This is a genomic window from Bacillota bacterium, from assembly GCA_013178305.1.
Classification (GTDB): Bacteria; Bacillota; Sulfobacillia; order JABLXB01; family JABLXB01; genus JABLXB01.
Window position 1 is genome coordinate 57,002 of the sequence record JABLXB010000008.1, and the last position, 55,683, is coordinate 112,684.

General features: G+C 62.1%; 70 protein-coding genes, 1 tRNA gene and 2 pseudogenes (1 of these 73 running past the window's edge). 64 read left to right on the plus strand and 9 right to left on the minus strand.

The genetic code is table 11. The annotated features are described in order from the left end of the window. The 25 genes in view from rplN to truA are tightly spaced (at most 48 nt apart) and all read left to right on the plus strand, a layout consistent with a single transcriptional unit that may run on beyond the window. Positions 1-105 carry the end of a 50S ribosomal protein L14 gene (gene rplN / locus HPY55_14295; protein ID NPV71783.1) on the plus strand. Its footprint begins 264 nt before the window's first position, so only the last 105 of its 369 coding nucleotides appear in the window; its start codon lies off the left edge, out of view; its stop codon occupies positions 103-105. A gap of 27 nt (positions 106-132) precedes the next feature. After that, positions 133-441: a 50S ribosomal protein L24 gene (locus tag HPY55_14300; protein NPV71784.1), complete on the plus strand. Its 309-nt coding sequence runs from the start codon at positions 133-135 to the stop codon at positions 439-441. Positions 442-484: 43 nt separating this feature from the next. Continuing rightward, complete coding sequence (gene rplE, locus HPY55_14305) at positions 485-1,024, plus strand: 50S ribosomal protein L5 (protein ID NPV71785.1); 540 nt, start codon at positions 485-487, stop codon at positions 1,022-1,024. Between the two features lie 12 nt (positions 1,025-1,036). Then, positions 1,037-1,222 (plus strand): type Z 30S ribosomal protein S14, encoded by a 186-nt coding sequence (locus HPY55_14310; GenBank protein NPV71786.1) that lies wholly within the window; start codon positions 1,037-1,039, stop codon positions 1,220-1,222. Between the two features lie 37 nt (positions 1,223-1,259). Next, positions 1,260-1,652, plus strand: coding sequence for a 30S ribosomal protein S8 (rpsH, locus tag HPY55_14315; protein NPV71787.1), 393 nt, complete (start codon positions 1,260-1,262; stop codon positions 1,650-1,652). 39 nt (positions 1,653-1,691) lie between these two features. After that, positions 1,692-2,231 (plus strand): 50S ribosomal protein L6, encoded by a 540-nt coding sequence (rplF, locus tag HPY55_14320; protein NPV71788.1) that lies wholly within the window; start codon positions 1,692-1,694, stop codon positions 2,229-2,231. 16 nt (positions 2,232-2,247) lie between these two features. After that, positions 2,248-2,616 carry a 50S ribosomal protein L18 gene (locus tag HPY55_14325; GenBank protein ID NPV71789.1) on the plus strand — a complete coding sequence of 123 codons (369 nt, stop codon included), beginning with the start codon at positions 2,248-2,250 and terminating at the stop codon, positions 2,614-2,616. A 17-nt stretch (positions 2,617-2,633) separates the two neighbouring features. Further along, the gene (rpsE, locus tag HPY55_14330; GenBank protein NPV71790.1) at positions 2,634-3,149 is read left to right on the plus strand and encodes a 30S ribosomal protein S5; all 516 of its coding nucleotides are present in this window, start codon (positions 2,634-2,636) and stop codon (positions 3,147-3,149) included. A gap of 15 nt (positions 3,150-3,164) precedes the next feature. Beyond that, positions 3,165-3,362 (plus strand): 50S ribosomal protein L30, encoded by a 198-nt coding sequence (gene rpmD / locus HPY55_14335; GenBank protein NPV71791.1) that lies wholly within the window; start codon positions 3,165-3,167, stop codon positions 3,360-3,362. Between the two features lie 4 nt (positions 3,363-3,366). Continuing rightward, positions 3,367-3,816 (plus strand): 50S ribosomal protein L15, encoded by a 450-nt coding sequence (rplO, locus tag HPY55_14340; protein ID NPV71792.1) that lies wholly within the window; start codon positions 3,367-3,369, stop codon positions 3,814-3,816. After that, positions 3,809-5,068, plus strand: coding sequence for a preprotein translocase subunit SecY (secY, locus tag HPY55_14345; protein NPV71793.1), 1,260 nt, complete (start codon positions 3,809-3,811; stop codon positions 5,066-5,068). The genes rplO and secY overlap by 8 nt, the downstream gene beginning before the upstream one ends. A gap of 11 nt (positions 5,069-5,079) precedes the next feature. After that, positions 5,080-5,742 (plus strand): adenylate kinase, encoded by a 663-nt coding sequence (locus tag HPY55_14350; GenBank protein ID NPV71794.1) that lies wholly within the window; start codon positions 5,080-5,082, stop codon positions 5,740-5,742. Further along, positions 5,739-6,488: a type I methionyl aminopeptidase gene (gene map / locus HPY55_14355; protein NPV71795.1), complete on the plus strand. Its 750-nt coding sequence runs from the start codon at positions 5,739-5,741 to the stop codon at positions 6,486-6,488. Before HPY55_14350 ends, map begins: the two co-directional genes overlap by 4 nt. A gap of 30 nt (positions 6,489-6,518) precedes the next feature. Next, positions 6,519-6,803, plus strand: coding sequence for an RNA-binding protein (locus HPY55_14360; protein ID NPV71796.1), 285 nt, complete (start codon positions 6,519-6,521; stop codon positions 6,801-6,803). 3 nt (positions 6,804-6,806) lie between these two features. Next, positions 6,807-7,025 carry a translation initiation factor IF-1 gene (gene infA, locus HPY55_14365; protein ID NPV71797.1) on the plus strand — a complete coding sequence of 73 codons (219 nt, stop codon included), beginning with the start codon at positions 6,807-6,809 and terminating at the stop codon, positions 7,023-7,025. A gap of 36 nt (positions 7,026-7,061) precedes the next feature. Then, complete coding sequence (gene rpmJ / locus HPY55_14370) at positions 7,062-7,178, plus strand: 50S ribosomal protein L36 (GenBank protein NPV71798.1); 117 nt, start codon at positions 7,062-7,064, stop codon at positions 7,176-7,178. 15 nt (positions 7,179-7,193) lie between these two features. Continuing rightward, positions 7,194-7,565: a 30S ribosomal protein S13 gene (gene rpsM, locus HPY55_14375; GenBank protein NPV71799.1), complete on the plus strand. Its 372-nt coding sequence runs from the start codon at positions 7,194-7,196 to the stop codon at positions 7,563-7,565. An 18-nt stretch (positions 7,566-7,583) separates the two neighbouring features. Next, positions 7,584-7,970, plus strand: coding sequence for a 30S ribosomal protein S11 (rpsK, locus tag HPY55_14380; GenBank protein NPV71800.1), 387 nt, complete (start codon positions 7,584-7,586; stop codon positions 7,968-7,970). A 13-nt stretch (positions 7,971-7,983) separates the two neighbouring features. Further along, positions 7,984-8,610 (plus strand): 30S ribosomal protein S4, encoded by a 627-nt coding sequence (gene rpsD, locus HPY55_14385; protein ID NPV71801.1) that lies wholly within the window; start codon positions 7,984-7,986, stop codon positions 8,608-8,610. Positions 8,611-8,658: 48 nt separating this feature from the next. Further along, a complete protein-coding gene (locus HPY55_14390; GenBank protein ID NPV71802.1) occupies positions 8,659-9,600 on the plus strand; it encodes a DNA-directed RNA polymerase subunit alpha in 942 nt (313 codons plus the stop codon). Between the two features lie 12 nt (positions 9,601-9,612). Then, positions 9,613-9,951 carry a 50S ribosomal protein L17 gene (gene rplQ, locus HPY55_14395; protein NPV71803.1) on the plus strand — a complete coding sequence of 113 codons (339 nt, stop codon included), beginning with the start codon at positions 9,613-9,615 and terminating at the stop codon, positions 9,949-9,951. 15 nt (positions 9,952-9,966) lie between these two features. After that, entirely contained in the window at positions 9,967-10,803 is an 837-nt protein-coding gene (locus HPY55_14400) for an energy-coupling factor transporter ATPase (GenBank protein ID NPV71804.1), read from the plus strand. Then, positions 10,788-11,645: an energy-coupling factor transporter ATPase gene (locus HPY55_14405; protein ID NPV71805.1), complete on the plus strand. Its 858-nt coding sequence runs from the start codon at positions 10,788-10,790 to the stop codon at positions 11,643-11,645. The genes HPY55_14400 and HPY55_14405 overlap by 16 nt, the downstream gene beginning before the upstream one ends. Next, positions 11,646-12,461: an energy-coupling factor transporter transmembrane protein EcfT gene (locus HPY55_14410; protein NPV71806.1), complete on the plus strand. Its 816-nt coding sequence runs from the start codon at positions 11,646-11,648 to the stop codon at positions 12,459-12,461. A 26-nt stretch (positions 12,462-12,487) separates the two neighbouring features. Further along, positions 12,488-13,360: a tRNA pseudouridine(38-40) synthase TruA gene (truA, locus tag HPY55_14415; protein NPV71807.1), complete on the plus strand. Its 873-nt coding sequence runs from the start codon at positions 12,488-12,490 to the stop codon at positions 13,358-13,360. On the opposite strand, the gene HPY55_14420 is transcribed toward truA, so the two are convergent. Further along, positions 13,305-14,309 (minus strand): sugar-binding transcriptional regulator, encoded by a 1,005-nt coding sequence (locus HPY55_14420; protein NPV71808.1) that lies wholly within the window; start codon positions 14,307-14,309, stop codon positions 13,305-13,307. The genes truA and HPY55_14420 overlap by 56 nt on opposite strands. Before the next feature lie 109 nt (positions 14,310-14,418). Here HPY55_14420 and HPY55_14425 point away from each other — a divergent pair, with 109 nt between their 5' ends. From HPY55_14425 to HPY55_14495, 15 genes are all read left to right on the plus strand, one after another. Further along, positions 14,419-14,727 carry a PTS sugar transporter subunit IIB gene (locus tag HPY55_14425; protein NPV71809.1) on the plus strand — a complete coding sequence of 103 codons (309 nt, stop codon included), beginning with the start codon at positions 14,419-14,421 and terminating at the stop codon, positions 14,725-14,727. 43 nt (positions 14,728-14,770) lie between these two features. After that, on the plus strand, positions 14,771-16,078 hold the full coding sequence (locus HPY55_14430) for a PTS ascorbate transporter subunit IIC (protein ID NPV71810.1): 1,308 nt from the start codon (positions 14,771-14,773) through the stop codon (positions 16,076-16,078). 105 nt (positions 16,079-16,183) lie between these two features. Then, the gene (locus HPY55_14435) at positions 16,184-16,975 is read left to right on the plus strand and encodes a BtpA/SgcQ family protein (protein ID NPV71811.1); all 792 of its coding nucleotides are present in this window, start codon (positions 16,184-16,186) and stop codon (positions 16,973-16,975) included. 12 nt (positions 16,976-16,987) lie between these two features. Beyond that, positions 16,988-17,491, plus strand: a complete 504-nt coding sequence (locus tag HPY55_14440; protein NPV71812.1) for a PTS transporter subunit EIIA — start codon at positions 16,988-16,990, stop codon at positions 17,489-17,491. A 25-nt stretch (positions 17,492-17,516) separates the two neighbouring features. Continuing rightward, on the plus strand, positions 17,517-18,251 hold the full coding sequence (locus tag HPY55_14445; protein ID NPV71813.1) for an epoxyqueuosine reductase: 735 nt from the start codon (positions 17,517-17,519) through the stop codon (positions 18,249-18,251). A 20-nt stretch (positions 18,252-18,271) separates the two neighbouring features. Next, positions 18,272-19,225 (plus strand): phosphotriesterase-related protein, encoded by a 954-nt coding sequence (locus HPY55_14450; protein ID NPV71814.1) that lies wholly within the window; start codon positions 18,272-18,274, stop codon positions 19,223-19,225. Positions 19,226-19,375: 150 nt separating this feature from the next. Next, a complete protein-coding gene (gene rplM, locus HPY55_14455; GenBank protein NPV71815.1) occupies positions 19,376-19,810 on the plus strand; it encodes a 50S ribosomal protein L13 in 435 nt (144 codons plus the stop codon). A 56-nt stretch (positions 19,811-19,866) separates the two neighbouring features. After that, complete coding sequence (gene rpsI / locus HPY55_14460; protein NPV71816.1) at positions 19,867-20,262, plus strand: 30S ribosomal protein S9; 396 nt, start codon at positions 19,867-19,869, stop codon at positions 20,260-20,262. Between the two features lie 88 nt (positions 20,263-20,350). After that, entirely contained in the window at positions 20,351-21,235 is an 885-nt protein-coding gene (locus HPY55_14465; protein NPV71817.1) for a site-specific DNA-methyltransferase, read from the plus strand. 67 nt (positions 21,236-21,302) lie between these two features. Further along, positions 21,303-22,016 carry a hypothetical protein gene (locus tag HPY55_14470; GenBank protein ID NPV71818.1) on the plus strand — a complete coding sequence of 238 codons (714 nt, stop codon included), beginning with the start codon at positions 21,303-21,305 and terminating at the stop codon, positions 22,014-22,016. A gap of 78 nt (positions 22,017-22,094) precedes the next feature. After that, a complete protein-coding gene (locus tag HPY55_14475; protein NPV71819.1) occupies positions 22,095-22,442 on the plus strand; it encodes a hypothetical protein in 348 nt (115 codons plus the stop codon). A 179-nt stretch (positions 22,443-22,621) separates the two neighbouring features. Continuing rightward, complete coding sequence (gene amrA / locus HPY55_14480) at positions 22,622-24,001, plus strand: AmmeMemoRadiSam system protein A (GenBank protein NPV71820.1); 1,380 nt, start codon at positions 22,622-22,624, stop codon at positions 23,999-24,001. 148 nt (positions 24,002-24,149) lie between these two features. Further along, complete coding sequence (amrS, locus tag HPY55_14485; protein ID NPV71821.1) at positions 24,150-25,172, plus strand: AmmeMemoRadiSam system radical SAM enzyme; 1,023 nt, start codon at positions 24,150-24,152, stop codon at positions 25,170-25,172. 35 nt (positions 25,173-25,207) lie between these two features. Continuing rightward, positions 25,208-26,140 carry an ornithine carbamoyltransferase gene (gene argF / locus HPY55_14490; GenBank protein NPV71822.1) on the plus strand — a complete coding sequence of 311 codons (933 nt, stop codon included), beginning with the start codon at positions 25,208-25,210 and terminating at the stop codon, positions 26,138-26,140. 75 nt (positions 26,141-26,215) lie between these two features. After that, positions 26,216-27,556 carry a GTPase gene (locus tag HPY55_14495; protein ID NPV71823.1) on the plus strand — a complete coding sequence of 447 codons (1,341 nt, stop codon included), beginning with the start codon at positions 26,216-26,218 and terminating at the stop codon, positions 27,554-27,556. Positions 27,557-27,682: 126 nt separating this feature from the next. Here the strand turns inward: HPY55_14495 and HPY55_14500 are convergent, their stop codons facing one another. Together HPY55_14500 and HPY55_14505 are read right to left on the minus strand one after the other, a co-directional pair. After that, positions 27,683-28,660, minus strand: coding sequence for a hypothetical protein (locus HPY55_14500; GenBank protein ID NPV71824.1), 978 nt, complete (start codon positions 28,658-28,660; stop codon positions 27,683-27,685). A gap of 82 nt (positions 28,661-28,742) precedes the next feature. Then, a complete protein-coding gene (locus tag HPY55_14505; GenBank protein NPV71825.1) occupies positions 28,743-29,075 on the minus strand; it encodes a winged helix-turn-helix transcriptional regulator in 333 nt (110 codons plus the stop codon). A 190-nt stretch (positions 29,076-29,265) separates the two neighbouring features. Here HPY55_14505 and HPY55_14510 point away from each other — a divergent pair, with 190 nt between their 5' ends. The 4 genes and pseudogenes from HPY55_14510 to HPY55_14525 all read left to right on the plus strand — a co-directional run bounded on the left by HPY55_14510 (position 29,266) and on the right by HPY55_14525 (position 33,163). Further along, positions 29,266-31,233 (plus strand): hypothetical protein, encoded by a 1,968-nt coding sequence (locus HPY55_14510; protein ID NPV71826.1) that lies wholly within the window; start codon positions 29,266-29,268, stop codon positions 31,231-31,233. A 58-nt stretch (positions 31,234-31,291) separates the two neighbouring features. Beyond that, positions 31,292-32,575, plus strand: a pseudogene (locus tag HPY55_14515) (GTPase). 222 nt (positions 32,576-32,797) lie between these two features. Continuing rightward, entirely contained in the window at positions 32,798-33,070 is a 273-nt protein-coding gene (locus HPY55_14520) for a TMEM165/GDT1 family protein (GenBank protein NPV71827.1), read from the plus strand. Between the two features lie 18 nt (positions 33,071-33,088). Next, positions 33,089-33,163 (plus strand) — tRNA-Arg (locus HPY55_14525). A 23-nt stretch (positions 33,164-33,186) separates the two neighbouring features. On the opposite strand, the gene HPY55_14530 is transcribed toward HPY55_14525, so the two are convergent. Continuing rightward, on the minus strand, positions 33,187-34,149 hold the full coding sequence (locus tag HPY55_14530; protein ID NPV71828.1) for a hypothetical protein: 963 nt from the start codon (positions 34,147-34,149) through the stop codon (positions 33,187-33,189). A gap of 208 nt (positions 34,150-34,357) precedes the next feature. On the opposite strand from HPY55_14530, the gene HPY55_14535 reads away from it, so the two are divergent. The 4 genes from HPY55_14535 to HPY55_14550 are packed head-to-tail and all read left to right on the plus strand — an operon-like array spanning position 34,358 to position 37,838. After that, the gene (locus tag HPY55_14535) at positions 34,358-35,038 is read left to right on the plus strand and encodes an HAD-IA family hydrolase (protein ID NPV71829.1); all 681 of its coding nucleotides are present in this window, start codon (positions 34,358-34,360) and stop codon (positions 35,036-35,038) included. Further along, a complete protein-coding gene (locus tag HPY55_14540) occupies positions 35,025-36,089 on the plus strand; it encodes a flippase-like domain-containing protein (protein NPV71830.1) in 1,065 nt (354 codons plus the stop codon). Before HPY55_14535 ends, HPY55_14540 begins: the two co-directional genes overlap by 14 nt. Before the next feature lie 13 nt (positions 36,090-36,102). Continuing rightward, positions 36,103-37,131 carry a hypothetical protein gene (locus HPY55_14545; protein NPV71831.1) on the plus strand — a complete coding sequence of 343 codons (1,029 nt, stop codon included), beginning with the start codon at positions 36,103-36,105 and terminating at the stop codon, positions 37,129-37,131. After that, positions 37,125-37,838 carry a phosphatidylserine decarboxylase gene (locus HPY55_14550; GenBank protein ID NPV71832.1) on the plus strand — a complete coding sequence of 238 codons (714 nt, stop codon included), beginning with the start codon at positions 37,125-37,127 and terminating at the stop codon, positions 37,836-37,838. The genes HPY55_14545 and HPY55_14550 overlap by 7 nt, the downstream gene beginning before the upstream one ends. Positions 37,839-37,859: 21 nt before the next feature. Here the strand turns inward: HPY55_14550 and HPY55_14555 are convergent, their stop codons facing one another. After that, positions 37,860-39,989 (minus strand): SH3 domain-containing protein, encoded by a 2,130-nt coding sequence (locus tag HPY55_14555; protein NPV71833.1) that lies wholly within the window; start codon positions 39,987-39,989, stop codon positions 37,860-37,862. A gap of 174 nt (positions 39,990-40,163) precedes the next feature. Here HPY55_14555 and HPY55_14560 point away from each other — a divergent pair, with 174 nt between their 5' ends. From HPY55_14560 to rpoN, 7 genes are all read left to right on the plus strand, one after another. Further along, positions 40,164-40,289 (plus strand): AbrB/MazE/SpoVT family DNA-binding domain-containing protein, encoded by a 126-nt coding sequence (locus HPY55_14560; GenBank protein NPV71834.1) that lies wholly within the window; start codon positions 40,164-40,166, stop codon positions 40,287-40,289. A gap of 82 nt (positions 40,290-40,371) precedes the next feature. Beyond that, positions 40,372-41,664 (plus strand): argininosuccinate synthase, encoded by a 1,293-nt coding sequence (locus HPY55_14565; protein ID NPV71835.1) that lies wholly within the window; start codon positions 40,372-40,374, stop codon positions 41,662-41,664. Next, a complete protein-coding gene (gene argH, locus HPY55_14570; GenBank protein ID NPV71836.1) occupies positions 41,612-43,087 on the plus strand; it encodes an argininosuccinate lyase in 1,476 nt (491 codons plus the stop codon). Before HPY55_14565 ends, argH begins: the two co-directional genes overlap by 53 nt. Before the next feature lie 70 nt (positions 43,088-43,157). Then, positions 43,158-43,382, plus strand: coding sequence for a hypothetical protein (locus HPY55_14575; protein NPV71837.1), 225 nt, complete (start codon positions 43,158-43,160; stop codon positions 43,380-43,382). 468 nt (positions 43,383-43,850) lie between these two features. Then, positions 43,851-45,254, plus strand: a complete 1,404-nt coding sequence (gene ltrA, locus HPY55_14580; protein ID NPV71838.1) for a group II intron reverse transcriptase/maturase — start codon at positions 43,851-43,853, stop codon at positions 45,252-45,254. Between the two features lie 150 nt (positions 45,255-45,404). Then, positions 45,405-46,226, plus strand: a complete 822-nt coding sequence (locus HPY55_14585; protein ID NPV71839.1) for an Asp23/Gls24 family envelope stress response protein — start codon at positions 45,405-45,407, stop codon at positions 46,224-46,226. Between the two features lie 117 nt (positions 46,227-46,343). Then, complete coding sequence (rpoN, locus tag HPY55_14590) at positions 46,344-47,717, plus strand: RNA polymerase factor sigma-54 (protein ID NPV71840.1); 1,374 nt, start codon at positions 46,344-46,346, stop codon at positions 47,715-47,717. Here the strand turns inward: rpoN and HPY55_14595 are convergent. The 3 genes from HPY55_14595 to HPY55_14605 are packed head-to-tail and all read right to left on the minus strand — an operon-like array spanning position 47,714 to position 49,195. Then, positions 47,714-48,280 carry a permease gene (locus HPY55_14595; GenBank protein ID NPV71841.1) on the minus strand — a complete coding sequence of 189 codons (567 nt, stop codon included), beginning with the start codon at positions 48,278-48,280 and terminating at the stop codon, positions 47,714-47,716. The two genes, rpoN and HPY55_14595, sit on opposite strands and share 4 nt — an antisense overlap. Beyond that, positions 48,277-48,756, minus strand: coding sequence for a permease (locus tag HPY55_14600; GenBank protein ID NPV71842.1), 480 nt, complete (start codon positions 48,754-48,756; stop codon positions 48,277-48,279). Before HPY55_14600 ends, HPY55_14595 begins: the two co-directional genes overlap by 4 nt. A gap of 7 nt (positions 48,757-48,763) precedes the next feature. Next, positions 48,764-49,195 (minus strand): PadR family transcriptional regulator, encoded by a 432-nt coding sequence (locus HPY55_14605; protein ID NPV71843.1) that lies wholly within the window; start codon positions 49,193-49,195, stop codon positions 48,764-48,766. A 304-nt stretch (positions 49,196-49,499) separates the two neighbouring features. On the opposite strand from HPY55_14605, the gene HPY55_14610 reads away from it, so the two are divergent. The 7 genes from HPY55_14610 (at position 49,500) to rpiB (ending at position 52,580) form a co-directional block, all read left to right on the plus strand. Further along, complete coding sequence (locus tag HPY55_14610; protein ID NPV71844.1) at positions 49,500-49,853, plus strand: helix-turn-helix transcriptional regulator; 354 nt, start codon at positions 49,500-49,502, stop codon at positions 49,851-49,853. A gap of 26 nt (positions 49,854-49,879) precedes the next feature. Next, complete coding sequence (locus HPY55_14615; protein NPV71845.1) at positions 49,880-51,052, plus strand: permease; 1,173 nt, start codon at positions 49,880-49,882, stop codon at positions 51,050-51,052. A 36-nt stretch (positions 51,053-51,088) separates the two neighbouring features. Beyond that, positions 51,089-51,322 (plus strand): thioredoxin family protein, encoded by a 234-nt coding sequence (locus tag HPY55_14620; GenBank protein NPV71846.1) that lies wholly within the window; start codon positions 51,089-51,091, stop codon positions 51,320-51,322. 203 nt (positions 51,323-51,525) lie between these two features. Continuing rightward, positions 51,526-51,636, plus strand: coding sequence for an SDR family oxidoreductase (locus HPY55_14625; protein NPV71847.1), 111 nt, complete (start codon positions 51,526-51,528; stop codon positions 51,634-51,636). A 24-nt stretch (positions 51,637-51,660) separates the two neighbouring features. Continuing rightward, positions 51,661-51,750, plus strand: coding sequence for an SDR family oxidoreductase (locus tag HPY55_14630; GenBank protein NPV71848.1), 90 nt, complete (start codon positions 51,661-51,663; stop codon positions 51,748-51,750). Positions 51,751-51,783: 33 nt separating this feature from the next. Then, a complete protein-coding gene (locus HPY55_14635) occupies positions 51,784-52,062 on the plus strand; it encodes a PTS galactitol transporter subunit IIB (protein ID NPV71849.1) in 279 nt (92 codons plus the stop codon). A gap of 35 nt (positions 52,063-52,097) precedes the next feature. Beyond that, positions 52,098-52,580, plus strand: a complete 483-nt coding sequence (gene rpiB, locus HPY55_14640) for a ribose 5-phosphate isomerase B (protein NPV71850.1) — start codon at positions 52,098-52,100, stop codon at positions 52,578-52,580. Positions 52,581-52,690: 110 nt separating this feature from the next. Here the strand turns inward: rpiB and HPY55_14645 are convergent. Then, positions 52,691-53,925: pseudogene (locus tag HPY55_14645) on the minus strand (IS110 family transposase). 347 nt (positions 53,926-54,272) lie between these two features. Here HPY55_14645 and HPY55_14650 point away from each other — a divergent pair. Continuing rightward, positions 54,273-55,343 carry a glycerol-3-phosphate dehydrogenase gene (locus HPY55_14650; GenBank protein ID NPV71851.1) on the plus strand — a complete coding sequence of 357 codons (1,071 nt, stop codon included), beginning with the start codon at positions 54,273-54,275 and terminating at the stop codon, positions 55,341-55,343. Between the two features lie 139 nt (positions 55,344-55,482). Then, positions 55,483-55,668, plus strand: coding sequence for a DUF1667 domain-containing protein (locus tag HPY55_14655; protein ID NPV71852.1), 186 nt, complete (start codon positions 55,483-55,485; stop codon positions 55,666-55,668). The last annotated feature ends 15 nt before the right edge of the window (positions 55,669-55,683 follow it).

The following is a 55,683-nucleotide window of genomic DNA, read 5'->3' on the forward strand; positions in this document are numbered from 1 at the left end:
GACGACAAGGAGCCAAGAGGTACCCGCATATTCGGACCCGTGGCGAGGGAATTGCGTGAGAGGGAATTCATGAAGATCATATCCCTCGCGCCCGAGGTGCTCTAGGGAGGTATCCCGATGGAACGGGAACGGATTCACGTAAAGAGCGGCGATACGGTGTACGTCACCGCGGGGAAGTACAAGGGTAAGAAGGGGAAGGTTCTGAAGGTGATCCCGGATAAAGGCGCCGTCGTGGTTGAGGGCGTTAACATAGTCAAGAAGCATCAGAAACCTACCCAGAAGGTCATGCAGGGCGGAATCATCGAGAAGGAAGCGCCGTTTCCCAGCTCCAAGGTCATGTGGGTTTGCCCTCGGTGCGGAAAGCCGTCCAGGGTGGGCAACAAGGTGCTTGAGGCCGGCAAGACCGCCAGGGTCTGCAAGCAGTGCGGCGAGGTAGTATAGGCGGTAACGCAGGCAGGCCGGAGGCTCGAAAGGAGGTACGGAAGTGGCGTACCTGAAGGACAAGTACGTTAATGAAATCGTCCCGCAAATGATGAAGACATTCGAGTACAAGAACCGCCTCGAGGTGCCGAAAGTCAAGAAGGTCGTCCTTAACATGGGCGTGGGCGACGCCATCCAGAACCCGAAGGCGCTCGACGCCGCCGCGGCCGACCTGGCCGCCATCACGGGGCAGAAGCCGGTGATCACGCGCGCGAAGAAGTCCATCGCGGCATTCAAGCTCAGGGCCGGGATGTCAATAGGCTGCAAGGTCACCCTTCGCGGCGAGCGGATGTACGATTTCCTTGCGAAGTTGTTCCACGTCGCGCTCCCGAGGGTGAGGGATTTTCGCGGGGTTTCGTCCAAGGGGTTCGATGGCCGTGGTAACTACTCGCTCGGTCTCAAGGAGCAGCTCATATTCCCCGAGATCGACTACGACAAGGTGGAGAAGATCAGGGGAATGGACGTCGTCATAGTCACGAGCGCGAAGACGGATGAGGAGGCCCACCAGCTCTTGAAGCTGATGGGGCTGCCGTTGAAGGATTGAGGAGGGAAAGCGTTGGCCACTAAGGCGAAGGTTGAGGCCACCAAGCGGGAGCCCAAGTTCATCGTCAGAAAGCACAACAGGTGTAAGCTGTGCGGTCGCCCTCACGCGTACATGAGGCACTTCGGCATCTGCAGGCTGTGCTTCAGGCGCATGGCGCACCGGGGCGAGATCCCGGGCATCACCAAGGCGAGCTGGTAAGCTTGGCGGCCCCGCCGGAGGGGAAGGGGGTTTCAAGATGACTGATCCTATTGCGGATATGCTCACCAGGGTACGGAACGCCGTCATGGTCAACCATGATCAGCTCGAGGTGCCTGGTTCTAAAGTCAAGAGAGAGATTGCCCAGATACTGAAAGAAGAGGGCTTTATCAGGGATTACGACTGGATAGATGACGGAAAGCAGGGCGTAATCAAGATATACCTCAAGTACGGGCCCAGCAAGACCAGGGTAATCACCGGGCTGAAGAGGATTTCTAAACCCGGGTTGCGGGTTTACGCGCAGCACGACGCGGTGCCCAAGGTCCTGGGAGGTCTCGGACTTGCCATCCTGTCCACCTCTAGGGGCATCATGACCGACAAGAGGGCGCGGAAGGAAGGCGTCGGGGGAGAGGTCCTCTGCTACATCTGGTAATCCCTCATAGCAGCGGCACGGCGAGGAGGTGGACGTAGTATGTCGAGACTGGGTCGTCTCCCGGTAGCCATACCGGCGGGCGTTCAGATAAGCGTCGATGGGAACGTGGTCAAGGTAAAGGGCCCGAAGGGCGAGCTGTCGAGGCAGTTGCACGAATCGATGAAGGTGACCGTGAACGACGGGTCGATCCTGGTCGAGAGGCCCTCGGACGAGAAGATCCACAAGTCGCTTCACGGGCTGACCCGCGCCCTCATATCCAACATGATCACGGGCGTCACCAAGGGGTACGATAAGTCGCTCGAGCTGGTCGGCGTCGGTTACAGGGCGTCGAAGTCGGGTAAGAAGATCGTCATCACCGTGGGTTTCTCGCACCCCGTCGAGATCGACCCGCCTGAGGGAATAGAGTTCGATGTCCCCAACCCAACGCTGATCGTGGTCAGGGGGCGGGACAAGGAAGCGGTCGGGCAGATGGCCGCTTCCATCAGGGACGTCAGGCCGCCCGAGCCTTACCAGGGCAAGGGCATCAGATACGCGGGCGAGAAGGTCCGCCGCAAGGCGGGCAAGGCCGGCAAGAAGTAGCTCGGGGGTGCTTCAAGTGCTCGATTCAAACAGCAAGCGCGCAGGAAGAATTCGGCGGCACCTCAGGGTGCGCAAGCGCATGTCCGGCGCACCTGAGCGTCCGAGGCTGTCCGTATTCAGGAGCCTCAAGCATATATACGCCCAGATCATCACGGACTTCGACGGCCGAACGCTGGTTCAGGCGTCAAGCGCGGACCCGGAGATGAAGGCCAGGGTCAAGCACGGCGGTAACCTGGCCGCCGCGAAGATGGTCGGCGAGCTGGTGGCCAGAAGGGCCCTGGACAAGGGCATCAAGTCGGTCGTGTTCGACCGTGGAGGGTACCTGTACCACGGCCGCGTTAAAGCGCTCGCCGAGGCCGCCCGAGAGGCGGGGCTCGAGTTCTGAGTAAGGGAGGGGAATAGATGCCAAGGCCTGAGAGGGATAGGACTGACGCTTCCCAGCAGGAGTTCAAGGAGAAGGTCGTGTCGATAAACAGGGTGGCCAAGGTAGTGAAGGGCGGCCGGAGGTTCAGCTTTTCAGCGCTGGTCGTGGTCGGAGACGGCAACGGCCGCGTTGGGGTGGGGCTGGGCAAGGCTGCGGAGATCCCCGACGCCATCCGCAAGGGCATCGAGGACGCGAAGAAGGCCTTGATCGCGGTGCCGCGGGTCGGCACCACCATTCCGCACGAAGTAACGGGTCATTTCGGGGCGGGCCAGGTGTTTATGAAGCCTGCCTCCCAGGGTACCGGCGTCATCGCCGGCGGCCCCGTACGCGCGATCATGGAACTCGCGGGGATAAGGGACGTTCTCACGAAGTCGATCGGGTCCTCCAACGCGTGTAACGTTACGTACGCAACACTCGAGGGGCTCAAGCAGCTGAAAGTGGCGAACGACGTGGCCAAGCTGCGGGGCAAGCCGGTCGAAGAACTAGTCGGGTAGCCGGGGGGAGCCAGAGTGGCAGAAAAGATCAGGATTACGCTGAAACGGAGCCTGGCCGGCAAACCGGAGACGATGAGGGCCACGGCAGCGGCGCTCGGCCTTCACAGGCGGGAGCAGTCGGTGATCCAGAGCGATACGCCCTCGATTCGCGGCATGATCCACAAGATCTCGCATCTGGTCGCCGTCGATCAGGTCGAGGGGGAGGTGGACTAGTAAGGTGAGGATCCACGAACTCAAGCCTGCTCCCGGCTCTGTGAAGAAGTCTTTCAGGGTCGGCAGGGGTATAGGATCGGGGCTCGGCAAGACGTCGGGCCGCGGGCACAAGGGTCAGAAGGCCCGCGCGGGCGGGGCGAAGGGCCGCGGATTTGAAGGCGGCCAGATGCCGCTCCAGCGAAGGATACCCAAGCGAGGCTTCACCAACATATTCAAGACCGTCTACGCAACGCTCAACGTTTCGGACCTGAACAGGTTCGAGGACGGAACGGTCGTCACCCCCGAGCTCCTCAGGGAGGCGGGATTGGTAAAGGGCGCTTTCGACGGGATCAAGGTCCTGGGTGACGGCGACCTGGAAAAGTCGCTGACCGTGAAGGCTGACAGGTTCTCGGGGGCCGCCGTGCAGAAGATCGAGGCTGCCGGCGGGAAGGCCGAGGTGATAGCGGGTGCTTGAGACGCTGCGGGGTGCCCTGAGGATAGGTGACCTCCGGCGCAGGATAGTGTTCACGTTCTGGATGTTCCTCGTGTTCAGGGCGGGGGCGCACGTGCCGGTGCCGGGCATCAAAACCGAAGTGATCTCCCAGCTGTTCAAGGAAGGCACCATATTCGCTTTCCTGGACATGTTCTCCGGGGGCGCGCTGAAGACGTTCTCAATATTCGCTATGAGCATAACGCCGTACATCAACTCCTCGATCATCATGCAGCTCCTGACCATCATCATCCCGAGCTGGGAGAAGCTGGCGAAGGAAGAGGATGGACGCAAGAAGCTCAACGAGTTCACGCGGTACGGCACGGTCGTGCTCGCCCTGATCCAGGGCTTCAGCATGGCCATAGCGATAAGCAGGATGGGCGCGCTCGTGCAGGGTGGCGTGATGGCGATCGCCATCGTGGTCATCTCGCTGACGGCGGGGACGGCGTTCCTCATGTGGCTCGGCGAGCAGATAACGGAGAAGGGGATCGGCAACGGGATATCGCTGATAATCTTCGCCGGCATTATCTCGAGGCTCCCGTCGGGGCTTTACAGTATGGTGCAGTACCTGCTGGCGGGCCGCATCGGCATAATCAACATCGCGGTGTTGCTCGTCATCGCGGCCGCCGTGATCGCCGCGATCGTCTGGATTAACGAGGGTGAGCGCAGGATACCGGTCCAGTACTCGAAGAGGGTCGTCGGGCGCAAGGTTTACGGCGGGGCAAGCACCCACATACCGATGAAGATCAACCAGGCCGGCGTCATCCCCGTGATCTTCGCATCGTCGGTGCTGGCGTTCCCTGCCACTATAGCGAGCTTCATCAACGCGCCGTGGGCGCGGGCTGTCGAGCAGCTTTTCGACTACCGGAGACCCGGGTACCTGATTGCGTATACGGTTCTCATCCTGTTCTTCACGTACTTCTACACGGCGATCACATTCAATCCGATAGAGATATCCAACAATATGAAGAAGTACGGCGGGTTCATACCCGGGATAAGGCCCGGCAAGCCGACTGCGGAGCACCTGTTCAAGATCTCGAACAGGATCACCCTGGCCGGTTCCGTGTTCCTGGCGATCATCGCGATACTGCCGAACTTCGTACTTACGGTGACGAATATACCGGGGCTCCAGTTTGGCGGCACGGGCCTGCTCATCGTGGTCAGCGTCGCGCTGGAGACCATGAGGCAGATCGAGGCACAGATGCTGCTGCGGCACTACCAGGGATTTATCAAGTAGGAGGGACCGTGTTGCGGTTGGTTTTCCTGGGTCCTCCGGGCGCTGGGAAGGGCACGCAGGCCGACATATTGAGCGAGAAAACGGGCCTGCCCCACATATCACCCGGGGACATGTTTCGCAAGGCCGTGAGGGACGGCACCCCGCTCGGCCGCAAGGCCAAGGAATACATGGACGCAGGGCAGCTCGTTCCCGACGACGTTACGGTGGGGATCATCAGGGAGAAGATCACGTCACAGGACTGCGCGAATGGTTTCATTCTCGACGGTTTTCCGAGGAACCTGAGACAGGCCGAGGCGCTTGACGAAATGATGGCGGGCGCAGGACTCGCGCTGGACGCGGCGATCGATTTCCACGTCCCGGCTGAGGTGCTGATCGACAGGTCGGTGGGCAGGCGCGTGTGCAAGTCGTGCGGCGCCACCTACCACGTGGCGCACAACCCGAGCAGGGCCGGTTCCAGGTGTGGGGCCTGCGGCGGCCCGCTCATCCAGCGGGACGACGACAGGGAGGAGACCGTCAGGCGGAGGCTCGAGGTTTACGAGGAGCAGACGGCGCCGCTGGTCGAGTTCTATCGCGCGAAGGGATTGCTGAGGCGAGTGAACGGGAACCAGCCGTTTGCCGCGGTCACCTCGGAGGTCGAGGCCGTCCTGTCCGGCGTCATGGGGGCGGCGCGATGATAATCATCAAGTCTCCGGCGGAGATCCGCAAGATGAAAGCCGCGGGGGCTGTTGTGGCCGGGGCTCTAAGACAGGTTAGGAGCCTGATCGCTCCAGGCGTACGGACCGCGGACATTGACATGGTCGTCAAGGAGTTCATAGTGAAAAGCGGCGCGGTTCCGGCGTTCAAGGGGTTCAAGGGTTTCCCCGCCTCGGCGTGCGTTTCGGTCAACGAGGAGGTCGTACATGGGATTCCCGGCCCGCGCCGGTTGAAAGACGGCGACATCGTCTCGGTTGACGTGGGGGCCGTGCTGGATGGTTTCGTGGGAGACTCGTCGGTGACTTTCACGGTCGGGGAGGTCGACGACGTTACTCGCCGGCTGATCGACGTCACGAGGGAGTGCCTCGAGAAGGCGATCGCGGCGTGCGTTCCCGGCGGCAGGCTCAGCGACATCGGTCATGCGGTTCAGTCCCACGCGGAGGCCAACGGGTTTTCCGTGGTGCGCGAGTATGTAGGCCATGGCGTGGGGCGCAGTATGCACGAGGACCCGCAGGTCCCGAACTTCGGACCACCCGGGTTGGGCCCGCTCCTCCGGACCGGGATGACCCTGGCGCTGGAGCCGATGGTCAACGTGGGCGGCCACGGGGTCAGGCTGCTGCAGAACAGGTGGACGGTGGTGACGCAGGACGGCTCGCTGTCGGCGCATTTCGAGCACACCGTGGCGATCACGGATTCGGGGCCGGTGGTCCTGACCGTGGAGGAATGATATGGAATTCCTGGAGGGAACATATCACTTATGCCGGGTTTCAGGATCGGCCAGGTGGTAACCTCGAAGGCTGGAAGAGACGCCGGCAGGAGTTTTGTTGTGCTGAAGATCGAGGAAACCCGTGTGGTCCTGGCCGATGGGGATGTCAGGAAGGTAGAAAACGCGAAGAGGAAGAACGTCAGGCACCTCATCCCCCACGAATTCGTATCGGAGTCGATCCAATCGAGGATCGGCCGGGGGGACCGCGTGACGAACGCGGAACTGAGGAGGACCATAGAGACCTGGCGGAGAGAGACGGCGGGAGAGGAGCGTTAGAGCATGGCCAAAGAAGACGTTATCGAGGTTGAGGGCACGGTCGTGGAGCCGCTTCCGAACGCCATGTTCCGCGTGGAGCTCGACAACGGGCACAAGGTGTTGGCACACGCGTCTGGCAAAATCCGTATGAACTTTATCCGGATCCTTTCGGGTGACCGCGTCCTGGTGGAACTGTCTCCGTACGACCTGTCGCGTGGACGGATAGTCAGAAGGTACAAGTAGATCGCGGGCTCGTGCCGCTCGGAGGAGGTTTCAGCCGTGAAAGTGAGGCCGTCTGTGAGGCGGATTTGCGAGAAGTGCAAGGTCGTCAAGAGAAAAGGAAACGTGATGGTTATATGTAAGAACCCCAAGCACAAACAGCGCCAGGGGAACTAGGGGGAGGCGTAAGGAATGGCGAGAATCGCCGGAGTAGACCTGCCGAGGGATAAGAGGGTCGAGGCCGCCCTGCCGTACATTTTCGGCGTTGGACCGGCCAGGTCCAGGGAGATATTGAAGGTCACCGGAGTAAATCCGGATACCCGCGTCAGGGACCTCACGGAGGAAGAGATAAGCCGGCTGAGGGAGTACATCGACAAGAACTACAAAGTCGAGGGCGACCTCAGGACCGAGGTCCAGATGAACATAAAGCGATTGATCGACATCGGTTGCTACAGGGGACTGCGGCACCGCCGTGGGCTTCCGGTCAGGGGGCAGAGGACCCAGACCAACGCGAGGACCAGGAAAGGTCCCCGGAGGACCGTGGGTGTGAGGAGGAAGAAGTAGTAACGGGAGGGATAGGCGTTGGTGAGGAAGGCTCGCCCCAAGAAAAGGGAAAAGAGGGTCGTGGAGCGAGGTATCGCCCACATCAAGTCATCTTTCAATAATACGATAGTGAGCATCACAGACCCCCAGGGTAACGCCGTGGCGTGGGCGACGGCGGGGAAGATGGGGTTCAAGGGCTCTCGCAAGAGTACGCCCTTCGCCGCGCAGATGGCCGCGGAGTCCTGCGCGAGGCAGGCGATGGAGCAGGGCATGAAGGAAGTCGAGGTCTACGTCAAGGGGCCGGGTTCAGGCAGAGAAGCCGCGATCCGGTCGCTGCAGGCGGCGGGGCTCGAGGTCAGCCTGATCAAGGACGTAACCCCCATCCCCCACAACGGGTGCAGGCCGCCAAAGCGGCGCAGGGTCTAGGAGGTGCTGTGATTTGGCAAGGTATTCGGCTTCTGTCTGCAGGCTGTGCCGCAGGGAGGCGCAGAAGCTGTACTTGAAGAGCGAGCGGTGCTTTACTCCCAAGTGCCCGGTGGAGCGCAGGAATTACGCCCCCGGCGAGCACGGGCAGTCAAAGCGGAAGATGTCGGAGTACGGCGTGCAGCTACGCGAAAAGCAGAAGGCGCGCCGCATTTACGGGGTGCTTGAGGCGCAGTTCAGGCGCTACTTCAGGCAAGCCGCAAAGAGGAAGGGTGTAACCGGCGAAACGCTCCTGCAGCTGCTGGAGCGCAGGCTGGATAACGTGGTATACAGGCTGAGCCTTGCCGGCTCGAGGCCTGAGGCCCGGCAGCTCGTGAGGCACGGGCACTTCCAGGTCAACGGGCGCAAGGTCAACATCCCGTCGTACCTGGTCAAAGAGAACGATACCATCGCGGTGGCGCCGGGCTCGCGCGAGCTCCCCAAGATGAAGGGGCTCGTAGAGGCCGCGAAGAGCCGGGCCGTACCCGAGTGGCTCGAGCTCGATGCCGATAATATGCGGGCCAAAGTGGCGCGGCTGCCGAGGCGCGACGAGATCGATGTTCCCGTCCAGGAGCACCTCATCGTCGAGCTTTACTCGAAGTAAGCCGGCACGGAACCCTCGCACACATGGCGCTTCTGGGGAGGGTACTGGATGATCGAAATTGAGAGGCCCAGGATCGAATGCGTTGAACTGACCGACAGCTACGGGAGGTTCGTTGTCGAACCCCTCGAGCGGGGATACGGCACCACCCTCGGGAACTCTCTCAGGCGTGTGTTGCTGTCGTCCTTGCCGGGCGCCGCAGTTACGACCGTCAGGATCGAAGGGGTACTGCACGAGTTCTCGACGATCCCGGGCGTGGTTGAGGATACGACCGACATCATCCTCAACATAAAGGAGCTCGCGCTGCGGCTGCACTGGGACGGCACGAAGACCATCAGGATAGACGTCGAAGGTGAGAGGCAGGTTGTAGCCGGGGACATCACCAGTGACGCCGACGTGGAGGTGCTCAACCCGGAGCATCACATCGCGACGGTCGACCGGAACGCGCGGCTCACCATGGAGATGACGGTGGAGCGCGGCCGCGGGTACGTGCCCGCCGACAGGAATAAGCGCCCCGACCAGCCCATCGGGGTTATACCCGTGGATTCCATCTTCACCCCGGTGAAACGGGTGAATTACACGGTGGAGGACACCCGCGTGGGCCACGTCACCAACTTCGACAGGCTCACGCTCGAAGTGTGGACCAACGCGACGATAAGACCGGAGGATGCCGTCAGCATGGCGGCGCGGGTACTCATCGAGCATCTCGACCTGTTCGCCGGGCTGACTCAGGAAAGCGCCGGCGTCGAGATGGTGGTCGAAAGGGAACAGGACGAGCGCAACCACTACCTGGATATGCCCATCGAGGAACTGGACCTCTCGGTCAGGTCGTTCAACTGCCTCAAGAGGGCGGGCATCAACACCGTCGGCCAGCTCATCGAGAAGACGGACGAAGAGATGATCAAGGTAAGGAACCTCGGCAAGAAATCGCTCGAGGAAGTGAAGCAGAAGCTCGCGGCCCTGGGGCTGTCTCTGAGGCCGCCGGAGGAGTAAGGGGTGACACGAATGTCTTACGGAAAGCTCGGCAGGACTACCGCGGAACGGCGCGCCCTGCTCAGGAGCCTCGTGACTGCGCTCCTCGACAAGGAGAGGATCGTGACCACCGATGCCAAGGCGCGCGAGGTCAAGCGCCTGGCCGATAAAATGATAACCCTGTCCAAAGAGGGCACCCTTCACGCGAGGCGCCAGACGCTCGCTTACTTGCTCGACGAGGACGTCGTGAAAAAGCTGTTCGACACGGTATCGGCCAGGTACACCCACAGGACGGGTGGATACACCCGCGTCGTGAAGATCGGGCCGAGGCGCGGAGACGCCGCCCCCATGGTGATGGTCGAGCTCGTCTAACGGCACCACACGGGGGTGCAGCAGGTGATCCGCACTGTTGAGCTCCACCACCGGTATAGCGGAACCGCGGGTGAGGTCGAGGCCCTCGAGAGCATCGACCTCACGGTTCGCCGGGGGGAGTTTCTGGTTATCATTGGCCCGAACGGTTCGGGAAAATCGACGCTGGCGAAGCACATGAACGCCCTCATCCTGCCCACGGAGGGCGAGGTATACGTCAACGGGATGGACACCCGCGACCCGCAAAACCTGTGGCGGGTAAGGCAGGCGGCGGGGATGGTGTTCCAGAACCCCGACAACCAGATCGTCGCCACTCTCGTGGAGGAAGACATCGCATTCGGGCCCGAAAACCTGGGCGTGGAGCCGGCGGAAATAAGGCGGCGTGTCGAAGAGGCGCTTCGCACGGTCGACATGACCGGCTACGAGAAGCACGCTCCGCACACATTGTCAGGCGGGCAGAAGCAGCGCGTCGCCATCGCCGGTATCCTCGCGATGGAACCAGACATCATCGTCCTGGACGAACCCACCGCAATGCTCGACCCCCAGGGCAGGGTCGAGGTGCTGCGCACGGCCAGGCGGCTCAACCGCGAGAAAGGAATCACCATCGTACTCATCACCCACTTCATGAGCGAGGCGGTCGGGGCCGACCGTGTCGTTGTCATGCATGGCGGCAGGATAGTGCTCGAGGGCACCCCGAGAGAGGTGTTCGCAGACCCGGACAGGCTGCGGGAGTGGGGACTCGACGTCCCGCAGGTCGCTGAGCTCGCAGCCGCGCTTCGCGCGGACGGGGTGGACGTGCCCTCTGGAATTCTCACGATAGACGAGATGGTGGATTGGATATGCCCATCGAATTGAGGGGCCTTTGCCACGTCTACTCACCCGGGACCCCGGTTGAGGTCGTGGCGCTGGAAGACGTTCACCTGCGAATAGATGACGGGGAATTCGTCGCCGTTATCGGGCCGACCGGTTCGGGCAAGTCGACGCTGGTCCAGCATTTCAACGGGCTCCTCAGACCCACCCGCGGGACCGTGCTCGTGGACGGAAAGGACCTCTGGTCGAGGGGCGTGAACCTCAAGGACATCCGGCGCAGGGTAGGACTCATATTTCAGTACCCGGAGCACCAGCTTTTCGAGGAAACGGTGTTTGAAGACGTGGCGTTCGGCCCGAAGAGCATGGGTCTTCCGGACACCGAAGTCACGGAGCGCGTCCGCGAAGCCCTGGGGCTGGTGGGGCTCGACGAATCGATCCTGCAGCGTTCGCCGTTCGAATTGAGCGGTGGGCAGATGCGGAGGGTCGCTATAGCGGGGGTCCTGGCGATGCGCCAGGGCACGATCATCCTCGACGAGCCGACCGCGGGGCTGGACCCCGGCGGCCGCGACGAGATACTCGGCCACATCAAGCGGCTCCACGAGGAGCGCGGCACGACCGTCGTGCTGGTCTCGCATAACATGGAAGACGTGGCGAGGCTCGCCGGGCGCATCGTCGTAATGAACAGGGGCAGGGTCGTACTCGACGGGACTCCGCGCGAGGTGTTCAGCCGGGCCGACACGCTTCACGGCATCGGGCTCGCGCCACCCGAGATGAGCGACCTGGTCCGCAAGCTGAAGCGGCGGGGGCTGGACGTCCGGCCCGACGTTCTGACGGTCGAAGAGGCGAAGGCGGAGATCCTCAGGATCATCAGGGAGAGACGCGGTTAAATGTTCAGGGGCGTGGTTATAGGACAGTACTATCCGGCCGAGTCCGTCGTCCACGGCCTCGACCCCAGGTTCAAGATCGCCGTCACCACGGCGTTCATCGTCGTGCTATTCCTCGCGTCGAGCGCATACGCGTACGCGCTTCTGGCCCTGTTCGCGCTGATGGCGATGTATTTCTCCAGGGTCCCGTTCAAGTTGCTCCTGAGGGGGCTCCGGCCGATTCTCTTCATACTCTGTTTCACGCTGGTGCTGCACCTGTTCTTCACCAAAGGTGACCCGCTCTTCGCCATCGGGCCGTTTAAGGCCTCCCGCGAGGGAGCGATACAGGGCGGACTCGTGGCTGCACGGCTGGTCATCCTGATCGCCTTCACGTCACTCTTGACGCTCACTACCTCGCCCATATCCCTGACGGACGGCCTCGAGAGCATCCTGAAGCCGCTCCAGCGGGTGGGTGTCCCGGCTCACGAACTCGCGATGATGATGACTATCGCGCTGCGCTTCATACCAACCCTGCTCGAGGAGGCCGACAAGATAATGAAGGCGCAGATGGCGCGAGGTGCGGACTTCGAGACGGGAAACCTCCTGCAGCGGGCGAAAAGCCTCGTGCCTCTCCTCGTGCCGCTGTTCGTCGGCGCGTTCAGGCGGGCCGACGACCTGGCTATGGCCATGGAGGCGCGGTGCTACAGGGGCGGGCAGAACAGGACCAGGATGGTCGAGCTCAGGGCGACCTGGAAGGACTACATGGCGACGGCCGTGTTCCTTGGATTCGCTGCGGGTGTGGTCGTCCTCAACAGGGCGTACCCGCTGCCGAGGTTCTGAGGCGCCCGCGTGGAGGCTTCCCCGCCATGAGGAACATCCGGATAACTATACAGTACGACGGATCCTCCTACCAGGGTTTCCAGGTCCAGGGCGAAGCCCCCACCATCCAGCGCGCCATACAGGATGCGCTGGAGGTAATCGTGGGGGAGCGCGTTCCCGTGACGGGGGCCGGCAGGACGGACGCCGGCGTACACGCGCTCGGGCAGGTAATCAACTTCAGGACGGCGTCGAGCATCCCCGTTGATAGGTTCCCACACGCCCTGAACAGCGTGCTTCCGGACGACATAGTCGTAGTGGCCGCCGCCGAGGTCCCCGCCGGTTTCCACGCCCGCTACAGCGCCACCTCCAAGGTCTACACCTACACGTTCTGGAACGGGCCGTTCCCGTCGCCGTTTTACCGTAGGTACTCCCTGTGGGTACCGCAGTCGATCGACGTGGAGGCCATGAAGGCCGTCGCGGCGGAGTTCGTAGGGACGCACGATTTCGTCGCGTTCAGGTCGACGGGGAGTTCGGCCGTCACGACGCGCCGCACGGTGCTCCGGTCCACGGTGGACGAGCACCCCGCGCTCGAACCGGCGCGCGGCGGTGGCGCGAACGGCGGCCCCGGTGAAGACGGCGGCGTGGCCCCCGGGTCCGGCGGCACCCACGTATCGCACCGGATAGTCGTGTTCACGGTCGAAGCGGACGGCTTTCTCTACAACATGGTTCGCGTGATGGCAGGGACGCTTCTGGAAGCGGGGCTGGGGAAGCGCAGCGCGGAAGACGTCCGGCGCGCGCTGTTCTCCGGCGAGCGGCGGCTCGCTGGACCGACGCTCCCGCCTCAGGGGCTGTGCCTCGAGGATGTCAGGTACGGGCCGCTGGAAGGGCGGAGGCGGACTCGAGCAGGCGCCGCGCGGTGACCTCGCCCGTTATCAGGCCGTCGAGCCATCCCCCGGAGATCGCGCTCATGATCGCGTTAACCTTGTGGCCGCCGGCTGCCACGGCGATTATCCTCTTCGCTATCCTCCGGACCCGTTCAACCGGCAGCGCCACCAGCCGCTCGTTCACCACTCCCGGGAGTATCCCGCCGCGTTCGTCGAGGAACCACGGGCCCACGTTTCCCACGGAGCCCGCCGATCTGAGGGTCTCGAGGTCGTTATTCTCGATGTAACCCATCTCGAAGACGGTGGACCCCGAGAGCGCGCCGATGCCCACCAGCACGAGATCGAGGGAGTCCAGCCCCCCCCATATCTGCGAGATCGCCGGCATGTTCAGGAACATGTCTCGCTCCTCACGGCTCGATGCGTAAGCGGGCGCGTGCACGCAGTACGCGTCGCCACCGAACCTTTCCGCCAGCGTTATGGCCACGTAGTTCCCCTGTATCTCGGGGTGGTGGGGGCCGAGGCCTCCCATCACCGGTATTACGGATACCCCCAGGTGCCTCGGCGAGCGGATGCTGCGCACGGTCTGGTACAACGTCTTGCCCCACGCCACGCCGATCCTTGCGGACGGCTCGACCGTCGAGATGATGTAGTCGGCCGCGACCCCCGCCACGAGGGCCGTGTCGTCCTCGCCGCCTGAGCCATGGTGCCTCGCGACGACAGCCTCCTTGATTCCGAGCGCCGCTTTCAACCTCTCCGACAATTCCACGGATCGCACGAACGCCGGCGAGAGCTCGATCCGGACGATCCCCAGATCCCTGGCCCTCCGCAGGAGACGCGAAACCCACGGGCGCGATATCCTCAAGCGGGTGGCGATCTCCTGTTGGGTACGCCCCTCGGAGTAATACAGATAGGCCGCTTCCACCAGGCGCTCGAGTCCGGCCTCACCGTCAGGGTTGAGCGCGTCTTGCTTCAGCATCTTCCTCACCGTAGCCCGCGGGCGTAATTGACGCTCATCACGAGCCTGCGGTATAATTCTATCAGTAACATATGGCAACTGGCAAGCACAAATGTGCGTAATCTGGTAAAGAAGGGGGGTGGACAAACTGAAGAGCCTAAACGTCATCGCGGTGTGCGGGCACGGCCTCGGTAGCAGCATGCTCTTGAAGATCAACCTGGAAGAGATATTCGGCGACCTCGGAATCAATGCCAACGTCGAGACGTGCAACGCCGGAGAGGCGTCGGGCTTCATGAGCGGCGTGGACATGGTCATCACCACACCCGAGCTCTCGAAGATCATCGAGCTCAGGGAAGGCATCCCGGTCCTCACGGTCGAGAACTTTCTCGACAAAGGGGAAGTCGGGGCGAAACTGAGGGAGTTCCTCAAGAAAGCCGGCTGGATGTAGGCAGGTCCCACCCAGAGATAAGGTAATTAAGGAGGGGAGATCCGTGGAATGGGTAAAACCCGTCCTGGACGTAATCCTTAACCAGTTCCTCACCAAGTTCGAAGTCATGCTCACGCTCGTCGTCACGCTCGGCTACGTTCTGCTCCGGCGTCCTGCAGCCCGAGTCATCAGCGGCGCGATCAAGACCGCCGTCGGCATCATGATCCTTCAGGCCGGCTCAGCGTACCTGACGACAAACTTCCGGCCTGTACTCGACATCCTGCAGAAATCCTTCAACATGAAGGGTGTCATTATAGACCCGTACGCCGGTCTTCCGGCCGCGACGGCAGCGCTGAAGGACTACGCGGGTTACGTGGGATACACGATCATCATCGCGTTCGCCCTGAACATCCTGTACGTCCGGTTTACCAAGGCCAGGGCCGTGTTCCTCACCGGCCACGTGATGTTCATCCAGTCCGCGATCGCGACCTGGTGCGTGAAGTACACCACCGGGTTGGACATATGGCCCTCCGTGCTTATCGCCGCGTTCCTCCTGTCACTGTACTGGACGGTATTCCCGCACCTCCTGATAAAGCCGACGTCCGTCGTCATCGGCGGCAGGGAGGCGCCTCGCGAGGAGTTCACACTCGGCCACCAGCAGATGCTCGCCGATGTCCTGGCCTTCAGGTTCGGCTCGCTGTTCGGTAAGCCCGAGGAGAGCGTGGAGAAGGTAACCCTTCCGGGATGGCTCGCGATAATCCAGGACAACGTCGTCGCGACCTCCGTCATAATGACCCTGTTCGTGTCGGCCTTCATGCTCGCCGCCGGGCCGGCGGCCGTACAGGCGCAGGCCGGCGCACAGCACTGGTTCATCTACATGCTGTTCATGGGACTCCGCTTCGCGGTCGCCATCGCCATAATCCTGTCGGGCGTCCGAATGTTCGTCTCCGAGCTCGTCTCATCGTTCAAGGGTGTTTCGGAGAAGCTGCTGCCTGGCGCAGTAGCGGCGATCGACTGCCCCGCGGTGTTCCCCTTCGCCCCGAAGGCGGTCACCCTCGGGTTCATTTGCACCGTCATTGGCCAGGTCATCGGCATAGCGACCCTCATTCTCTCGGGTTCGCCCATCATGATCATCCCCGGCTTCGTGCCGCTGTTCTTTGACGGCGGCCCCGTCGGCGTGTACGCGAACGCTTCGGGCGGCTGGCGGGCGACCGTGGTGTGCTGCATGCTCCTCGGGTTCGTGCACATCTGGGGCGCAAGGCTGGTCATACCCGTCACCGGCATGGTGGGTGGCTGGATCGGGAATTTCGACTGGAGCACGATGTGGTCGGCCGTGTTCTGGGGTTTGAAGGCGATATTCGGCGGTATCTGAGCCGGAGTCGCGTAGTTCGACTGGCCGGTGCGGCCTCCGGCTGCGCCCCCATTCACAAGGGGGAGGAGAAACCTCCTCCCCCTTTAGGATAGGCTGGTGGATGCTGTGAGCTGGCTCAAGGAGAAGTTCGGGACCGATAAGGTGATACTCGCGTCCGTTTATCTCCCGCCCCTCCCGGGCTCGCCGGGTTTCAAGCCCGGCACGAGCATGGACCAGATGGTGGAGCAGGTGGTGGAGCAACTCGAACCCCTCAGAGAAGGGGGGGTCGACGGCGCGCTCCTGGGCAATCAGGGCGACAGGCCTTTCCTGGCAGGCGTGGGCCATGAAACCGTGGCCGCGGCCACCCGCGTCATCTCCGACGCGGTCAGGGCGGCCCCCATCCAATTCGGCGTCACCGTGTTCTGGGACACCGCCGCGGCAATCGCAATCGCCCGCGCAACCGGCGCGTGCGTCGTGCGCGGGGTATTCGGGGGCGCCTACGCCGGCGAGATGGGCCTCGTGCAGGTGAGTTCGGGCGAGATCCAGCGTTACAGGAACTCCGTGGACGCATCCGGCATCCGCACCATGTTCATGCTCAAGCCGATATGGAGCTACACCCTCGACCCGAGACCTGTGGAGGTCATGGCAAGAGAGGCCGTCACCGTTTCCGGGGCGGACTCGATAGCGCTGTGCGGCCCCGAAGTGGGGGACGCGCCGGACCTCGGCGACCTCGAGAAGGCCAGGCAGGCGGCCGGCGGCGTGCCCGTCCTGTTGAACAACGGCGCGAACACCTCCAACGTGGGGTCAATACTGAAGGTGTGTGACGGCGTGGTCGTCGCCACAAGCCTCAAGAAATCGGGGAAATTCGACCGCGACGCGGTCATGAGGTTCATGGACCTTGTCCGGAGCGTCCGTTGACGTCCACCGCGGATGCCACCGGGAGAGGAGAGAGTGGGAACCGTGCTGAGCGAAGTCCTGAATGGGAAGACGATATCCCTGGGTGTGGAGGCGACCGATTGGAGGGACGCGGTTCGCAAGGGCGGCAGGTTGCTGGTCGCCAACGGGTACGCCGAGGAGCGATACATCGAGGCGATGGTCAAGACCGTCGAGGACATGGGCGCGTATATCCTGGTGGCGCCCGGCCTGGCGCTCCCGCACGCGCGCCCTGAAGACGGCGCGCTGAAGCCCGGGCTGAGCCTGATGACTCTGAAAAAGCCCGTGTTGTTCAGCGCGGAGCGCCCCCCGGCCGACATCATCCTGAGTTTCGTGGCGGTCGACAACACGAGCCACATTGGGCTGTTACGAGAGGTAGCCGCGATGTGCTCGGAGCCCTCGAACCTTCAACTCATCAGGCAGGCCAAGACGGTCTCAGAAATCGCGGAATTGATCAGGACGAGCGGTGGGCCGGCGCGCAGCGGACCCACCGGCGCTTGATCGCAACACGGGGAGGGTGCGGGGCTTGGAGCGTTCTTCGCTGACGATGCAGGTTAAGGAATTCGCCGGGTCGCTCGGCGCCGGGCTCGTTGGGGTGGCGGACGCAAACCGCGTGGCGGAAGTGGAACCGGTCCCGGAGCGCAGGCCTGAGTTCTTTTTGCCCGGAGCGCGGTGCGTCGTGGTGATCGGCCTCAAGATGGTCGACGCCATCATGGACCGGCTTCGCGGCCTGAAGGACCAGTATGACGAGACCCTGATCGGGTATCTCCGGCACTACAACTACGCGACCCTCGACCTGATCGCGTGCAGGACCGCTCGTTTTCTGGAGGACCAGGGGTGGGACGCTTACCCCATCCAGGCGAGAATGACCGACAAGGACGAGTACAGCGCGGTGTTTTCGCACAAACCGGCCGCGGTCGTGGCTGGGCTCGGGGTCAGGGGGAAGCACGGCCTCGTGGTAACCCCGGAGTTCGGGCCGAGGGTGCGGTTTGTTTCGGTCATAACCGACGCTCCACTGGAGTGCGCCGGACCGGGGGTGGAGAAGCCGTCGTCGGTGTGCGGCTCCTGCCACGTGTGTATCGACCTCTGCCCAGGGAAGGCGATAGAGGAACCCGGCCCGGATGGAACGCCCAGGCACGACAGGGATCGTTGCCTTGCGATATACAAGCAGTACAGGTGCGCCCTTTGCCAGGGCGCGTGCCCGAAGGGGAAAGCGGCGGCCGCGGCGCGGCGCCGCCGCAAGGGTGCCCCCGCGGTCTAGATATAGGGAGGGAACGGATTTTGGCTAAAAAGGTACAGACGGTACTCGGGCCCATCGACCCCGAGCAGCTCGGGATTACCGACATGCACGACCACCTGATCAGGACCGGCGGCCAGGAAGTGCGCGAGGACAAGGACTTCCTGCTCAACGACGTTGAGAAAGCCGTGAAGGAGATGGAGGACTATTACGCCTGCGGCGGAAGGTCGCTGGTCGAGGCGATGCCGCTCGGCTGCGGGCGCGACGCGCTCAAGGTGCTCGAGGTCGCGCGCAGGTCGAAGGTAAACATCGTCATGATCACCGGGTTTTTGAAGAATCGTTTCTACGACGTCATGCACTGGCTGCTGCACTACTCGGCGGAGCAGGTCGCGGGCCTCCTGATCAAAGAGATCACCGAGGGTATGGACCGGTACAACTACGTGGGACCGATCGTCGAGCGCATCCCGTCCAGGGCGGGAATGCTCAAGGCTGCCACGAGTTACCACTGTATAACGCCCGCTGAGGCGAAGGCGCTGCACGCGGTGGCGATCGCCCACAACGAGACCGGTGCGCCTATACTCACCCACACCGAGTACGGCACGATGGGGATGGAGCAGATTGAGACGTTCAAGAAATACGGTGTGGACCCCGCCAGGGTCACTATATGCCACATTGACCGCAACCCCGATTTCGACTACCACAGGATGGTGGCCGACACAGGCTGCTTCCTGGTATACGACGGTCCCGGCCGGACGAAGTACTACCCGGACGAGGTCATAATCAACCTGATCAAGCGGATGGTGGACGCCGGCTACCAGAAGCAGATAATGCTTGGTCTCGACCTCGGCCGCGCGTCGTACTGGAAGACCAACAACGGAGGCCCCGGATTCTGCTACATCATCGAGAAGTTCGTCCCGCGCCTGAAGATGGCGGGCATCAGCGACGCGGCCATCCAGGACTTCCTCGTCAACAACCCCATGAGGGCTCTGGCTTTCTAGAGCCGCTCGCTGGATTACCCCTGACTGCGGGCGGAAACCCGGGGGCTCGGAAGCCCCCGGGTTTTCCTTGACACACCAGGGGTCGTTGTATAGAATGATCAATGTGACTTTTTGGGCCTGACCAGCCGCAGCATTCGAGGGGGATCCAGCATGAAAACCACCTACCTGGCGAAACCGGGTGAGGTTGCCCGAAAGTGGTACGTTGTGGACGCATCCGGCAAGGTACTCGGGCGCCTGGCAAGCCAGATAGCGAAGATACTCCGGGGCAAGACTAAGCCCGAGTTTACCCCGTACGTCGATACAGGGGACTTCGTCGTAGTCGTCAACGCGTCGAAGATCGTACTGACCGGCAAGAAAGCGGAGAGGGATTTCTGGTACAGGCACAGCGGTTACCCGGGAGGACTCAAGGTGACCTCTCTGGGTGAACTCAGGGCCAAGAAGCCCGAGAAGTTGATCGAGCTCGCGGTCAAGGGCATGCTGCCCCACAACTCACTGGGCAGGCAGCTTGCGAGGAAGCTCAAGGTATACACCGGAGCCGAGCATCCGCACAAGGCCCAGCAGCCCGAGCCGCTCGACATAGCGTAATCCCCGGCGGGTTCACTGAGCATACCGCTGTTTCAAATGTTGAAAGGAGACCGGCAATGGCCCCAGAAATTCGTATGTACGCCACAGGGCGCAGGAAGGAAGCCGTAGCCAGGGTGTGGGTGACCCCTGGAACAGGCAAGATAGTCGTAAACAAGGAAGCGCTCGAGGAGTATTTCCCGCTGCAAACCTTGCAGACGCTCGTCACCCAGCCGCTACGGATCATCGACGCTACGGGGAAGTACGACGTCGAGGCCACGGTGCAGGGCGGTGGCGTTTCGGGGCAGGCCGGGGCCGTCAGGCATGGCATCGCGCGGGCGCTTTCGAGGGCGGACGCCGAGATGAGGGCGCCTCTCAAGAAGGCGGGGCTTCTCACGAGGGACCCGCGGATGAAGGAAAGGCGAAAGTACGGCCTGAAGAAGGCCCGCAAGGCGCCTCAGTTCTCCAAGAGGTAGTCCACGCGTAAACGGGGAATTCAATTGCCGGGCTTCGTGCCCGGCATTTGTGTTGTCTGCGGGGCCACACCACGGCGGGGGGATCGATTTGGGAAGGCTGTTCGTCGGGACTTGCACATCGATGACGCAGATCGCGGACGGTGGCATATCGCTGGTGGTCACGAGCCCGCCTTACTGGAACGCCATAGATTACGACGCGCATACGCACGACCCCGGCGCATGGTACCGCACACGGCGCGAGGACGTCACTTATGCCCAGTACCTGGCGTGGCTCGAGGCGTGCTTCGCTGAATGCTGGAGAACCCTCCACCCGGGAGGGTTCTGCGCGATCGTCGTCGGGACGGTGCTTCACAATGGACTGCACTACCCCCTGCCGTTCCACCTGGTCGGCATAATTGAGAAGATCGGGTACCGGTTCCACGAGGACATAATCTGGAACAAGGTGACGGGCGGGGTGAAGCGCGCCGGCGTCACCATCCAGCACCCCTACCCCGGCTACTATTACCCGAACATGATGAACGAGCACATCCTCATCTTCAGGAAGCCGGGTCCGAAGCTGTATGAGGGGAAGTCACCGGCCGATCTCGAGCGCGCGAGGATCCCGGTGGACGAGGTGTTCAAGCTCGATATCGCCAATTCAGTCTGGCACATAGCCCCCGTTCCCCCCAACAAGCACTTCAACCATCCGTGCCCGTTCCCCGAGGAGATCCCCTACCGGCTGATCAGCCTGTTCAGTTTTCCGGGGGACGCCGTGCTCGACCCGTTCCTCGGCACCGGCACGACGACCAAGGTGGCCAGGCACCTGGGGCGGGAGTGGTACGGGTACGACATCAGGGAAGAATACGTCCGCTTCGCGGAGTCGAGGCTCAGTGAACCCCTGGACCTGCGGGACCAGCTGGTCCCCCGCTACGAGAATGTCCCCGGGTCGGGGACCCGGCGTTCATACGGTTGCCGCCGGCCCCATAGGTTGTAGCAAAGCCGCCCCCGGGACGCCTCCCGCCCGCGGCGGCACAACGAACCTGGAAGGGTCGGCTTCATCCGTGTTCATCGTCATCCGGTTGCCCGCGGGGCGCATCGCGGGTCTTCTCGTCATCGCGCTCCTCGTCGCGGTACTCGCTCTTTCGCTCTGGCCCGGGTCACTCCCGGCGAGTCGGGTCGTCGCCCGCCGCACGATATGCATAGATGCGGGGCACGGCGGGATAGACCCGGGGGCCGTCGGGCCGGCCGGTGTGCTCGAGAAACACGTCAACCTTGCGATATCCAGGGTGCTCCGCGATTATCTGGAGGCATCCGGAGCGAGGGTCGTGCTCACCAGGGAGGGCGACGAGGACCCCGCCCAGGCCGAGGACCCCCTGAACTGGGGGAAAAAGGACGACCTCGTCATGCGTGTGGAGAAGGCCAGGGCCTCCGGCGCCGATGTCTTCGTGTGCATCCATTGCAACAAGTACCCAGCGCCGGACCTCGACGGCGCGCAGACATTCTACTACTCAAAGGGGCACCCCGACTCAAGGAGGCTCGCCGAAACGATTCAGGCCGAACTCGAGCGTATGACCGGCACCTGGCGCCAGGCGTTGGGCAACTCGCGTCAATTCGTGCTCCGGGAGACGAACATCCCAGCGTGCACTGTCGAGGTGGGGTTCCTCTCCAACCCCCACGAGGAACGACTGCTGTCTACCCCCGGCTACCAGGCCAAAGTGGCCTGGGCCATCTACCTCGGCATAGTGAGGTTCTTCGCGGAAGGCCTGTCCGCCTGAGAAGCCGCCGGCGTTTACTGTAACGGCCGCAGTTATGTCGACATAGTATGGGATTAGACTTGGCTTGGAGGTGAGCCTATGGACGGTTGTGGTTGCCGCCGTATGCGACCGGGCTACCCTGTGGCGGGCTATCCGGGAATGGGTTATCCGGGTATGGGCTACCCTGGGATGGTTGCGCCGTGGATGATGCCCGGATACCCTGGGACGGGGGTCGCCGGTATCGCGAATCTCTGGACCGCGGTCGGCCCGATCGTTGAGCACGGTATCCGCGAATTCGCCGCCGGCGTTTCCCTCGACCACACCCTCAGGGAGACGGCGGTCGCGGGCGTCCTCATCGGAATGGGGTGCGACCCCATGCAGGCGATCGCCGCCGTGGAGCAATTCGAGAGAATGTGCCCCGGCGTGTACGCGCTCCCCCCGATCTGAAGCCTGCGATTGACGTACCCCCTCGGACTGCGCCTTGCATAACGGAGGCGCAGCCCGCTTTTCCGGCGCTTTTGCCTTCCAATGGTCCTGGGCAGAATACCTGACCGGAGGATTTCCATCCGGCGGGGCGAATGGGACAACCCGGAACCCCCCAACCATACTTTGGAGTGTGATGCCCGATGGGCCCAGGTATCGTCATCGCAGCCCTCTCCCCGCATCCCCCGATAATCGTCCCCGAGGTGGGCGGAACCGGACTTGAGGACGCCCGGGCGACAGTCCGCGGAATGGAGGAGCTCTCGCGGCGGATAGTCGCGGCGAAACCGGACGCCCTCATCCTGGTCACGCCGCACGGCCCGGTGCTCCGCGACGCCCTCGTGGTATCGATGGCTCCATCCTTCAGGGGGGATCTTTCGCGTTTCGAGGCTCCCGGGGTCAAAGTCGAACTCGATAACGACGTGGCCCTGGCGCGGGAGATTGTGAACGAGTGTTCGAAGCGGGGGATTCCTGCCGTCGACCTGGACAGTTCAGGCTCGCTGGACCACGGCTCGGTCGTCCCGCTGTACTTCATTAATGGTGCGGGGCTCCGGTGCCCCATCGTCTCGATCACCATGGCGATGCTCGATCGGGGCGACCTGTTCGAATTCGGCCGGTGTGTAGGCGCGGCGGCGAGGAACCTCGGCAGGCGCGCGGCCCTGGTTGCCAGCGGGGACCTGTCTCACCGGCTGGTACCGGGTGCTCCCGCTGGTTACTCGCCGTCCGGGAAGAAGTTCGATGAACTCGTCGTGAAGGCGCTCGAGGAAGGCGACACGCGCGCGATCCTGGATCTTGACGAGGACCTGGCCGGCGATGCCGGTGAGTGCGGCCTGCGGCCGGTTGTCATAATGCTGGGCGCGCTCGACGGCCTCGAATACAGGCCCGAGGTCATCTCGTATGAGGGCCCGTTCGGGGTGGGATACGCGACGGCGGTGTTCGAGATGGGCCACGCCGGAGACGGCTTGCCTGCGAGAGGACGTCCGGATGCACGGCCGGAGGACGTCGAGGGAGACCCCTACGTGCGCCTCGCGCGCACGAGCCTCGAGGCGTACGTCCGTGAGGGGCGGTTGATCGAGAGGCCTATCGGCCTGCCCGCCGACATGAACAGGAAAGCGGGGGTGTTCGTATCCCTGAGACAATTCGGTATGCTCAGAGGCTGTATCGGCACGATCATGCCCCGCGAGTCGGACGTCGCACGGGAGATAATCCGGAACGCGGTGAGCGCCGGCGCCGAGGACCCCCGGTTCGAACCTGTGACGCCGGCCGAGCTGGACACACTGCAATACTCGGTGGACGTCCTCAGCCTGCCGGAGGAGGTTGCCGGCGAGTCCGCCCTCGATCCTCGCAAGTACGGGGTAATAGTTGAGAAGGGTTACAGGAGGGGGCTGCTCCTGCCCGATCTGGAAGGGGTCGAGGCGGTTGAGCAGCAGGTGTCGATAGCCTGCCAGAAGGCCGGGATCGTTTACGGGGAAAAGGGAGTCAAACTCTACCGTTTTACTGTCGAGCGACACGGCCGGAAGGACTGAGGCTGGCGGCCCACCCCCGGCCGCCGCGCTCCTGAGATACCGCGGCCGGCGGGGGCATTTTTTTCGGGAGGATGTCCAGGAACTAGAAGGAGATCCCCTTTTATGCAAGAATGCATACAATGGTGTGGAGGGGAGTGTAGCGGTGGCGATAGCGTCCAGGGAGGCGGCGTTTTACGAGGCCATCGGCGGCGGCCCCGACGTGCGGTGCCTCCTGTGCCCGCATTACTGCATCATCAAGGAGGGCCGCGCAGGCTTCTGCCGCGTCAGGCGCAACGTGGGCGGGACGCTGATGGCGACGGGCTACGCCAGGTGCAGCTCCTGCGCTGTGGATCCGATCGAGAAGAAGCCCCTGTATCACTTCTACCCGGGCTCGTACATATTGTCCGTCGGTACGGTAGGATGTAACCTGGGCTGCAGGTTCTGTCAGAACTGGCAGATCGCGCACACTGACGCGCCGACGCAGGATCTGCCGCCTGTCGACCTGGTCAGGATGGCCGTCGAGGAGCGGGCCGTCGAACCACGAGTGATCGGGATAGCCTATACGTATTCCGAGCCGCTGGTGTGGTACGAATACGTCGCGGAATGCGCCCGCGCCAATAGGGGGTACGGGCTGAAGACTGTCCTGGTTACCAACGGGTTCGTCAACCCTGAGCCGCTTCGAGAGCTCCTGCCCGCGATCGACGCGGTGAACGTGGACGTCAAGTCGTACACGAACGAGTACTACCAGCGGGTATGTTCGGGCGCGCTGGAACCGGTGCTGAAGACGGTGGAAGAGGCGTATCGCGCCGGTTGTCACGTCGAGGTCACCACGCTTATCGTGCCCGGGTTGAATGATTCGGACGAGGAGATGACCCGCCTGTCAGCGTGGCTGGCGTCGGTCGGCAAGGAGATACCCCTCCACCTGTCGAGGTATTTCCCTAACTACCGGATGACGCTACTACCCACCCCGGTCGAGACGCTGAGGCGGTTGCGCGACATCGCCATCAAAAACCTTCACTACGTCTACACCGGGAACGTGACAGGTGAGGATGGGCAGAACACGTACTGCCCGGCTTGTGGAATGATGTTGCTGGAGCGCACGGGCATGACCCTTCGCTTTTCCGGCATCAAGGACCACGCGTGCCCCGGTTGCGGCAGGCCCGCCGACATCAGGGGCGACGTGTTCTCCTGAGGCCGGTTGACAATTCGTAAAAGGGGGAGTCGAATGTGGCGGTAACGCTGAAGGGAAGGGACTTCATTTCGGTCCACGATTTCACTGTTGAAGAAGTGGAACAGGTTTTCGAGACGACCAGGTTCCTCAAGATGTTGAGCAAGACGGGCCAGCCGTATCACCCGCTCGAGGGCAAGACCCTCGGGATGATATTCACCAAGCCGTCGACTCGCACCCGGGTCTCGTTCGAAGTGGCGATGTACCAGCTCGGCGGGCACCCGCTGTTCCTGAGCTCGCAGGAGTTGCAACTCCGCCGTGGCGAGACGATAGCCGACACCGCGCGGGTTCTATCCAGATACCTCGACGGGATCATGATCCGCACGTTCTCACACGATGACGTGGTCGACCTCGCGGAGTACGCTTCGATACCGGTGATAAACGGCCTGACAGACCTGTTGCACCCCTGCCAGGCCATGGCCGACGTATTCACTATCATCGAAAAGAAGGGGACGGCCAAAGGCGTGAAGATGGTGTTCCTCGGCGACGGCAACAACGTCGCAAACTCGCTGATGTACGCCGGCGCCAAGACAGGGATGCACGTGGTCATCTGCTCGCCGAAGGGATTCGAGCCCGCCGCCGGAATCGTTGCGAAGGCAAGCGAAGACGCCCGCGAAACGGGGGCGAAGATCGAGGTGATGAACGACCCGAGGGAGGCCGTGCGCGGCGCCGACGTCATATACACCGACGTCTGGGCGAGCATGGGCCAGGAGGCCGAGCACGACAGGAAGGCGACGGCAATGAAGCCGTACCAGGTCAACTCGGAGATCCTCAATCTTGCGAAACCCGACGTGATGTTCGAGCACTGCTTGCCCGCGCACCGTGGCGAGGAAGTGACGGACGAGGTCATGGACGGGCCGCATTCGATCGTGTTCGACGAGGCGGAGAACAGGTTGCACGTGCAGAAAGCGATCCTTGCGCTGGTAATGTAGGACGCTCCTTCTTTAGAAAGGCGCGGGGGCCCGCCGGGCCACCCACGCTCAAACTGAGTACGGGACAGGTGGAACATGGAGGAGACCAGGGTCATAATAATGGGCGCCGCGGGCCGCGATTTCCACAACTTCAACGTGTTCTTCCGTGGGAATTCCGCGTACAGGGTTGTGGCCTTCACGGCCACCCAGATTCCCGACATTGAGGGGAGGACCTATCCCCCCGAGCTCGCCGGTGACGGCTACCCCGGAGGGATCCCGATCCACCCCGAGGAGGACTTGCCGCGACTCATCCACGACCTCGATGCCGACGAGGTGGTTTTCTCCTACAGCGACGTCTCCCACGAACACGTCATGCACACCGCGTCGGTGTGCCTTGCAAACGGTGCTGACTACCGGCTCCTGGGGCCGGACCACACGATGTTGCGGTCGCGCAAGCCGGTCGTCGCAATCGGCGCGGTCAGGACGGGCGTGGGCAAGAGCCAGACGACCCGCAGGGTCTGCGAAATACTCAAGGACATGGGGATAAAAGCCGTTGTCGTCAGGCATCCGATGCCGTACGGCGACTTAAGGGAACAGGTATGCCAGCGGTTCGCGACTTACGAGGACCTCGACAGGCACAATTGCACCATCGAAGAGCGCGAGGAGTACGAACCGCACATCGACAGGGGTAACGTCGTCTACGCCGGCGTGGACTACGAGGTTATCCTCAGGCGCGCGGAGGCCGAGGCGGACGTGGTGGTGTGGGACGGCGGGAACAACGACTTCCCGTTCTTCAGGCCCGACGTATTCATCGTACTGGTCGACCCGCATCGCCCGGGCCACGAGACGAGGTATCACCCCGGGGAGACGAACCTCAGGATGGGTGGGGTCATCGTCATCAATAAGGTCGACACCGCGGGGGCCGAGGGCGTTTCCCGCGTGCGCGAGAGCATACGGTCGTGCAACCCGGGCGCGATGGTGATCGAGGCGGCGTCGCCCATATTCGTCAGCGACCCGTCCGCCATCAGTGGCAAGAGGGTACTCGTGGTAGAGGACGGACCCACGTTGACGCACGGCGGCATGAGTTACGGCGCGGGCGTCGTAGCCGCGAGGAAGTTCGGGGCCGCCGAGCTCCTGGACCCGAGGTGTTTCGCCGTCGGCAGCATACTGGAGACGCTTGAGAAGTATCCCCACATGGGGCCGCTCCTCCCGGCGATGGGATACGGGACCGAACAGGTGAGGGAACTCGAGGCCACGATCAACGCGTCTGGCGCCGGCACCCTGCTCATGGCCACGCCCATCGACCTCCGGAGGATAATGAGCATTGACATACCGACCACACGCGTCAGGTACGAGATCCAGGAGATAGGTACTCCCACCCTCAAGGATGCGCTCGCGCCCATCACCCGCGGCACGCGCGGGGAAGCGGCGGAATAGGCTTGGCCGGCTGCCGGTCGAGCCGCGGGTCGGGCCGTTGTTCAACGGGATAACCTTACGTTCATGGCGGCGGGTTGGGTGCCCCGCCGCCCCCGATCTTCAAGGCTCGCGATGGCCACGCGGGCCTCATACCAGTGAATACATCAGACCGGCCAGCACGGCCCCGCCCAGTATCGTCGAGAGGTAGAGCCACCAGATGGGGCGGGGCGTTACCACAGCCACCGCCGCCAGCGCGCCGAAGTGTGTGCCGGGCCCCGAGATCAGGAAGGACAGCGCCGCTCCCCTGCTCATGCCCATCCCAACCAGCGAGCCTGTCAGCGGGATCGACGCGGCGCCCGACATGTAGAGGGGTATTCCGAGGACGGCCGCGGTGACGACGGACAGAGGCCGTCCCGCGCCGAAGACAGCATTCACCCATTGAGGCGGGACGAGCGCCTGGGCGAGTGCGCCGGCCAATGAGTAGAGCACGAAGTACCTGAGGATAAACGCCGCCTGGTTGCGCAGCGCCACGAGGAACTTCGCCATCACCGCGCCCGCCGGGACAGGTGTGCGAGCGGCGCATCCGCAGGCCGGCGGCGTGGATGGATCCTGATCGCAATCTCCAGATGGGGTTCCGGCCGCTTCCGCCTTCGTGGAGCAGCATCCCGCGGTGGCCGCCCTCGCCCCGGTCGTTTCAGCCGCAATACTGACGATGCCCTTCTGCTGCATCAGTATCGCCACCCCACCTGATACGAGACCAAGCGCGACTGCGGAGATCAACTTGGCGTTCGCCATCTCGACGCCGAGCACCCCGGCTGTGAGCGCGTACGTGGAAGGGCTCATCAGTGGCGAAGATACGAGGAACGCCACGACCGGCGGCCAGGGCACACCCGCCGCCACCAGGCCAAGCATGACCGCAGTGGTACCGCACGAGCACAGCGGCGTGAAAGCCCCAACGGCGGTGCCCATGATGACTCCGGCCCAGCCAGACCTCGCCAGCGCGGAAACAACCTTCCGCCGGTCGAGCACGGCCTCGATAATCGCCGCGACCAGGACACCCGCCGCGAGGTACCAGACGTTGTGGACCAGGGTGGTCAAGAAAACCTCCATCACCTTCTGCATCACCTTGCCGCCCCCCTGCATCGAATATTATCGATATAAATGGCTATCAAAAAGGTGCGGCGCCGCTGCCGCCGTGCCGCACGTTTCACCCTCCCGGCGGCCCGCAATTCCCGCGCAGCGCCTCACGCGCCGCGTCCAGGACCTCGCGGTTCGGGAAGAAGCAGGTCCACAGGCCGCGCTTCTCCGAGCGGATTAGCCCTGCCTCCTCGAGTACCTTGAGATGGTATGACACTGTGGATTGCGCCAACCCGAACTTCTTCACGACGTCGGTGACGCACACCCCGTTCTCGCGGAGGCAGATCCTGTCGCAGCAGGTCGCTATCTCTCCCCTGGTGAGCCAGGTAAAGAGCTCGTATCGAGTCTCGTCGCCGAGCGCCCTGAATACCTGTACGGGATTGAACGTCGTTTCCTGTTCCATCACTACCCACACCCACTTGTATCGAGGAAGTTCGATATAAGGATAGCACGACGGCGAGGATGGATCAAGACCCCGCGCGCTACAGCCGGTTGACGCCGGGGATGGCTGCCGGTCAAATCTCACAATCGTATGAAAGCCCCTGCACCGACGAACAATAAAAGATGGTTTAGCCCGCCGAGGAGTGTGAACGATGACCACGCCGCAAGCCGTCTACATAGGTGCAGTGACGCTTTACGTGGTCTTCTTCATCCTCTTCACCAGGTTCTTCTTCTGGAAATGTTACGCCGACGCGAACTACTGGAAAAAGAAGCCTTCGCTGAACGTCGGTTCCCTGATCTCCATTGCCGAGAAGATGCGGCGGACCCTGCCGTTTTTCTCCATTATGATTCCCGCGCGGAACGAGGCCGATGTCATAGAGAAGACGATAGACCACATGAGCCGGTTGAACTATCCGAAGGAGCGCTACGAGCTGATCGTGATCACGGACGAGAAGGAGGCTATGGCCAGGGACGAGGAGGCCGCGCCGGTCATAAACGGCGCGGTGGACGTGGTAGCCGGCCGGACCCCGTCCAGGATAAAACCCCAATCCAGGACATTGTTGATCGGTCTCATCACGCGGATGTGCTTCAGGGAGTTCTACCGATCGGACTGGCTCAAGGACGAGGTCCTGTCGTCGCGGCCCCTGGCGCAACTCGCGCCCGCCACGCAGCAGGCCATCGTACGCGAGCTGGCCACCGAGATCGTCGCGGGCCTCGGTAGCCCGTCGGCTGAGAGGATGGAGTCCATCGTGCACCGCGCCTTGCCGTCCGTCGGGGACGAGGAGGTTTTGCGCGTATACCCCCTGTGCTTGAGCCTCGCGATGCCGGTCGTGGCCACGTTCTGCAGGTTACGGGGGGACCGGAACGGCCGCGTGGTTGACAGGATGATACGCTGCGCGGCGCGGGCGAGCCACAATGTCACGAGAGAGATACTCCGGACTCTGACCGAGAGCATCTCGGGCGTCATCGTCCAGCAGATAACCTCACTTTGCAGGGCGCGCAAGGTCAGGCGCCTCCTTTACGAGATGTACAACGTCTGTCTCCCCACGACGCAGGACATCGTGCAGGCCAAGATCGTGGAGTACCGGCAGTCGGGTAGCGAAGCGCCCGCGCTCAAGCACGTCACCGTTCCATACGACTTCGACGGGCGCTACAACGGCTCGAGAACCGGGCGCCTCGTTCCCTCGACCAAGGGGCGGGCATTGAACTACGGCCTCGCATTTCTCGACCCCCGGAGCGAGATGTGCGGGTTCTATGACGCCGAGAGCCGGCCCGACCTCGACGTGCTGCTGTACGTGGCGTACAGGAGGCTCCAATCGGGGGACATGGTCAAAATCCTCCAGGGACCGGTGTTCCAGGTCCGCAACTTCTACCAGATGGGGCCGTTCTGCAAGATAGCCTGCCTCTATCAGGCCATAGCCCACGACTGGTACCTCCCCGCGCTGTTCAGGAGGCTGCCGTTCGTGGGGGGCACGAATCTGTTCCTGGACGGCGAGCTCATCGCGCGGGTCGGCGGGTACGACCACACTGCGCTCACCGAGGACCTCGAGATCGGGACCAGGGTGTACCTCGAGTGCGGCGCCTGGCCGGAGTACCTGCCGTATTATTCGAGCGAGCAGACCCCCCCGAGCCTGCCGGCGTTCTTCAGGCAGAGGCTCAGGTGGGGCACGGGCCACCTCCAGGTCATGGAGAAGATACGGAGGGACGAACGGTACCCCGAGTTCAAGAAGCGCCCGCTCCTGAAGCAGCTTCTTGTCAAGGGTCAGGTAGAATGGGTGCTTTACCAGGGGGCGACCGTTGTTCCGCCAATCGTGATGACGCTCTGGTGGAACGGAATGGTGGACCCGTACATCCTGCCGGACTGGACCAGGCTGATGCTGAACGGCTTCTCCCTGATCTACTTCGGCTTCACGGTGTACGCCTACTATCGTTACATGCCTTACCTTGACTCGGTGGCCAGGCCGAGGGGGCTCCTCCGCCGCGCGCTGGTTGTCGCGCAGCTGTGCTTCCTGCCCCTGGCGGCATTCTTCTTTCCGGTACCTTACTCCAGCGCACTTGTACTGAAGATGCTCAACAAGCACCCGCGGACGTGGGCGAAAACCCCGCGTACCAGGGAATAAGACTATCGACGTCACGTGATACAAGGGGGTTTTGAACTTGCCAAAGGGTGTAGTCATAATGGGCGCGGCGGGACGGGACTTCCACAACTTCAACACGTACTTCAGGGGAAACGCCGGCTACCACGTGGTCGCGTTCACGGCCACGCAGATCCCCGACATTGAAGGGAGGATCTACCCCGCCGAATTTGCGGGCCCGGGTTATCCCGACGGGATACCCATTCGCCCCGAGGTCGAATTGCCGGCTCTGCTCGATGCGGGCGGGGTGGATGAGGTCGTGTTCTCGTACAGCGACATCCCGCACGAGTACGTCATGCACAAGGCCTCGCTGGTATTGTCCAGGGGTCCGGACTTCAGGATGCTGGGCCCCGAGGCGACCATGCTCAAGTCCACAAGGCCGGTCGTGTCAGTCACCGCGGTGCGTACCGGCGTGGGGAAGAGTCAGACCACCCGCAAGGTCAGGGAGATCCTGACGGGGATGGGGTACCGCGTCGTGGTCGTACGCCACCCAATGCCGTACGGAGACCTCATGAAACAGGCGTGCCAGCGGTTCGCCACGTTCGAGGACATGGACAGGTTCGAGTGCACCGTGGAGGAAAGGGAAGAATACGAGCCGCACATCGAGAACGGGACTGTTGTCTACGCCGGTGTCGATTACGAGCGGATACTTCGAGCTGCCGAGGACGAGGCCGACGTGGTGCTGTGGGACGGCGGCAACAACGATTTCCCGTTCTACAGGCCCGACCTGAGCATAGTGCTCGTCGACCCGCACCGCCCCGGCCACGAGACCCGGTACCACCCGGGCGAGACAAATTTACGAATGGCGGACGTGGTCATCATAGCGAAGATCGAGACCGCCACTCCAGAGGGCATCGAGTCGGTCAGGGAGAGCGTGCGGCGACTGAACCCCGACGCAACGGTGATCGAGGCCGCGTCGCCGATATTCGTGGACGACCCGCGCTCCATTCGTGGGAAGCGGGTGCTGGTGATAGAGGACGGTCCGACACTCACGCACGGAGAGATGAGCTACGGCGCCGGTGTCGTGGCCGCCAGGAAATTCGGCGCCGCGTCGCTGGTCGACCCCAGGCCGTTTGCCGTCGGAAGTATCCGGAAGGCATACGAGACATATCCTCACCTGGGTACGCTCTTGCCTGCGATGGGTTACGGAGAGCGCCAGATCAAGGAACTCGAGGCCACCATCAACGCGGCGGACGCCGACCTGGTGCTAATCGCCACGCCCATCGACCTCGCGAGGGTGGCGGGAATTCAAAAACCCGCGTTGCGGGTCAAGTACGAACTGCAGGAGATCGGGCTCCCGACGCTGAGACAGGTGCTGGAGGAGTTCGACAGGGGTGTCGTCAGGACGAGGCTGGGATTCACGGGACCGGCCGTCGGGGCCGGCCGGGAGGCGGGACCGCGGCCCGAGGCGAGACCTCACTGAGGCTGCCAATGCGGGCACGGTAAGGGCGGCGGCGGGCCGGGCGCGAGCGCTTTGACAAGCGTCGGGGGCGGGGTCCATAATAGGGATGCGCTGCCGTCGATCGGCATTCTGTTATGGGGTGGTCCGGTGGACTGGAAACTTCTCGCCAGTACGTTTACGCTCGTGTTTTTCGCGGAACTGGGCGACAAGACACAGCTAGCGACCATGATGCTCGCCGCCCAGTCGGGCTCGCCGTCGTCGGTCTTCATCGGGGCGTCGCTCGCCCTCGTGCTCACGTCGTTCCTGGGGGTCTTATTCGGCGAGGCCGTCGTTCACTTGCTGCCGCAGAGGTACATAACGACGGGGTCGGGCGTGGCGTTCATCGTACTGGGGTTGTTGCTGGTGCTCGGCAAGTTCTGATATAATAAAACGTACAGTGCGCCTATAGCTCAGCGGATAGAGCACCGGCCTCCGGAGCCGGGAGCGCAGGTTCGATTCCTGCTAGGCGCACCATTTCATTTGTCCCGATTCTATCTTCATGCGGAGCCGCAGGATGGACAGTGAGGCGCATTCACCGGCCTCGGATTCCCGCAGTTCGGGCACGCTCCCTCGATAATTCCCCCACATGAAACGCAGTATTTGCCCGCCGTCCTGGGGAAACCGCAATGCGGGCACTGACCCCTTTTCAAGCGAGACCGCGCGAGCCTTTCGGGGTTGAGCACGTAGCGCCTCAACGCAACCAGCCCGAACGCGGTCAGCACCGTGCCCGCCAGCGAAACGGCGAGCTGCATGTACCCTCTCAGCAAGTGATATGAGTACTGTGCGGCCACGACGACGGCCTGTATGGTGGCGAAGGCGAGGAACGCCGTGGCCAGGATGAGGTGCCGGCTGCCCGTCCTTCGCATCCGCTGCCACAGTGTAAGAGCCAGGATGAAGACGGGGAGAGTATAGGCGCACCTGAGGAGGAACAGCTTCAGCTCGCGGAGTCTGACGGCCGATTCGTATTCATTGAATACAAGGCGTCTCTTTTCGTTCTCGGCCCGCTCTTCGTCCGCAAGCGCCCCGCGCGCGCGATCTCGTACGGTGACCGCCACGTCACGGCGAGTGAGCGCGGCTTCGTAATCTTCTCTCGCCAGTTCCCACGCACTCTTCGCCGCGTCATTAGCCTTGCCCGACTCGAGGAGCACACGATATTCTTCCCGGCGGAACTCGTACGCGGCCTGGGACTTGGCGAGCCGGTCGGCCTCCTCGGCGTATAGCCTGTCGGCCTCCTGCAACTCCAGCCGGAGGCGGTTCAGCGTGTCGTTGTGCTTCGCCGTCCCGTGTTTTGCCTCGATGGCCGGCATGTCGGGGTGCGGCACGAGCGACGACATCCTGTTGAGAGTCCAGACACCGCCGATGAGCAGGAAGACCACCATACCCACCGCGAGGATGCGCTCGACCCGCCCGGTTTCAACCTGCTCGATTTCCTCGAATTCGGCATCGCGCCTCAACGCCACGTACTTCGCCTCCACACCCTGCGTTCTCGTCGCCCCACTATAGGACGGTGCTTGAGTAGCGGTTGTTCCGGCAATTCTCTGCCAGCGCCGCACTATCCTTGCGGCCACCGGGCTGGAGCCCGCTGGGAGCCCACGGAGAGGATATGGGGGCAAAGGCGGAGAATGAACTGCATGCTCACCCCGGGGACGAAAGGAATGGATGCATCAGATGCAGGCAGCCCTTTTCGGCGCAGTGGAAGCCGTATTATTCGACATCGATGGGACGCTTACCGACACCGTGACGGCGATCGAGGAATCCATGAGAATGGCGCTGGATGAATTCGGCTGGGGGGACCTCATGCCTTGCGACCTTCGTAGACTGATAGGGAAGCCGTGGCAGGAATTCATCCCCAGGATGCACCCGCAGGATCCCGAGGGATTCCGCCGGCGGTTCATGGAAATAGCCAAGGACGTGCAGGGAGCCAGGGCGCCGTTTCCCGGGATACCAGAGGCGCTCGCGGAACTCAAGGCCGCCGGCTACAGGATGGCCATAGTCACGACCAAGTCGCGCACAATCACCGATTACATGCTCGAGAAATTCGCCCTGGGGGACTATTTTGAGGTGTCGATCAGCGCCGACGAGGTGCGGTCACACAAACCTGAACCCGAACCGGTACTCAAGGCGGTCGAAGCGCTCGGCGTGGCGCCCCGCCGGTCCGTCATGATCGGGGACACACCCATGGACGTCCTGGCGGGCAGGCGCGCCGGGACGTGGACCACCGCGGTTACGTGGGGTATGGGCTCCCGGGAGGAGCTGGCCGCGGCGGGGCCGGACTTCGTGCTTGAGAGCGTTTTGGATATAACCGGCTTGCTCGTGCCGCGCGGGGGGAATGATTTTGCCAGCCGGTGACCGGGACGACATCAAGCGGCTGAAGGGCGGGGGCACTCGAAGGAGCCTCGTCATATCCATACTTTTCAGCATCGCGGTCCTGCTGCTGGTATTCGTTTTCGTTCCGGACCGCGCCAGGGCGTTGCAGTCTTTACGATCGTTCAGCCGGCAGAGGCTCGTCGTATGCGCCGCGCTCCTGGTCGCGGCGTGGCTGGCCGACACACTCAGGCTCCAGATCCTCACGAAAGGGATCGGGAAACCGAGCGCGTTTTCGCTTGCGTTCCGCGCAATACTGGCGGGCAACTTCATGACTCTGATCACACCGTTTCTGTTCGGCGGAGCCCCGGTGGTCGTATACGGGCTGAAGAAAACGGGGATGAACTGGGGAGAAGCCACCGCCGTCGTGGTGGGGGGCGGGATCGTTTCGCAGTGCGCCCTGCTCACAATGGCTGTATGGTCGATGGTGCGGCTCAACCAGCACGGCGCCGTTATCGCGTGGGGAAGGCTCTACGACTTCATCGTGCCGGCCTACGCGGTGGGGCTGATAGGTTTCTCGGTCCTGGCGCTGCGGGCCGACGTCGTGGAGGGCTGGATGAAATCCTGGCTCTCGCGGACGAAGGTGGCGACCTCGAGGGGCAGGAATTTCAGGTTGAGGCTGGTATCGGTGGGCCGGAAGCTCATCAGGAACCTGAAGGAGTTCCGCAAGAGCCTCCGGCTTCTGGCCCGCGAGAACATCGTCTACGTCGCGGCTGCCTACGTGTACGCGCTGCTCTATTTCACCATGATGTTCGCCATGGGGCCGGTCATCCTGGCCGGGCTCGGCGTCAGGTACTCTCGGGTAACCATATTTGCGTTGCAGGTACTGGTATACGTGGTGGCGGGGTTCACCCCGACCCCCGGGGGTAGCGGCGCGGCCGAGCTCGGCTCGTTCGTCCTCCTCGCCCCGGTTGCCCCCGTCCACGTCATCGGCGCGTTCCTCGTGGTCTGGCGCCTGTTCACGTTCTACCTCAACCTGCTGGCGGGCGGGATAGCATTCACGTTCATCCTCCGCGAGATCCTCGCGGAAGAATAAGCCCACAAGGGGGATGGCTCCACTGAAACGGCGCATTCCGCGTAACCCGGGGCACCAGGAGCCCCTGCTGGGGATAGAAGAAGAGATATTCGTAACCCACCCCGAGAGGACGTCGCTCGAATCCCTTTACTACCTGGCGAAGCTCCTCTGGAAGAACCCGAGATATTATTACTCGCACAGCGACTCGAATTTCGCCAGGGGCAACGATGTCAAGCAAGGGATCATGGGGGGCGTGGAGCTCTCCACGGGGTGCCACTCGGACGTCGCAACACTCGTCGATGACCTTGCGGCAAGGCGCGCCGAGTTCTCGGCGACCTGCAGCGATGCTCTTCTCGTGCCCGTCGGGCACCTCATAGACCTGAGCGCCCCCACCCTCACGTGCGGCATGCACATCCATATCGGGAACCTCCCCGACAGCAAGCGAGCGTACGCGGCGCTCGTTCACTACCTGCCGCTCCTCGCGCTGATAGCGGCCAACGCGCCGTTCGTTGCAGGCCAGTATTTCGGCCAATCGTACCGGATGGCGCACTCATACGCCATCGGGGCGCTGCGGTCGGACCCGTGGTACAGGTTCCAGGACATAATCTTTGCGCGGAGACTCGGGACTATAGAGATACGGGTGTTCGACCCGGTCTGGGACCTGGGACGGCTCAGGATGCTCGTGGACTGCATCCTGGCGATAGTCAAGGACGGCCACGAATACGCGCTCGACCGCGAAACGTACAATTGTTTACGGCCGAAATTCGTCGTCGAGGGGTACTCCGGCGAACTCAGGCCGCTCTACGAGGAACTCAGGGGTATAATCGACGTGCCGGAGGAGCTGTTCAAGACCACCCCGTCCGACAAGGTGAAGGCAGTGTACGAGGAACGCGGACTGCTCCCGACCTACTCGGCACTCGATAACGCATACAGGAACAACGTGTTCGAGGCCAGGGACGTGCCCGCCATGAAGAAGCAGCCCGCCCGGGCCGCGGTCGGCCTGGCTTCATATTACATCGTGCGACTCCCCTACAAGCTGCAGAAAGTGCTGAAGGAGTGGTAGGCTTGGCCTGGGTACTCGGAATCATCGTCCTGTGGCTGGCCGTTTACCTTTTCCTGCGGAAGGTGTGGTTCTACCGCGATCCCATCAGGCGGCCGGCGGCCCCGCCGGGGTCGATACTGTCGCCCGCGGACGGGACCGTCGTGTACATGAGGCCATTCAAGCAGGGCAAGGTGGTCTGTGAGAAGCTCGGCGAACAAGTTGAAGTCGCTGAGATATGCAAGGGCGGGCACGATTACAGCGGCGACGGATGGCTTGTCGGGGTGTACATGTCACCGCTCGACGTCCACTTCAACTACGCCCCGGTGAGCGCCACCGTCGAGGGCGTCATAAGCACCCCCGCCGCGGTGAATCTCCCGATGGTCGACCTGTGGGAGTACGTAAAGCTGACGTACCTCCGACGCGCGGTCGACCTGTTTTCCCACAAGTTCAGGCTGGTCAACGAGCGAAACACCGTGTTCCTGGGCGCCGCCGGCGGCTCCCCGAGGATCGTCCTTGTCGAGATAGCGGACAAGTTCGTCAACAAGATCAAGTGCTTCGTCAAGCCGGGCGACACCGTGGCGGCCGGCGACAAGATATCCTTCATAGACAGGGGTTCCCAGGTCGACATGCTCATCTACGACGAGAACATCGAGTTCAAGGTGAAGCCGGGCCAGCACGTCACCGGCGCTCTCACCGTCATCGCCACATTCAAACCCCGTAACCCCTGAGGGTGGTTGTCCTCCAGGCGATCACGAGTAGTACTTCTTGAGCCCGGCAAGCAGGGCGCTGGCCGCGCGCCTGCAGAACTCGTCGCTCTGGAGCAGCGACTCCTCCTCCGCGTTGCTTATGAACACGACCTCTGCCACGACCGAGGGCACGGGGCACGTCCTCGCCACGTAGAACTCGGCGCGCCTCACGCCGTTGTCTGCGCGGCCCAGCACCCTTACGAGCTCGGACTGCAGCGCATCCGCCACCGTCCGTGAGGCCTCGGCGTTGAGCGTGCTCGCGGCGTAATACAGGGTCGAACCCGACTTCGAGCGGTCGACGTTCGCATTGTTGTGAATAGACAGGAACAGGTCCGCGCCGGAGTCGGCCACCCTCGCCACCCTGGCAGAGAGATCGCCCGCGTGCCCATTCTCGCCCTGTTCGCCCTGCGGCGGCTCCGCGCCGGAGTCGTCGGAGCGGGTCATCACCACTTTTGCGCCTTCCCGCTCGAGCATAGCCTTGAGGGCCAGAGCGATTTTCAGGTTGGGGACCTTTTCGTAGAGGCCCCTCTGACCTATCGCCCCGGGGTCGCGCCCGCCGTGGCCCGGGTCGAGGACCAGCGTCTTGCCGGCGAGTCCGGGCTCGAGGAACTCCACGGTGAACAGGTTGGGCGACCGCCTCGCGATGTGTCTCTTCCACGATGCCACGTCGAGCGATATCGATACACCGTTATCGTTTCTTCCTGCCCGCACGGCCTTGATGAACTGCCCTCGCGACCCCGCGCCGGGCTGGCCGGTCAACGCGGCCCCGGGGATTACCAGATCGATTCCTGCCCCACCATCGCGCGGGCGGAGAGATGGGTCGACGTATCCAAGCGTGGACACCGATACCACGTCGCGGCCCGCCTTCTTCTCGACAGTCACCCCCGTGACGGTGGTCTCGAGGCTGACCACCACGCGGCCCGGCTTCGACTCGACCACCTTCAGGCTGGGCTTCTCGGTGAAATCGACCCGCACGCCGTTCTCGTTGAGAGATATCGTCCCGAGCTCGAACGCGTTCAGATCCAGCTTTGACGGGCTTCCGCCCTTGTTCTGCGCCCATACCGCGAGGGTCTTGCCACCCTCCACCTGTCTCACGAGAGGAGAACCGAACGAACCCTCGATGACGAGGTCTTTCCTGTACGCCGAGGAAGCGCGGAGTGAGACCCTGCGGATCACCGGCGTGTACGTCACCTGGGCCAGGGACGAACTGATCCAGCCGGTTTGCCCCGTGTCGGTGGTGATCTGGTACCAGCCGGACTGCGACCCCAGAATCTTGAACACCTGGCCTCCCTTGAGCCTCCCAATTTGTTTGTGGTTCGTGCCCGGGCCGTTCCTCAGGTTCACGAACGTCCCCTTCACTTTACCGAACATGCTTGGCCTGATACTCCACTCGTCGTCGGTTATGTCGTAATTCACGGACTTGAGAAACGGGGCGGCATTGTTCACCCTCACGTCCTTGCCCTCGACCCAGCCGCTCTTGCCACTCCACTGAACCTGCACCCAGCCCGATTCACTGCCGGCGTACTTCGCCGTGGCGCCGGCTCCCAGCCTTGCTATTACGTTTGCCGTGCTGCCGGGCCAGGACCTGACGGGTGTATTGGCGCGGTTCACGTAGACAGTGCGCTCCACCTTGCCCACCAGGAGGTCGGCCGGATCGAGCGTCTTGAGCTGGCCAAGCGGGGCATATATCCAGGCGTAGCCGGACTCCCACGCGACCTTGACCCATTTTCCACGCTGGGCCGTCGCGCGGAGGGTTGCCCCCCTGGAAACCGAACCCAGGAGCGCCTCGGATGTCGCCGGCCCCTTCCGGACGTTCGCCCTGTCGACGGTGACCACGAAGAACGTGGTGTCGTCCGCCATTTCACTGTCGACAAGCGGCGACCATACCCAACCGTCCTTTCCGGACGGTAGCCTCACCTTGATCCATTCGTCCCTGGTTTCGAGCACCTCGAGGCGTTCGTCCGCTTTCGCCTCACCAACCTTCGAGTAGGTGGTACCCGGCCCCGAACGCACGTTAACCTTGGGCTGGTTGACCGTGACGGTGGCGGCCAGCGCCGCGCCGGCTCCCCACACCGCGGTGAGCAGCAGCGCCAGGCACAGTGTGAAACACGAAAAAACGAGCCTCCTACGCAATTCGCACACGGACCTCCTTGCGACCCCCACAGGTAGAGACGGTAAAACCTGCATGAGGTTCCATTATTACAGCAATTTCTCCAGCATTCGGCGCTATTCCTACAGGTAGCCTGTTCCGGCAGTAGTTTCCTCAACAAAATTCGGCTCGAAGCTCCTGGTTGTGTCCAGTTGCCACTGCTACGGTCTAAGGTCACCAGTAAGGGTCAAATCACGATACCATCCAGGGTTCGGGAACGCCTTGACATCGAATATGGTGATGAGGTCGTGTTCGACTTCACGGAGGATAGGGAAGTAGGGTAATCCGGTTCCGCCCAAACGGAAAAAGCGCAGCGAGTACTAGCATACACCCCATTGCATAGATAGTCAGTGGGGGTGTATACTTATGCCATCCAAATGGGGAGGGGTTCCGGTGAGCAAGGTAGTGCTGGCGTACTCTGGAGGGCTCGATACATCTGTATCAATAAAATGGCTCCAGGAGAAATACGGCGCCGAGGTCATCGCTCTCACGTGCGATGTAGGTGAGGGCAGGGACCTGGAGTTCATCAGGAAGAAAGCGCTGACGATCGGGGCCTCCAAGGTCTACGTGGTCGACGCCAAGGAAGACTTCGTAAAGGATTATGCATTCGCCGCGCTCAAGGCGAACGGCCTGTACGAGGGCAAATACCCGTTGACAGCCTCCCTGTCCCGGCCGCTCATTGCAAAGGTCCTGGTCGAGATAGCCGAGAAGGAGGGCGCCGACGCGGTCGCGCACGGATGCACGGGCAAGGGCAACGACCAGGTCAGGTTCGACGTATCGGTGTCGGCGCTGAACCCGGGGATCAAGGTGATCGCGCCGGTCAGGGAATGGCCGATGTCGAGGGAAGAAGAGATCGAGTACGCCCACAAGCACGGCATACCCGTGCCGGTCGACAAGAAGAGCCCGTACAGCATCGACCAGAACCTGTGGGGCCGCAGCATAGAGTGCGGCAAGATCGAGGACCCGTGGGAAGAGGCGCCCGCCGACGCGTTCCAGTGGACGGTCGACCCCGCCAAGGCCCCGGATGAGCCTGAGTACATAGAGATAGGGTTCGAGAAGGGCATTCCCGTGTCCATCAACGGCAAACCGTATGCGCCGGTTGACCTGGTGATGAAGATGAACGAGCTCGGTGGCAAGCACGGAGTCGGCCGCATCGACATGGTCGAGAACAGGCTCGTCGGGATCAAATCCCGCGAGATCTACGAGTGCCCCGGCTCGATCATTTTGATAACCGCGCACAGGGACCTTGAGTCGTTCAACCTGCCGCGCGAGGTGTTCCAGTTCAAGCCGCTCATCGACAAGCAGTACTCCGAGATGACATATTTCGGCCTGTGGTATTCGCCCTTGAAGGCGGCGCTGGACGCATTCATCGACGAGACGCAGAAGACGATAACCGGCGTGGTGAAGGTGAAGCTGCACAAGGGCTCCTGCATGGTGGTCGGCCGCAAGTCCCCGTATACTCTGTATAACTACAAGCTGGCGACCTACGACAAGCAGGATGCTTTCGACCACGAGGCCTCTAAGGGCTTCATCGACATCTGGGGCCTGCCGACCAAGGTGTACTACACGGTGAACAGAGCGGTGGCTGCGTCGAAGGACTCCGGCGATGCTCCGGCGAAGAGCGGCAAGAAGGTGTACTGCGGGGCTGCCGACTGCTGACGGCGGGACGGCAACGAGAGCGGCGCCTGATGGGGGGAGTCAGTTGAAGGCCTGGGGCGGCCGTTTTACGAAACCGACCGATCAAATGGTGGAGGGGTTTAACTCCTCCATTTCTTTTGATAGGCGACTTTACAGGGAAGACATCGCGGGGAGCATCGCTCACGCGAGGATGCTCGCATCCCGAGGCATCATACCGGTAGAGGATGCGGACCGAATCGTCCGTGGCCTCGAGGAGATCCTCAGGGAGATAGACGAAGGGCGGTTCGAGTTCCGCGTCGAGGACGAGGACATCCACCTCAACATCGAGCGACGCCTCATCGAGAAGATCGGCGAGGCCGGAGGGAGACTCCACACCGCGCGCAGCAGGAACGACCAGGTGGCGCTCGACTCGCGGCTCTATGTGCTGGGCCAGGTGGAGGCGGTATCGGGCGCCGTGGTCGCGCTGCAGAAGGCGCTGGTCGCGAAAGCCAGGGCGCATCTCGGCGCCATCATGCCCGGGTACACCCACCTCCAACGCGCGCAGCCTGTGTTGTTCTCGCACCACCTGATGGCGTACTTCTGGATGCTCGGGCGCGACAGGCAGAGGCTGGCGGGCTGCGCCGGACGTGCCTCGATAAGCCCACTTGGAGCGGGGGCGCTGGCAGGCACTACCTTCGACATCGATCCCGAGATGAGCGCACGTGAACTGGGGCTCCAAGCCACGTTCAGGAACAGCATGGACGCGGTGGCCGACAGGGATTTCATTGTCGAGTTCGTCTTCTGCTGCTCGGCGGTGATGATGCACTTGAGCAGGCTTTGTGAGGAACTCGTGTTGTGGTCGTCCACTGAATTCGGATACGTCGAGATGGACGACTCATTCTCCACGGGTTCCAGCATCATGCCCCAGAAAAAGAACCCCGACGTCGCCGAGCTCGTACGTGGGAAGACAGGAAGGGTCTATGGGGACCTGATCGCGCTGTTAACCACGATGAAGGGCCTACCGCTTGCGTACCACTCGGACATGCAGGAGGATAAAGAGCGCCTGTTCGACGCGGCCGACACTGTGACGTCGTGCCTTGCGGTATGCAGGGGTATGATAGAAACGATGACTGTGAAAGAGGAGCGCATGAGGGCGTTCGTTTCGGCCGATTTCTCAAACGCGACCGAAGTCGCCGACTACCTGGTGAGGAAGGGAGTGCCGTTCCGCAGGGCGCATGAGATAACGGGTCGCATCGTGCGGCACTGCATCGACCGCGGGGTGTACTTGAGCGGGCTGACGCTCGAGGAGTTCCGCGGCTTCTTTGACGGGTTCGAGTCCGATGTATTCGAGTCCCTTACCCCGGAGGCGTGCGTGAACAGGCGAAACTCGCCGGGCGGAACGTCGCCCGCGAGGGTCAGGAAGCAGATAGAGGAGGCGGAGAGACTCCTGGCGCGGCTGCCATGAACCCCCACTAATAATGCAAGGATTATCACCCAAGACTAAGCTCCGCGGGTAAGAAGCGGAGGTGAATGGCATGCCCGAGAAGTTCCGTAAAGGTCGTTCCGCGTTCGACGTCAACAGGTACCGGTACGAGACAGGTGAAGATCTCAACCGGGACATCGATGAGCGCAAGCGGGTCTCCCCGTCGCCGGGCGGGGCGACATTCGGCGGTAATGTTGACGAGAAGCGGACACCCGGCACTCCCGCGACCGGCGGGATGACTGACGAGCGGACCGGCGGCGACAAAGGCAGGAGCTAGATTCGGGGCCAACAGGACGCGAACTACTCGCAAGGGGCGGCTAAGCCGCCTCTTTATCGTTGTGCGCCCGGCAGGGCGCGTTCACTAGTGGGTGAGAGTCCCATACAGGCCCGACAGGGGGAACTGTTAGCCGGACGGCAAGGGTGTCCACTGTGAGGTGGAATCTGGAGGAAGCCGCAGGCAAGCGCTGGCCTGACGAACAGGAACCGCATACGAGGCGGTCACGCTGGGGGAGGAGGCAACTATCTTCAAAGCCCGATACCTGTACGGAAAGCGTGGACGTAGATGCGGCGGGCATAAGCGTGAAAGTGGACGCGCAATACCCGGGGAGGCCTGCTAGCTGGCCATGAGCTATGGCCGTTGAAAGGCGGTCAGATAGGCTGGCAGGAGTCAGCAGAGGGCGTAGTAGGTTCATCGACCGAACCGAAGGCCTGAACATGAAGCATGGGATGGGAGACTTGAATTCCGATGGCGACAGGAGACGCAGACAGTATGGCTGAGATGCCCGAATCCCGCCCCGAGGGTAGCGGACGGAATCCGCGAGAGCAGGGGACGGGTGCGTCAAGCGCCACGGCAAGGGGAGGGACCTCCCAACCGGAAGCGGAGCGGATGATGGAAGCGGTGGTCGAACGCGAGAACATGATAGCGGCGTTGAAGCGAGTGAAGGGTAACAAGGGGGCGGCTGGGGTAGACGGGATGACCGTGGACCAGCTGATGCCATACCTTCGCGAGCGCTGGCCGCGAATCAGGGAAGAACTGTTGACAGGGCGGTACGTACCGTCACCCGTACGGGGAGTGGAGATACCGAAGCCCGGTGGGAGAGGGAAGCGGAAGTTGGGCATTCCCACGGTAGTGGACCGGCTGATTCAACAGGCGCTGCAGCAGGTACTGACGCCCGTATTTGACCCTGGGTTTTCCGAATCGAGTTACGGGTTCCGGCCAGGCCGGAGCGCACACCAGGCGGTACTCAGAGCGCGGTCATACGTAGCGGAGGGTAGACGCTGGGTGGTCGATCTTGATCTGGCTCAGTTTTTCGACCGTGTGAACCACGACATCCTGATGGCGAGGGTGGCGCGGAAGGTCAAGGACAAGCGGGTATTACGGCTTATCCGCCGGTATCTTCAGGCGGGGATGATGGAAGGGGGTCTGGTGTCGGCGCGCCGTGAGGGTACACCGCAGGGCGGGCCACTTTCGCCACTTCTATCGAACATCCTGCTTGACGACCTGGACAAGGAACTGGAGAGGCGAGGGCACGCGTTCTGCCGCTATGCCGACGATGGAAACGTGTACGTGCGGTCGGAGAAAGCTGGAGAGCGTGTGATGGCCTCGTTGACGAGGTTTCTTGAGAGGCGGCTGAGGCTGAAGGTCAACGCGGATAAGAGTGCGGTAGACCGCCCGTGGAACCGGAAGTTTCTGGGGTACTCGATGACGTTTCACCGGAAGCCGCGCCTGAAAGTGGCGGAGGCGTCGGTGGAACGGATGAAAGCGAACCTCAGGGGAATTCTTCGGGAAGCCAGAGGACGGAGCCTTGGACAGCTTATCGAGGAACTTGGCCCGATACTGCGGGGCTGGACGAATTACTTCCGGCACGTGGAGTCGAAGGGTGCATTTGAAGAACTCGATGGCTGGATACGGCGGAGGCTGCGATGCATTCTCTGGCGTCAATGGAAGCGTCCATGGACGCGGGCGAAGAACCTTATGAAGCGGGGATTAACGGAGGAGCGGGCGCGGAAGTCAGCTGCCAATGGCCGAGGCCCCTGGTGGAACTCAGGCGCCCACCACATGAACCAAGCTTTTCCGAAATCCTACTACACCCAGATGGGACTCGTGTCACTGCTCGATCATCTACACTATATCCAATGTGTTTCATGAACCGCCGGATGCGGAACCGCATGTCCGGTGGTGTGGGAGGACGGCGGGGGCAACTCCGCCTCCTACCCGATCCAGGAACGGCCCGGCGTCCCGCCCGGGCAGGATAACCCCCGCTCCGGAAGAATAATACTGTTCCGCGGGGGTGAATTGATGGAAGTCCTGGCCCTGATCGGTTCGAGCGGGACGGGGAAGAGCTACAGGGCGTCCCTCGTGGCTCACGACCTCGGCGTGGATCTCATCATTGACGACGGCCTGCTCATCAAGGATTCCAAGATACTCGCGGGCCGGTCAGCAAAGCGGGAGGCCACCATGCTCGGCGCCGTCCGGAGGGCCATATTCTCAGACCCCGCCGACGCCATCGAGGTATCAACCAGGATCAGGGAACTCAACCCGAAAAGACTCCTCATACTCGGGACGTCCCGTGAGATGGTCGACAAGATCGTCGAAGCCCTGAACCTTCCGCTGCCCTGCCGGATTATCGACATTAACGAGGTGTCGAGCCAGGAGGACGTGCGGAGGGCGATTCGCATCAGGCGGGAACAAGGGAAGCACGTGATCCCCGCCCCGACGTTCGAGGTCAAGAAGACATTCTCCGGCTATCTCGTCGATCCTCTCAGATTCTTCCTTCGCAGGAGGGCGGAGCCGGGCGACCACCCATTCGTCATCGAGAAATCAGTGGTCCGTCCCACCTTCAGTTCCCTCGGCAAGTTCATGATAGCCGACTCGGTCGTCATGGCCATAGCCACCAGGGCGGCTCGCGAGGCGCCCGGGGTGGCGCGCGTCATCAAGGTGCAGATCGAGAGCAGCGACGAGGGCGTCGTGCTCACCGTCGACCTGTCGGTATCCTACGGCCACCAGGTCTACAGGGTTATGGAGGACGTGCAGCGCGCCGTCAGGAAGACCGTCGAGCACATGACCGCCCTCAACGTGCTGGCCGTGAATGCGCGAGCCCGCAAGCTGAGCACGGACTGACCCCCATCCACCCACGCAGGTTTTCTCCCGTTCATGTCGAACTACTTATTTTAAGACTCCGGCTTCGTAGCCTGGTCATCGAATATGTATGTGCCAGAGAGACTGGGAGTGGACCCCATGAGAATGAGCTACGCGCTCAACCTGCAGCAGACGCAAAAACTCATAATGACTCCCGAGCTCCGCCAGGCCATAACCATTCTTCAGATGGGCGCCATGGACCTGACCGACTACATAGCGGACGAGGTAATGCAGAACCCGCTACTCGAATCGAAAGAGGAGCCCGCTGAGGAGAGCGCCCAGAACCAGGACACCCCCGAAACCCTCGACTGGCTGGAGTACTTCAACGACTCCAGCGACACCGGGTACATCCCCAGGTGGCGCGATGAAGACCGGTCGCCGTTCGACTACTTCGTGCCCAGGGGGCCGACGCTGAACGAATACCTCCTCGACCAGCTGTGCCTGAGCGTGTTTACCGGCCGCGAGCGGGAGATAGGCGAATTCCTGATAGGCAACATAGACGAGAACGGCTACCTCAGGTGCACGCTTGACGATGTCGTAATACACCTCGGGTACAACATGGACGAGGTCACGGGCGTGCTGAATCTGATACAAAGCTTCGACCCCGTCGGGGTAGGCGCGCGGGACCTGAAGGAATGCCTGTTGCTCCAGATGGAGTACCTGGAGTGCAATAACGCGCCGGCGAGGATTATCATCTCAGACTACCTCGAAGACCTGGCCGCCGGCCGGTACACCAGGATTGCCAACGAGATAGGGTGCTGCGTTCAGGACGTGCAGAAAGCGGCGGACCTCATCCGGACGCTTGACCCCAAGCCCGGCAGGCGTTTCGCGGGGGCGGATGAGACCAATTACGTGATCCCCGACGCGGTCGTGGAGCGAGTCTGCGGAGAGTACGTGGTCATCGTGAACGATTCGATGCTCCCCCGCCTGACGATAAGCCCGTTCTACAGGAGGCTCCTGATGAACGAGGCGAAGGACGGCGAGACACGCAAGTTCCTCGAGAACCGCTTCAACTCGGCGCTATGGCTGCTGAAGAGCATCGAACAGCGGCGACTCACCCTGTACCGCGTCATGGAGAGCATCGTGAAGATCCAGAGGGAGTTCTTCGACTACGGCACGAGGCACCTGAAGCCAATGACATTGCGGCAGGTTGCCGACATGATCGGCGTGCACGAGTCCACGGTCAGCCGCGCGGTGGCCAACAAGTACGCGCAGACGCCGCACGGCGTCTTCTCGATGAGGTCTTTCTTTAACAGCGGCGTGGCCAGCACTGGCGGCGGGAGCATCTCGTCGAAGGCGATCAAGAAGATGATCGAGGAGATGATCCGCGGGGAGAGTACCTCGAATCCTCTCAGCGACCAGAAGATCGCCATGATGTTCGCCAAGCGCGGGATATCGATATCGCGGAGGACGGTCACCAAGTACCGCGAGGAACTTGGCATCTCGAGTTCCGCCAGGCGGAAGAGATACTAGCGACCTCGTCCGGGGCGTCCCGGGCCTTCCTTTTCCATTTCGTACTGTTTTCTCGTGATCGAATCGACTTCCTCCTGGCCGAGCATCGCGGTTATCAGCCGTGATATCACGAGGATGACCGGGATGTTGGTTGTCCAGCGTGTTACGGAGAACCTCGCCCCCAGCGACGCGGTTTCGAAAAGGAACATCGGTATCTTGAGCGTCGACCAGGCTCCGAGGAGGACCATAACGTTGTAAAACGAGGCTCCCTTTCTGAGCATCATTGACGCCACGGGAAACGCACCGTAGAGAGGCCCCGCGGCAAAGGCGCCTATAAAGACCGCCAGCGCTATCCCAACTATCCCCGACCGGTCGCCCATGTACTTGACGAAAGTCTCCCTCGGAACCCACACGTCCATCAGGCCGAGAAGAAGGAATATGGGCGGGATAATCGACAGCATCTCCGCGAAGTTGCCGAGGGTGTTCGATAGTATTGCGCCCGCCTTGTGGGGCATGGCCAGCGAGACGCAGGCGCTCAGCAGCAGCATAAAGATCGGGAACCTGTAACGCGCCAGCCTGCTCATCCCGCCACCACCCCGACTACGAACGCCGTGATAAACGAGAACGCGTACGCCAGGATATTTCTAATGAGTGTAGCCCTCTTACCGAAGTACTTCATCTCCATCGGAGCCGTGACAACGCCTACCATCATAAGCGTGGATATGAACACCGCAATCTGCCTGACGCCGGCGCCCAGGTTCATGAGGGATTTCGCGAGCGGGAAAGCAATGAAGCCCGGTATCAGGGTTATTGCACCCACAATGGACGTGAGGAACATCCCCCAGAAGCCCGTCTGCCCACCTACCAGCGACTTTATCGTCGCGGGAGACAGGAGGGCGAGGGCCAGACCGATGAGCAGCAGAACGCCGGCGAAATCGGGAAGTATTCCGGCGAATGCCTTCCAGGATTTCATGAGGGCCTGCCGGGTCTTGCCCCGATCCTTCGCCCAGGACCACGCCAGGAAAACCCCTGTCAGCAGCCAGATTACAGCGGTGAATATCATAGGTTTACCCTTCTTTTTCGCTCCCCCCGCCAGTCGGGGGGTACGGTATTGACTTGAACCTCTCAAGAAATAAGGTCAGCCTGCGACGCCGTTCCTCGATATCGCGCGCCCGTGAACGCAGCGTTTCGAGTCCCCTCGGGGTGATCTCGTACCGGCGTCGCGGCGGGCCCCCTCCCTCGGTATCCCACGAGGAAGCCAGGAACCCTTGCTCCTCCAAGCGCCTGAGGTTCCGGTACACAGTGGCTTCATCCGGGGCGCACGTCGGAAGGAAGAAATCGGAATGGAGCTGCAAGGCCAGTTCGTAGCCGTGCAGCGGCTTCTCCGCCACCAGGAGCAACAGGTACGCCTCCAGCAGCCGGCCCCCGCTGTGCCGGCCACAACCGCAGTCAGTTTCGTGAGTCACGTTGTCGGCGTTGTCTTCGCGATGGTGGCTCAAGGGTGTGCCTCCCGTGCGGATACCTTCCTACAAGCGTGCAGCTGATACATGCATAATGCACCTATCTGTCATAAGTATGTATCGTCCTCAGGCTGGTGTCAAGTAGTAGGGAAGTCAGGGCCGTGCACGGGGCCACGGGCCTTGACGGTTATATTGCAGTTTGCCAGCCATCCAGGTTCCCAGGAGGAATGACCGTGAGCAAGAATTTTTGATTCCTTTATGGCCATATAGTAATATACTCATTGACGGCAGTCAGGGCGATGGTCGGTTCAAGAGGCAGTCGATTATGAAAGGGTTGGGAGATATGGTGAAGGTATCCCTCAGCGACGCCCAGGTAGCGGTGTTTAAGGCGCTCGGGCACCCGACGAGGCTGAAGGTAGTTGAAATACTCGCCACTGAAGGGGGCAAGTGCGTCTGCGAGCTTGTAGACAGGTTGGGTTTTGACCAGTCTACCGTTTCCAAGCATCTGGGAGTGCTCAAGTCCGTTGGGATAGTCAAGTGCTCCAAAGAAGGACTCAAGGTGACATACGAGCTCAAAATGAAGTGCGCCTATCGGTTCATGAAGTGTATAGAGCGAATTGAAGCGGGGTCCGGGACGGAGTTCAGATGCGTCGAGGCATGCGCAGGGGCGGAACCAACCGGCGCTTCGCAAGAGTGATTCGCAAGAGTGAGGAGTGATTGGACATGTCTGAAGTTTACAGGTTCTCTGTAATCGTCGGCGTTTTCCTTGCTGCGTACTTCGCACCTCTCGGAAGCCCCCGGGTTCAGGCTGCCATACTCGAGGGGTTCCATATGTTGCAGGAGTATGCCAGGGAACACGTGTTGTTCTGCCTGGTCCCGGCGTTCTTCATAGCCGGCGCCATGCAGAACTTCATATCGCAGCGTTCGGTGATGAGGTACCTGGGGAAGGGTGCGAAGCAGTGGCTCGCATACGCGGTAGCAGCGGTTTCGGGAGCGATCCTTGCGGTGTGCTCGTGCACCGTGTTGCCCCTCTTCATGGGGATCTACAAGCGCGGAGCGGGACTCGGTCCGGCGACGGCCTTTCTCTATTCAGGACCTGCCATTAACGTGCTGGCCATAATACTGACAGCCAGAGTTCTCGGCTGGCAGATAGGGTTGGCCAGGGCCATCGGGGCGGTGTTGTTCTCGGTGGTCATAGGACTGCTAATGGCCGCCATATTCAGGAACGAAGAGACGGAGCGCCAGAAGGGCTTCGAGAGCAGCGCGGCTGCTGAGCCCGGGGACAGGACCCTGGGTCAGACAACGGCGTACTTCGCAACGCTCGTGGCGATGCTGGTGTTTGCTGCGTGGGGAAAGCCGGCCGAGAGGATCGGCTTCTTCTACGACGTATACCTGGTGAAGTGGTATCTCGTTGTTGGTATCCTGGCGTTCCTCGGGTACATCCTCAAGGCGTGGTTCAGACGCGACGAGCTCGTGGCCTGGAAGGACTCCACGTGGGACTTTGCGAAGAAGATACTCCCCTTGCTGTTCGGCGGCGTCCTGGTGGCCGGGCTGCTGATGGGTAGGCCTGGCATAGACAACGGGCTGATGCCCTCCAGGTACGTAGCGGCGGTGGTCGGCGGAAACTCGCTGCTGGCGAACTTCGTCGCCTCGATAATAGGCGCGTTCATGTATTTCGCGACGCTGACCGAGATACCGGTAATCCAGGGCCTCATCGGTTCCGGCATGGGAAAAGGACCGGCGCTGGCGCTGCTTCTGGCGGGCCCCGCACTGAGCCTTCCGACCATGATAGTGATAAACAGCGTGCTCGGATTCAAGAAGACGTTCGCGTACGTCTCCCTGGTGGTAGTCATGGCTACGATCAGCGGTATGCTGTTCGGAGCGATCGCAGGGTGACGGTTCGCCGGAGAATGCGCGGGGAGGTGTGGTGGCGTGAAGGTGGAGATCTTTGGGGTAGGGTGCCCGAAGTGCAAGAAGACGGAGGAGCTGATAGCCGAGACGATCAAGAAAATCGGGGTTGACGCCGAGATTATTCACGTGACCGAACTGGACGAAATAATCGATCGGGGCATAGTGATGACCCCCGCCGTTATGATCGACGGGGTGAAGAAGATGGAGGGTAAAATCCCCACAGAGGCGCAGATAAGGCAGTGGTTTGGTAGGTAACGGCGCTGACTGACCGTCGGTAGTCGAATCTATCGCCAACCGGAGGGAGAGAGAAAATACCGTTCAGCCTTTTGCCACCGGATATAGCCCGCGAGTGCCTGACCGGAGCGAGGCGAACGCGTGATGAACATTCCTTCCTGCTGGGACGCTACCCCGAAGAGAAACACGGGCAGGCGCTGGTCAAAGACATACCGGTGGGCCGCATGGGGCAGCCCGAGGACGTCGGTTACATGGTAGCCTTCCTTGCGTCCGAGCTCGCGGGGTATATCTCGGGCCAGGTGTTCATCCTCGACGGCGGCCGCACATTCAAGTAGGTAACCGGGGGTAGGCTCGCCGAAATCGTCGTGTTCCTGGCCTCGCCGGGTTCGGGTTACATCAACGGCCAGATAATCGTGGTCGACGGTGGCCGGACTCCTGTGATGTGTTGAAGCGGAGATGAGTACTACCTGGGGGTGAGAGACATGCCCGCGAAGATACTAGTGGCGTCGGGCACGTCCAAGAACCGCATGAACACGGTCGCGGAACTCATCCGGAAGCTCTGCGCCGATCGCGGTGTAGAGGTGGAATGCAAGGCCGAGAACCTTTGGGAAGTAAACCTTGAGGCGGCGAAACCGGACGTGATAGTCGTCATCGGTCCGGAGAGACTCCAGACGAGTATCCCGGTTGTGAGAGGGATTCCGTTCCTCACCCGGATGGGGATGGACAAGGCCATCGACGAGATCTTGAAGCACGTGAAATAGGGGGCTGCTGGCGACCACTTACCGGGGGTGTTCACGTGAGAATCGCGGTCGGTAGTGACGAGGTCGGCTTCGACCTGAAGGAGATGCTCAAGGAATATCTAAAGCAGTCGGGGGTTGAGTGTGAGGACCTGGGGCCCGCGGACAGGGCGCCCGTGTTATACCCCGAGGTCGCGGCGAGGGTCGCCGAGGCTATACGCGGTGGGGCTTTCGACCGCGGGCTGCTCGTATGCGGCACCGGCATCGGGATGGCGATCTCTGCGAACAAGGTCCCCGGCATCCGCGCAGCCTGTTGCCACGACACATACTCGGCCGAGCGCGCCCGAAAGAGCAACAACGCCCAGATCATAACGATGGGCGCGAGGGTCATTGGACCTGATCTCGCGAAGTCGGTACTGGCCGCGTGGCTCGAGTCGGAATTCGCCGGCGGATCATCCGCTCCGAAGGTTGCCGCCATTGACGAATTGGACCGCAAGTATCGCAAGACCCGCGGTGAAATGTCAATGGCAGAAAATGGGTGATCATTAGGGATTGCATAAGCAGTGGTGGGACGATGGGCAATAAGATAGCGTCCCGGAACTGGCAGAAGCTGGTTCCAGGTAGAAGAAGACGATTTGTACCTTGACAACCCCTAAGAGGAGCGGAGCCTCCTTTCGCGGTAAACTTGGCCTTTGCTTAGCAAGGCAAAGACCAGGCGGACCAGTTTTCGCGCTGTAGGACGAGGGCCCGCTTGTGGTGGTGATGGCTGGCCTCGTTGTACTTGCGCTGGTAGAAGGCAGCGAACTCCGGTTCCTGCACTCTGACGGAGTTAGCGGCTTGGACCAGGTAGTAACGGAGGTAGAAGTTGCCCGAGCGGGTCAGGGGCAGGTCCTGGGCGGCGAACTTACTGGACTGGTGGTTGCGCCATGTAAGGCCGGCGAACTTGGCAAGGGCATCGTCATCTGGAAAGCGGTGGACGTCGCCGACTTCGGCGATCGTGCCCGCGGTGTAGACGGGGCCTATACCTGGGACGGTGTCGAGGGTCTGTGGTATAGCCTGAAGGTCCCGGGCGATGACGATGTTGAGTTTACACTCCTGGGCTTCGAGGAAGCGAACGGTCTCCAGGGACATGGCCAGGGCGGTATCCACCGCGTCGCGCATCTTGGGATGGAGGCGATAGGCTCTCTGGCTGATGTTCTTGAGGATCTGGGCCATATGGTCGACATCCTTGAGGCGGTTGTTGCCGTTTTGGGCGATGAGATATACGAGTTCCGGCAAGGGGCGCTGGACGATCTCGTCAGGCGTGAGGTTTTCGAGGACAGCCTGGGAGGCCTTACCGAAGACGTTGGAGAAGGGGCAGCCCTTGGCATAGGTAGAGAACTTGAGGAAGATGAGGCTGAGGGCGCGGTTCTTCTCGTTGGTCAAGGTGTGGACGAGGTGGTAGCGATAGCGGGTAAGGCGCTGCAAAGGCGCGAAGCGGAGGTCCGGTGGTGGACTGGGCTTTACGCGCCCGAAACGGAGACAGTCTGCGATTACCCTGGCGTCGATTTTATCGGTTTTGGCCATGTCGGGATAGAGTCGCTTGAAGCCGTCGATGACCTTGGGGTTTATGACGGTGACGGTTGCTTCGATGGCCTTGAGGCCCGGGTCATCGTAGAGAGCCTGGTGTAGATGCCACCAGTAGAGGTTCGTGGCCTCCATGCCGATGCTGGCGGTGTCCGAGCCGGTGGCCCGAACGAGGTCGAGGGTTTTCTCGACGAGGCGTTCGGTTCCCGGGAGGTCGTTGGAGACGGTGAAACGGGCGAGGTCGTCGCCGGCGGGATCCATGACGCAGACGACGTTATCTTCGGAGCCGAGGTCGATCCCGACGAAGAGCGTTCTGGACAGGGGGTTCACCTCCTTTCGGGGGTTGTGTTGAGAACAGGTTTTGGGGTGCCCTCGGGCGCCCGGAGTAACGGCAACCTTGCCCATGAGCGCTCATCCTGGTGGGACAGTGCAGGGGCCCCTTGCTAAAGGGGGCGTCCCCGCCGGGAGGCGCAACCCGCGCGTAAGATGCGCGCTCCGGGCCCGGGGAGCAGTCTCTCGAAAGCCTTCTGGTGGCAGAGTGACTCAGAACTGCCCCACACCGGTTCTACCGGGATTGTCCCAGAGGGCACCCCAAATCGCAAACCAGATTCTGCTAATACAGAGCAAGAGAAGAGTCTCATACTCAAAGGATACAAGGAGTGACTCGATTGCCTGTCGACACGACCCACCAGGTAACGATCATCGGAGCGGGCGTGATGGGGAGCGCTCTCACCGTGCCGCTGAGCGATAACGGCCGCCGCGTCAATCTGTGGGGGACCGAGCTCGACGGCGAGATAATCGACTCTATCAGGGCGGGCGGCGTGCACCCTGTACTCAAGGCGCCCATCCCCGGCGGCGTGCGGACGTTCAAGGTCTGCGAGCTGGCGGAGGCCGTGTCGGGTAGCGACGTGATACTCATGGCCATATCCTCGTACGCGCTGGGCAAGGTATTCGCGCGCGTGGTTCCGTTCATCCGCCCTGGCATGACGGTCATCACCGTCTCAAAGGGCCTGGAACCGCGCGGCGATGGGAAGATCGTCATACTCCCCGAGATCCTCGAGAGCCTGCTCCCAACCGGCTTCAGGGAGGCTGTACCCATCGTCGCGGTAGGAGGGCCCTCCAAAGCGGCCGAGGTCGCAAGGAGGTCGCTTACGCCGGTGGTATATGCCTCGAAGAGGCCAGAATCCGCCGAGTTCTGCGCGGGACTCATCAGGAACCGGTGGTACCTCGTGCAAGTGAGCGATGACCTCGCCGGGGTCGAATTGTGCGCGGCGTTGAAGAACGTATACGCCATAGGCCTGGGGCTGTGTGAGGGGTTCGATCATGGCCGCGGGACGCCGCACAAGAACGCGAAGGGTGGACTCATGACATACGCTGTTCTGGAGATGGCCAGAATCGTTGAGGCCATGGGTGGCGATGCGCGGACCGCGTTCGGCCTCGCCGGGGCGGGGGACCTGGAACTCACGGGGGAGGCCGGGCGCAACAGGGTGCTCGGCGAGCAGATCGGGTGGGGAGTTGACGTTGTGGTCGCCGTCGAGCAGATGAAGTCCGAGGGCCTCACGGTGGAGGGTTATCCCGCCGCCCGCAATGCTCATACGCTGCTGGCGCAGCTTGAGTCGGACGGCCGGCTTTCGCCCCACGAGGCGCCGGTACTCGACACGCTGTACCGCGTGCTGTATGAAGGGCTGGAGCCGTACAGGGCGGTGCGGGGCCTCCTCGAGCGAGTCATGGCAGGCTGAACCAGGAACCTGCGTCATTATGGAAGCAGTCTCTGGGGCCCGGCGCGATGCCGGGCTGTTCGTTCTGGCGGGTGGGTAATACCTTCCGCGATGGGGTCCGGCCGTACTGTGGTTGACAGGAACCGTTACGGCAAATCCGTTGGCATGGCGGGGTCGGAGGACGGCCGCCGCCGTTCCGAAGGCCAGAATACCGGATTGTATGGCCGCGATCGACCGGCTGGCCGTCCTGCCCCCGATCTCGGTAGGTGACGTAATCGCTCCGGACTTGGCCTCCACAGGCGTCGCGCTTATTGCTACCTGGTGCTACCTGGACGTCAGGGATTGACGCGGTTGGCTCGCA

What these genes read in the sequence shown, in the direction of transcription:
- ltrA (NPV71838.1), top strand. Translation starts at nt 43,851, where the DNA reads ATGGCGACAGGAGACGCAGACAGTATGGCTGAGATGCCCGAATCCCGC.
- HPY55_14390 (NPV71802.1), top strand. Translation starts at nt 8,659, where the DNA reads ATGATCGAAATTGAGAGGCCCAGGATCGAATGCGTTGAACTGACCGAC.
- HPY55_14595 (NPV71841.1), bottom strand. Translation starts at nt 48,280, where the DNA reads ATGAGCAGGCTGGCGCGTTACAGGTTCCCGATCTTTATGCTGCTGCTG.
- rpoN (NPV71840.1), top strand. Translation starts at nt 46,344, where the DNA reads ATGAGAATGAGCTACGCGCTCAACCTGCAGCAGACGCAAAAACTCATA.
- HPY55_14410 (NPV71806.1), top strand. Translation starts at nt 11,646, where the DNA reads ATGTTCAGGGGCGTGGTTATAGGACAGTACTATCCGGCCGAGTCCGTC.
- HPY55_14510 (NPV71826.1), top strand. Translation starts at nt 29,266, where the DNA reads ATGACCACGCCGCAAGCCGTCTACATAGGTGCAGTGACGCTTTACGTG.
- HPY55_14495 (NPV71823.1), top strand. Translation starts at nt 26,216, where the DNA reads ATGGAGGAGACCAGGGTCATAATAATGGGCGCCGCGGGCCGCGATTTC.
- HPY55_14615 (NPV71845.1), top strand. Translation starts at nt 49,880, where the DNA reads ATGTCTGAAGTTTACAGGTTCTCTGTAATCGTCGGCGTTTTCCTTGCT.
- rpsI (NPV71816.1), top strand. Translation starts at nt 19,867, where the DNA reads ATGGCCCCAGAAATTCGTATGTACGCCACAGGGCGCAGGAAGGAAGCC.
- truA (NPV71807.1), top strand. Translation starts at nt 12,488, where the DNA reads ATGAGGAACATCCGGATAACTATACAGTACGACGGATCCTCCTACCAG.
- HPY55_14440 (NPV71812.1), top strand. Translation starts at nt 16,988, where the DNA reads ATGCCACCGGGAGAGGAGAGAGTGGGAACCGTGCTGAGCGAAGTCCTG.
- HPY55_14405 (NPV71805.1), top strand. Translation starts at nt 10,788, where the DNA reads ATGCCCATCGAATTGAGGGGCCTTTGCCACGTCTACTCACCCGGGACC.
- HPY55_14635 (NPV71849.1), top strand. Translation starts at nt 51,784, where the DNA reads ATGCCCGCGAAGATACTAGTGGCGTCGGGCACGTCCAAGAACCGCATG.
- rpsE (NPV71790.1), top strand. Translation starts at nt 2,634, where the DNA reads ATGCCAAGGCCTGAGAGGGATAGGACTGACGCTTCCCAGCAGGAGTTC.
- infA (NPV71797.1), top strand. Translation starts at nt 6,807, where the DNA reads ATGGCCAAAGAAGACGTTATCGAGGTTGAGGGCACGGTCGTGGAGCCG.
- rplQ (NPV71803.1), top strand. Translation starts at nt 9,613, where the DNA reads ATGTCTTACGGAAAGCTCGGCAGGACTACCGCGGAACGGCGCGCCCTG.
- amrA (NPV71820.1), top strand. Translation starts at nt 22,622, where the DNA reads ATGGGCCCAGGTATCGTCATCGCAGCCCTCTCCCCGCATCCCCCGATA.
- HPY55_14610 (NPV71844.1), top strand. Translation starts at nt 49,500, where the DNA reads ATGGTGAAGGTATCCCTCAGCGACGCCCAGGTAGCGGTGTTTAAGGCG.
- rplF (NPV71788.1), top strand. Translation starts at nt 1,692, where the DNA reads ATGTCGAGACTGGGTCGTCTCCCGGTAGCCATACCGGCGGGCGTTCAG.
- HPY55_14475 (NPV71819.1), top strand. Translation starts at nt 22,095, where the DNA reads ATGGACGGTTGTGGTTGCCGCCGTATGCGACCGGGCTACCCTGTGGCG.
- rpsH (NPV71787.1), top strand. Translation starts at nt 1,260, where the DNA reads ATGACTGATCCTATTGCGGATATGCTCACCAGGGTACGGAACGCCGTC.
- HPY55_14625 (NPV71847.1), top strand. Translation starts at nt 51,526, where the DNA reads ATGGGGCAGCCCGAGGACGTCGGTTACATGGTAGCCTTCCTTGCGTCC.
- rplM (NPV71815.1), top strand. Translation starts at nt 19,376, where the DNA reads ATGAAAACCACCTACCTGGCGAAACCGGGTGAGGTTGCCCGAAAGTGG.
- HPY55_14565 (NPV71835.1), top strand. Translation starts at nt 40,372, where the DNA reads ATGCCATCCAAATGGGGAGGGGTTCCGGTGAGCAAGGTAGTGCTGGCG.
- HPY55_14585 (NPV71839.1), top strand. Translation starts at nt 45,405, where the DNA reads ATGGAAGTCCTGGCCCTGATCGGTTCGAGCGGGACGGGGAAGAGCTAC.
- HPY55_14505 (NPV71825.1), bottom strand. Translation starts at nt 29,075, where the DNA reads ATGGAACAGGAAACGACGTTCAATCCCGTACAGGTATTCAGGGCGCTC.
- HPY55_14360 (NPV71796.1), top strand. Translation starts at nt 6,519, where the DNA reads ATGCCGGGTTTCAGGATCGGCCAGGTGGTAACCTCGAAGGCTGGAAGA.
- rpsM (NPV71799.1), top strand. Translation starts at nt 7,194, where the DNA reads ATGGCGAGAATCGCCGGAGTAGACCTGCCGAGGGATAAGAGGGTCGAG.
- argH (NPV71836.1), top strand. Translation starts at nt 41,612, where the DNA reads ATGCTCCGGCGAAGAGCGGCAAGAAGGTGTACTGCGGGGCTGCCGACT.
- HPY55_14545 (NPV71831.1), top strand. Translation starts at nt 36,103, where the DNA reads ATGGCTCCACTGAAACGGCGCATTCCGCGTAACCCGGGGCACCAGGAG.
- HPY55_14535 (NPV71829.1), top strand. Translation starts at nt 34,358, where the DNA reads ATGCAGGCAGCCCTTTTCGGCGCAGTGGAAGCCGTATTATTCGACATC.
- map (NPV71795.1), top strand. Translation starts at nt 5,739, where the DNA reads ATGATAATCATCAAGTCTCCGGCGGAGATCCGCAAGATGAAAGCCGCG.
- HPY55_14575 (NPV71837.1), top strand. Translation starts at nt 43,158, where the DNA reads ATGCCCGAGAAGTTCCGTAAAGGTCGTTCCGCGTTCGACGTCAACAGG.